Origin of the sequence: Mammaliicoccus sp. F-M27, assembly GCF_022387115.1 — a bacterium.
GTDB lineage: Bacteria > Bacillota > Bacilli > Staphylococcales > Staphylococcaceae > Mammaliicoccus > Mammaliicoccus vitulinus.
Window position 1 is genome coordinate 115,344 of sequence record NZ_JAJNIE010000004.1, and the last position, 57,671, is coordinate 173,014.

The 57,671-nt window shown below is 31.7% G+C and carries 67 protein-coding genes, 1 pseudogene and 1 riboswitch (2 of these 69 cut by a window edge); of the genes and pseudogenes, 13 read left to right on the forward strand and 55 right to left on the reverse strand.

What is annotated here, in order from left to right:
- Positions 1–874, forward strand: partial view of an NAD(P)/FAD-dependent oxidoreductase gene (locus tag LQ598_RS06200; RefSeq protein WP_016912595.1) — the 3' portion only. The gene continues 191 nt to the left of window position 1, outside the view; 874 of the gene's 1,065 nt are visible here — the last part of the coding sequence; its start codon lies beyond the left edge, outside the window; its stop codon occupies positions 872–874.
- Positions 875–963: 89 nt separating this feature from the next.
- On the opposite strand, the gene LQ598_RS06205 is transcribed toward LQ598_RS06200, so the two are convergent.
- On the reverse strand, positions 964–1,287 hold the full coding sequence (locus LQ598_RS06205; protein ID WP_103322439.1) for a YuzD family protein: 324 nt from the start codon (positions 1,285–1,287) through the stop codon (positions 964–966).
- 109 nt (positions 1,288–1,396) lie between these two features.
- Between LQ598_RS06205 and LQ598_RS06210 the strand changes: the two genes are divergently transcribed.
- Positions 1,397–1,639 (forward strand): NifU family protein, encoded by a 243-nt coding sequence (locus LQ598_RS06210; protein WP_016912597.1) that lies wholly within the window; start codon positions 1,397–1,399, stop codon positions 1,637–1,639.
- 463 nt (positions 1,640–2,102) lie between these two features.
- Here the strand turns inward: LQ598_RS06210 and dltD are convergent, their stop codons facing one another.
- The 8 genes from dltD to LQ598_RS06250 form a co-directional block, all read right to left on the reverse strand.
- Positions 2,103–3,284 carry a D-alanyl-lipoteichoic acid biosynthesis protein DltD gene (gene dltD / locus LQ598_RS06215; protein WP_239745359.1) on the reverse strand — a complete coding sequence of 394 codons (1,182 nt, stop codon included), beginning with the start codon at positions 3,282–3,284 and terminating at the stop codon, positions 2,103–2,105.
- Positions 3,281–3,517: a D-alanine--poly(phosphoribitol) ligase subunit 2 gene (dltC, locus tag LQ598_RS06220; protein ID WP_016912808.1), complete on the reverse strand. Its 237-nt coding sequence runs from the start codon at positions 3,515–3,517 to the stop codon at positions 3,281–3,283. The genes dltD and dltC overlap by 4 nt, the downstream gene beginning before the upstream one ends.
- 16 nt (positions 3,518–3,533) lie before the next feature.
- Positions 3,534–4,754 (reverse strand): D-alanyl-lipoteichoic acid biosynthesis protein DltB, encoded by a 1,221-nt coding sequence (dltB, locus tag LQ598_RS06225; protein WP_239745360.1) that lies wholly within the window; start codon positions 4,752–4,754, stop codon positions 3,534–3,536.
- Complete coding sequence (gene dltA, locus LQ598_RS06230) at positions 4,751–6,211, reverse strand: D-alanine--poly(phosphoribitol) ligase subunit DltA (RefSeq protein WP_239745361.1); 1,461 nt, start codon at positions 6,209–6,211, stop codon at positions 4,751–4,753. The genes dltB and dltA overlap by 4 nt, the downstream gene beginning before the upstream one ends.
- Positions 6,212–6,226: 15 nt before the next feature.
- Complete coding sequence (locus LQ598_RS06235) at positions 6,227–6,370, reverse strand: teichoic acid D-Ala incorporation-associated protein DltX (protein WP_016912811.1); 144 nt, start codon at positions 6,368–6,370, stop codon at positions 6,227–6,229.
- Positions 6,371–6,644: 274 nt separating this feature from the next.
- Complete coding sequence (locus LQ598_RS06240) at positions 6,645–7,610, reverse strand: 2-hydroxyacid dehydrogenase (RefSeq protein ID WP_107556635.1); 966 nt, start codon at positions 7,608–7,610, stop codon at positions 6,645–6,647.
- 21 nt (positions 7,611–7,631) lie between these two features.
- Positions 7,632–8,399: a TIGR01457 family HAD-type hydrolase gene (locus tag LQ598_RS06245; RefSeq protein WP_016912813.1), complete on the reverse strand. Its 768-nt coding sequence runs from the start codon at positions 8,397–8,399 to the stop codon at positions 7,632–7,634.
- The gene (locus LQ598_RS06250) at positions 8,386–8,829 is read right to left on the reverse strand and encodes a DUF86 domain-containing protein (RefSeq protein WP_103322516.1); all 444 of its coding nucleotides are present in this window, start codon (positions 8,827–8,829) and stop codon (positions 8,386–8,388) included. Before LQ598_RS06250 ends, LQ598_RS06245 begins: the two co-directional genes overlap by 14 nt.
- A 109-nt stretch (positions 8,830–8,938) precedes the next feature.
- Between LQ598_RS06250 and LQ598_RS06255 the strand changes: the two genes are divergently transcribed.
- On the forward strand, positions 8,939–9,208 hold the full coding sequence (locus tag LQ598_RS06255) for a DUF3055 domain-containing protein (protein WP_016912815.1): 270 nt from the start codon (positions 8,939–8,941) through the stop codon (positions 9,206–9,208).
- A 175-nt stretch (positions 9,209–9,383) separates the two neighbouring features.
- On the opposite strand, the pseudogene LQ598_RS06260 reads toward LQ598_RS06255, so the two are convergent.
- The 10 genes and pseudogenes from LQ598_RS06260 to LQ598_RS06305 all read right to left on the reverse strand — a co-directional run.
- Positions 9,384–9,749: pseudogene (locus LQ598_RS06260) on the reverse strand (YutD family protein); the annotation flags it as partial.
- 12 nt (positions 9,750–9,761) lie between these two features.
- Complete coding sequence (gene lipA, locus LQ598_RS06265; protein ID WP_016911624.1) at positions 9,762–10,679, reverse strand: lipoyl synthase; 918 nt, start codon at positions 10,677–10,679, stop codon at positions 9,762–9,764.
- A gap of 76 nt (positions 10,680–10,755) precedes the next feature.
- Positions 10,756–12,087, reverse strand: a complete 1,332-nt coding sequence (locus LQ598_RS06270) for a bifunctional metallophosphatase/5'-nucleotidase (RefSeq protein ID WP_016911623.1) — start codon at positions 12,085–12,087, stop codon at positions 10,756–10,758.
- A 12-nt stretch (positions 12,088–12,099) separates the two neighbouring features.
- The gene (locus LQ598_RS06275) at positions 12,100–12,921 is read right to left on the reverse strand and encodes a sulfite exporter TauE/SafE family protein (RefSeq protein WP_107556636.1); all 822 of its coding nucleotides are present in this window, start codon (positions 12,919–12,921) and stop codon (positions 12,100–12,102) included.
- An 11-nt stretch (positions 12,922–12,932) separates the two neighbouring features.
- Complete coding sequence (locus tag LQ598_RS06280; RefSeq protein ID WP_107556637.1) at positions 12,933–13,781, reverse strand: DUF72 domain-containing protein; 849 nt, start codon at positions 13,779–13,781, stop codon at positions 12,933–12,935.
- 167 nt (positions 13,782–13,948) lie between these two features.
- A complete protein-coding gene (locus LQ598_RS06285; RefSeq protein ID WP_239745363.1) occupies positions 13,949–14,581 on the reverse strand; it encodes an ATP-binding cassette domain-containing protein in 633 nt (210 codons plus the stop codon).
- Entirely contained in the window at positions 14,578–14,940 is a 363-nt protein-coding gene (locus LQ598_RS06290; RefSeq protein ID WP_016911619.1) for a YxeA family protein, read from the reverse strand. Before LQ598_RS06290 ends, LQ598_RS06285 begins: the two co-directional genes overlap by 4 nt.
- Entirely contained in the window at positions 14,940–16,943 is a 2,004-nt protein-coding gene (locus tag LQ598_RS06295) for a hypothetical protein (protein ID WP_239745364.1), read from the reverse strand. Before LQ598_RS06295 ends, LQ598_RS06290 begins: the two co-directional genes overlap by 1 nt.
- Positions 16,944–17,185: 242 nt before the next feature.
- Entirely contained in the window at positions 17,186–18,439 is a 1,254-nt protein-coding gene (locus LQ598_RS06300) for an N-acetylmuramoyl-L-alanine amidase (protein WP_239745366.1), read from the reverse strand.
- A 19-nt stretch (positions 18,440–18,458) separates the two neighbouring features.
- Positions 18,459–18,779, reverse strand: coding sequence for a phage holin (locus LQ598_RS06305; RefSeq protein ID WP_016911615.1), 321 nt, complete (start codon positions 18,777–18,779; stop codon positions 18,459–18,461).
- Positions 18,780–18,920: 141 nt separating this feature from the next.
- Between LQ598_RS06305 and LQ598_RS06310 the strand changes: the two genes are divergently transcribed.
- Both LQ598_RS06310 and LQ598_RS06315 read left to right on the forward strand, forming a co-directional pair.
- Positions 18,921–19,250: a helix-turn-helix transcriptional regulator gene (locus LQ598_RS06310; protein ID WP_016911614.1), complete on the forward strand. Its 330-nt coding sequence runs from the start codon at positions 18,921–18,923 to the stop codon at positions 19,248–19,250.
- Between the two features lie 35 nt (positions 19,251–19,285).
- Positions 19,286–19,750 (forward strand): ImmA/IrrE family metallo-endopeptidase, encoded by a 465-nt coding sequence (locus LQ598_RS06315; RefSeq protein WP_107556642.1) that lies wholly within the window; start codon positions 19,286–19,288, stop codon positions 19,748–19,750.
- A 65-nt stretch (positions 19,751–19,815) separates the two neighbouring features.
- Here the strand turns inward: LQ598_RS06315 and dgoD are convergent, their stop codons facing one another.
- From dgoD to LQ598_RS06340, 5 genes are read right to left on the reverse strand one after another with little or no spacing between them, the layout of a single operon-like run.
- Entirely contained in the window at positions 19,816–20,964 is a 1,149-nt protein-coding gene (dgoD, locus tag LQ598_RS06320) for a galactonate dehydratase (RefSeq protein WP_107556643.1), read from the reverse strand.
- A 1-nt stretch (position 20,965) separates the two neighbouring features.
- Complete coding sequence (locus LQ598_RS06325) at positions 20,966–21,610, reverse strand: bifunctional 4-hydroxy-2-oxoglutarate aldolase/2-dehydro-3-deoxy-phosphogluconate aldolase (protein WP_107556644.1); 645 nt, start codon at positions 21,608–21,610, stop codon at positions 20,966–20,968.
- Between the two features lie 12 nt (positions 21,611–21,622).
- On the reverse strand, positions 21,623–22,576 hold the full coding sequence (locus LQ598_RS06330; RefSeq protein ID WP_239745375.1) for a sugar kinase: 954 nt from the start codon (positions 22,574–22,576) through the stop codon (positions 21,623–21,625).
- 20 nt (positions 22,577–22,596) lie between these two features.
- The gene (locus LQ598_RS06335; RefSeq protein WP_239745368.1) at positions 22,597–23,382 is read right to left on the reverse strand and encodes an SDR family NAD(P)-dependent oxidoreductase; all 786 of its coding nucleotides are present in this window, start codon (positions 23,380–23,382) and stop codon (positions 22,597–22,599) included.
- 13 nt (positions 23,383–23,395) lie between these two features.
- Positions 23,396–24,622: an ROK family transcriptional regulator gene (locus LQ598_RS06340; RefSeq protein ID WP_107556645.1), complete on the reverse strand. Its 1,227-nt coding sequence runs from the start codon at positions 24,620–24,622 to the stop codon at positions 23,396–23,398.
- A gap of 233 nt (positions 24,623–24,855) precedes the next feature.
- Here LQ598_RS06340 and glcP point away from each other — a divergent pair, with 233 nt between their 5' ends.
- Complete coding sequence (glcP, locus tag LQ598_RS06345) at positions 24,856–26,223, forward strand: glucose transporter GlcP (protein WP_016911608.1); 1,368 nt, start codon at positions 24,856–24,858, stop codon at positions 26,221–26,223.
- Between the two features lie 102 nt (positions 26,224–26,325).
- Here the strand turns inward: glcP and sufB are convergent, their stop codons facing one another.
- Genes sufB through sufC form a run of 5 tightly spaced genes read right to left on the reverse strand, consistent with a single transcriptional unit; the run spans position 26,326 to position 31,598 of the window.
- Entirely contained in the window at positions 26,326–27,723 is a 1,398-nt protein-coding gene (gene sufB / locus LQ598_RS06350) for a Fe-S cluster assembly protein SufB (protein WP_016911607.1), read from the reverse strand.
- A 46-nt stretch (positions 27,724–27,769) separates the two neighbouring features.
- The gene (sufU, locus tag LQ598_RS06355; protein ID WP_016911606.1) at positions 27,770–28,210 is read right to left on the reverse strand and encodes a Fe-S cluster assembly sulfur transfer protein SufU; all 441 of its coding nucleotides are present in this window, start codon (positions 28,208–28,210) and stop codon (positions 27,770–27,772) included.
- The gene (locus tag LQ598_RS06360; protein WP_107556646.1) at positions 28,200–29,441 is read right to left on the reverse strand and encodes a cysteine desulfurase; all 1,242 of its coding nucleotides are present in this window, start codon (positions 29,439–29,441) and stop codon (positions 28,200–28,202) included. The genes sufU and LQ598_RS06360 overlap by 11 nt, the downstream gene beginning before the upstream one ends.
- Positions 29,442–29,466: 25 nt before the next feature.
- Positions 29,467–30,783, reverse strand: coding sequence for a Fe-S cluster assembly protein SufD (gene sufD, locus LQ598_RS06365; protein ID WP_239745370.1), 1,317 nt, complete (start codon positions 30,781–30,783; stop codon positions 29,467–29,469).
- Positions 30,784–30,818: 35 nt separating this feature from the next.
- Entirely contained in the window at positions 30,819–31,598 is a 780-nt protein-coding gene (sufC, locus tag LQ598_RS06370; RefSeq protein ID WP_016911603.1) for a Fe-S cluster assembly ATPase SufC, read from the reverse strand.
- 339 nt (positions 31,599–31,937) lie between these two features.
- Between sufC and LQ598_RS06375 the strand changes: the two genes are divergently transcribed.
- The gene (locus LQ598_RS06375; RefSeq protein WP_119609324.1) at positions 31,938–32,174 is read left to right on the forward strand and encodes a hypothetical protein; all 237 of its coding nucleotides are present in this window, start codon (positions 31,938–31,940) and stop codon (positions 32,172–32,174) included.
- Between the two features lie 189 nt (positions 32,175–32,363).
- Here LQ598_RS06375 and LQ598_RS06380 read toward each other — a convergent pair whose 3' ends face one another.
- The 7 genes from LQ598_RS06380 to LQ598_RS06410 form a co-directional block, all read right to left on the reverse strand.
- On the reverse strand, positions 32,364–33,185 hold the full coding sequence (locus LQ598_RS06380; RefSeq protein ID WP_026023207.1) for a MetQ/NlpA family ABC transporter substrate-binding protein: 822 nt from the start codon (positions 33,183–33,185) through the stop codon (positions 32,364–32,366).
- 13 nt (positions 33,186–33,198) lie between these two features.
- Entirely contained in the window at positions 33,199–33,894 is a 696-nt protein-coding gene (locus LQ598_RS06385; protein ID WP_016911600.1) for a methionine ABC transporter permease, read from the reverse strand.
- Positions 33,887–34,912, reverse strand: a complete 1,026-nt coding sequence (locus tag LQ598_RS06390; RefSeq protein WP_016911599.1) for a methionine ABC transporter ATP-binding protein — start codon at positions 34,910–34,912, stop codon at positions 33,887–33,889. Before LQ598_RS06390 ends, LQ598_RS06385 begins: the two co-directional genes overlap by 8 nt.
- A 77-nt stretch (positions 34,913–34,989) precedes the next feature.
- Positions 34,990–35,094, reverse strand: a riboswitch (SAM riboswitch).
- 29 nt (positions 35,095–35,123) lie between these two features.
- On the reverse strand, positions 35,124–35,447 hold the full coding sequence (locus LQ598_RS06395; RefSeq protein ID WP_103322531.1) for a thioredoxin family protein: 324 nt from the start codon (positions 35,445–35,447) through the stop codon (positions 35,124–35,126).
- A complete protein-coding gene (locus LQ598_RS06400; RefSeq protein ID WP_103322532.1) occupies positions 35,404–35,808 on the reverse strand; it encodes a toprim domain-containing protein in 405 nt (134 codons plus the stop codon). Before LQ598_RS06400 ends, LQ598_RS06395 begins: the two co-directional genes overlap by 44 nt.
- A gap of 102 nt (positions 35,809–35,910) precedes the next feature.
- Positions 35,911–36,291 (reverse strand): glycine cleavage system protein GcvH, encoded by a 381-nt coding sequence (gene gcvH / locus LQ598_RS06405; RefSeq protein WP_016911596.1) that lies wholly within the window; start codon positions 36,289–36,291, stop codon positions 35,911–35,913.
- A 67-nt stretch (positions 36,292–36,358) separates the two neighbouring features.
- Positions 36,359–36,712, reverse strand: coding sequence for an arsenate reductase family protein (locus tag LQ598_RS06410; RefSeq protein WP_016911595.1), 354 nt, complete (start codon positions 36,710–36,712; stop codon positions 36,359–36,361).
- A 141-nt stretch (positions 36,713–36,853) separates the two neighbouring features.
- Between LQ598_RS06410 and LQ598_RS06415 the strand changes: the two genes are divergently transcribed.
- On the forward strand, positions 36,854–37,174 hold the full coding sequence (locus LQ598_RS06415) for a thioredoxin family protein (RefSeq protein WP_016911594.1): 321 nt from the start codon (positions 36,854–36,856) through the stop codon (positions 37,172–37,174).
- A gap of 626 nt (positions 37,175–37,800) precedes the next feature.
- On the opposite strand, the gene LQ598_RS06420 is transcribed toward LQ598_RS06415, so the two are convergent.
- The 3 genes from LQ598_RS06420 to LQ598_RS06430 form a co-directional block, all read right to left on the reverse strand.
- Entirely contained in the window at positions 37,801–38,340 is a 540-nt protein-coding gene (locus LQ598_RS06420; protein WP_016913132.1) for a nitroreductase family protein, read from the reverse strand.
- Positions 38,341–38,432: 92 nt separating this feature from the next.
- Positions 38,433–39,170, reverse strand: coding sequence for a type I 3-dehydroquinate dehydratase (aroD, locus tag LQ598_RS06425; RefSeq protein WP_016913131.1), 738 nt, complete (start codon positions 39,168–39,170; stop codon positions 38,433–38,435).
- Positions 39,171–39,283: 113 nt separating this feature from the next.
- A complete protein-coding gene (locus LQ598_RS06430) occupies positions 39,284–39,697 on the reverse strand; it encodes a universal stress protein (RefSeq protein ID WP_239745372.1) in 414 nt (137 codons plus the stop codon).
- A gap of 272 nt (positions 39,698–39,969) precedes the next feature.
- On the opposite strand from LQ598_RS06430, the gene LQ598_RS06435 reads away from it, so the two are divergent.
- A complete protein-coding gene (locus LQ598_RS06435; protein ID WP_016913129.1) occupies positions 39,970–40,770 on the forward strand; it encodes a DUF4352 domain-containing protein in 801 nt (266 codons plus the stop codon).
- 71 nt (positions 40,771–40,841) lie between these two features.
- Here LQ598_RS06435 and LQ598_RS06440 read toward each other — a convergent pair whose 3' ends face one another.
- Entirely contained in the window at positions 40,842–41,024 is a 183-nt protein-coding gene (locus LQ598_RS06440; RefSeq protein WP_016913128.1) for a CsbD family protein, read from the reverse strand.
- Between the two features lie 252 nt (positions 41,025–41,276).
- Between LQ598_RS06440 and LQ598_RS06445 the strand changes: the two genes are divergently transcribed.
- Positions 41,277–41,693 (forward strand): organic hydroperoxide resistance protein, encoded by a 417-nt coding sequence (locus tag LQ598_RS06445; protein WP_016913127.1) that lies wholly within the window; start codon positions 41,277–41,279, stop codon positions 41,691–41,693.
- Positions 41,694–42,441: 748 nt separating this feature from the next.
- On the opposite strand, the gene LQ598_RS06450 is transcribed toward LQ598_RS06445, so the two are convergent.
- From LQ598_RS06450 to rpsN, 10 genes are all read right to left on the reverse strand, one after another.
- Positions 42,442–43,845, reverse strand: a complete 1,404-nt coding sequence (locus LQ598_RS06450) for an MFS transporter (RefSeq protein WP_016912228.1) — start codon at positions 43,843–43,845, stop codon at positions 42,442–42,444.
- Between the two features lie 204 nt (positions 43,846–44,049).
- Positions 44,050–44,982 (reverse strand): nucleoside hydrolase, encoded by a 933-nt coding sequence (locus LQ598_RS06455; RefSeq protein ID WP_016912227.1) that lies wholly within the window; start codon positions 44,980–44,982, stop codon positions 44,050–44,052.
- A 44-nt stretch (positions 44,983–45,026) separates the two neighbouring features.
- Entirely contained in the window at positions 45,027–46,238 is a 1,212-nt protein-coding gene (locus tag LQ598_RS06460) for a DUF4352 domain-containing protein (protein ID WP_107559268.1), read from the reverse strand.
- A gap of 160 nt (positions 46,239–46,398) precedes the next feature.
- Positions 46,399–46,935 carry a hypothetical protein gene (locus LQ598_RS06465; protein ID WP_016912225.1) on the reverse strand — a complete coding sequence of 179 codons (537 nt, stop codon included), beginning with the start codon at positions 46,933–46,935 and terminating at the stop codon, positions 46,399–46,401.
- Positions 46,936–47,092: 157 nt separating this feature from the next.
- Positions 47,093–47,791, reverse strand: a complete 699-nt coding sequence (locus tag LQ598_RS06470) for an MBL fold metallo-hydrolase (protein WP_192978305.1) — start codon at positions 47,789–47,791, stop codon at positions 47,093–47,095.
- Between the two features lie 134 nt (positions 47,792–47,925).
- Positions 47,926–48,426 (reverse strand): GNAT family N-acetyltransferase, encoded by a 501-nt coding sequence (locus LQ598_RS06475; RefSeq protein ID WP_192978304.1) that lies wholly within the window; start codon positions 48,424–48,426, stop codon positions 47,926–47,928.
- A gap of 283 nt (positions 48,427–48,709) precedes the next feature.
- Positions 48,710–49,216 (reverse strand): GNAT family N-acetyltransferase, encoded by a 507-nt coding sequence (locus LQ598_RS06480; RefSeq protein ID WP_239745373.1) that lies wholly within the window; start codon positions 49,214–49,216, stop codon positions 48,710–48,712.
- Positions 49,217–49,308: 92 nt separating this feature from the next.
- Entirely contained in the window at positions 49,309–49,479 is a 171-nt protein-coding gene (locus LQ598_RS06485) for a hypothetical protein (RefSeq protein WP_016912220.1), read from the reverse strand.
- A 110-nt stretch (positions 49,480–49,589) separates the two neighbouring features.
- Positions 49,590–50,783 (reverse strand): GTP-binding protein, encoded by a 1,194-nt coding sequence (locus LQ598_RS06490; protein ID WP_192978299.1) that lies wholly within the window; start codon positions 50,781–50,783, stop codon positions 49,590–49,592.
- Positions 50,784–50,828: 45 nt separating this feature from the next.
- Positions 50,829–51,098, reverse strand: coding sequence for a 30S ribosomal protein S14 (rpsN, locus tag LQ598_RS06495; protein ID WP_016912218.1), 270 nt, complete (start codon positions 51,096–51,098; stop codon positions 50,829–50,831).
- Between the two features lie 686 nt (positions 51,099–51,784).
- On the opposite strand from rpsN, the gene LQ598_RS06500 reads away from it, so the two are divergent.
- On the forward strand, positions 51,785–52,678 hold the full coding sequence (locus tag LQ598_RS06500; protein WP_107559564.1) for a CobW family GTP-binding protein: 894 nt from the start codon (positions 51,785–51,787) through the stop codon (positions 52,676–52,678).
- 37 nt (positions 52,679–52,715) lie between these two features.
- On the opposite strand, the gene LQ598_RS06505 is transcribed toward LQ598_RS06500, so the two are convergent.
- From LQ598_RS06505 to LQ598_RS06515, 3 genes are all read right to left on the reverse strand, one after another.
- A complete protein-coding gene (locus LQ598_RS06505) occupies positions 52,716–53,267 on the reverse strand; it encodes an NADH-quinone oxidoreductase subunit J (RefSeq protein ID WP_107593081.1) in 552 nt (183 codons plus the stop codon).
- Positions 53,268–53,497: 230 nt separating this feature from the next.
- Positions 53,498–53,923, reverse strand: a complete 426-nt coding sequence (locus tag LQ598_RS06510; RefSeq protein WP_239745374.1) for a pyridoxamine 5'-phosphate oxidase family protein — start codon at positions 53,921–53,923, stop codon at positions 53,498–53,500.
- A 13-nt stretch (positions 53,924–53,936) separates the two neighbouring features.
- The gene (locus LQ598_RS06515) at positions 53,937–54,473 is read right to left on the reverse strand and encodes a GNAT family N-acetyltransferase (RefSeq protein ID WP_169034579.1); all 537 of its coding nucleotides are present in this window, start codon (positions 54,471–54,473) and stop codon (positions 53,937–53,939) included.
- Between the two features lie 295 nt (positions 54,474–54,768).
- Between LQ598_RS06515 and LQ598_RS06520 the strand changes: the two genes are divergently transcribed.
- Together LQ598_RS06520 and LQ598_RS06525 are read left to right on the forward strand one after the other, a co-directional pair.
- A complete protein-coding gene (locus tag LQ598_RS06520; protein WP_107557294.1) occupies positions 54,769–55,734 on the forward strand; it encodes an arsenic resistance protein in 966 nt (321 codons plus the stop codon).
- An 83-nt stretch (positions 55,735–55,817) separates the two neighbouring features.
- The gene (locus tag LQ598_RS06525; RefSeq protein ID WP_107537004.1) at positions 55,818–56,315 is read left to right on the forward strand and encodes a GNAT family N-acetyltransferase; all 498 of its coding nucleotides are present in this window, start codon (positions 55,818–55,820) and stop codon (positions 56,313–56,315) included.
- 46 nt (positions 56,316–56,361) lie between these two features.
- Here LQ598_RS06525 and LQ598_RS06530 read toward each other — a convergent pair whose 3' ends face one another.
- Both LQ598_RS06530 and LQ598_RS06535 read right to left on the reverse strand, forming a co-directional pair.
- Complete coding sequence (locus tag LQ598_RS06530) at positions 56,362–57,351, reverse strand: LysM peptidoglycan-binding domain-containing protein (protein WP_107557295.1); 990 nt, start codon at positions 57,349–57,351, stop codon at positions 56,362–56,364.
- Between the two features lie 148 nt (positions 57,352–57,499).
- On the reverse strand, positions 57,500–57,671 hold the 3' portion of the coding sequence (locus LQ598_RS06535) for a hypothetical protein (RefSeq protein WP_107557296.1). Its footprint extends 89 nt past the window's final position; only the last 172 of its 261 coding nucleotides appear in the window; its start codon lies off the right edge, out of view — the gene reads right to left on this strand; its stop codon occupies positions 57,500–57,502.

Here is a 57,671-nt window from a genome sequence, read left to right on the forward strand (position 1 = left end):
AAAAGATAAAAAAATTAATACAGTATATGGGGAAATAACTGATATTGATTTAGATAATCAAATTGTTTCAGTTGGTGACACACGTGTTGATTACGATGAACTTGTAATCGGATTAGGATGTGAAGATAAATATCACAACGTACCTGGAGCGAAAGAGCACACGTACAGTATTCAAACAGTACAAAGCGCTCGCAAGACTTATCAAGCAATATGTGACTTACCAAGTAACGCTACTGTCGGAATCGTTGGTGCAGGTTTAAGTGGGATAGAATTAGCAAGTGAATTGCGAGAAAGCAGACAAGACATCACGATTAAACTTTTTGATAGAGGTTCTAGAATTTTACCAGCTTTTCCAGAAAAACTAAGTAATTATGTGAAGAAATGGTTTGATAAACACAATGTAGAAGTCGTTCCTAATTCAAATATTACAAAAGTTGAACCTGGACAATTATACAACAACGAAGATGTTCACAATGTAGATTTAGTCGTATGGACTGCAGGGATTCAACCGGTTGAAATCGTGAGAAACCTTCCAGTTGATACTAATGACGGCAGAAGAGTTATCGTAAACCAATATCATCAAATTCCAACATATAAAAATGTATATATTGTAGGTGACTGTGCAGCATTGCCACACGCACCAAGTGCTTATTTAGCAGAAATTCAAGCAGATCAAATTGCTGAAGTTATGAAATTACAGTGGGAAAATAAACCACTACCTGAAAAAATGCCCGAATTAAAACCTCAAGGCTTTGTAGGTTCACTCGGTGAAAAACAAGGTTTCGCTTATTTAATGGAACAAACAGTTACAGGAAGATTAGCGAGAGTCATTAAATCAGGCGTATTATGGCTATATAAATACCATAACGGATAATATACGAAGAAGCTGGGACATAAATCCCAACTTAAAATAAGTCACCCAATCTATTGAAATCATTTTCGGATTGGGTGATTTTATATTTCCTAATGTTCTACAGCAATATGTTCATCAATGAATCTCGTAATTTGTTTTAATTGAATATATCCATCTGCTACATACTCATCATTTATTGTGACAAGTGGATAAAACAGTTCATCTTCATTAATTCTTTCTATAAATTGAAGATCATGGTCTGTTAAATTTTCAGTTTGATTAAAGATATCGATATATGTGTATTCAAAATTCAAATTATATTTTCTGCTCAAAATTGCTTGTAGCCATTCATATGTGTCCTTAGATGAAGGTGCATTCACACAACTTGCGCATACTACATCAGCACCATAAATTACGATACTTGCTTTAGACATATTCACATCCCCCTAGTTTCATGAATAGATTTTTTACCTTATATCTATTATAATAGATAAATAAGATTAGTGTATCTAATAACACTTGATGAGAGGAGTATTTATATATATGGCTACCGAACAACAAACAATGTTTGATCAAGTTAGTGAAGTGCTTGAAAAATTAAGACCGTTCTTATTAAGAGATGGCGGCGACTGTGAATTAGTAGATGTTGATGATGGTATCGTTAAATTACGTCTACTTGGTGCATGTGGTACATGCCCTAGTTCTACTATTACTTTAAAAGCCGGTATAGAACGTGCTTTACTAGAAGAAGTACCCGGCGTTGTAGAAGTAGAACAAGTCTTCTAACTTATTGCACATACTCTATACTTGCTCATAGAACGTACAAAAAATCACCATCCCAATTATTAGGGATGGTGTTTTTTTACATGTTTCCTTCAAATATCATACTAAAAAAGTTCAACTTTTTAGGTTCAGTACAGACATTGCCTAAGTCGTGAGTTAAGTCCGAAGTTAGTCCAAGAAAATCCTAAGCTTCGCCCCCATTAGAACGCTGAACTCACTGGTCACGTTTATCCTTATACTTATTTAATATAGAATCAACTCTTAAATAAAATTTCATCTATATTATAAAATGATTTGTTAATATTCGGTATTTTTTTAGCGCTGACTCCTGCGGGAACAGCATGATTCGAAGACTACAGGCTGAGAACATGCCCGCGGAAAGCATGCGCATAAAAAATGCCGACAAAGTCTAAAATCACCACCCCCGATTATTAGGGATGGTGATTTTTATATTTTCTAAGTTGTATTAATGATATTGTCTACTCACTTTATGATTATAAGTTCCATTTATATGATTGATCATTTGTTCATTAATATAGACCCAACCTTTCCAACCTATATGAACTGCGTCTGTAATGACGTATGGTTCATATTCTTTGTCTGTTATGTCATATATTTTCATATTATTCGAAGTTACAATTGTATTAATCTTGCGATAAACAGCTTCTCTTTTCGCTTTATCAACATTAATATGATCATACCATTTTCCATTTGCTGGAATGACGATGAATAATGGATCTGCTTTTACTTCTTTCAATGTATCAATTAACAATTGTAAATCACTAAATTCTTTTGATTGCTTATTGAACTCATAATCTCGATTGTATCTTTTACGTTGTTGCTGTAATAAACTCCAATATTTATCATTCATCCCAAATTTGTTAGTTCTTGAATGTTTTGCACCATATTGATTAGCATACAATCTCATTTCATCCCAATTCATATGACTAAAATGTCGTTTAGGTTTGTTATCTAAATGGGTTCTATCTTGTCCAAATATAGATTTCAGAGCGTCATGTTTTTCGTGTATATTATTTTCGAAATCATTCATAAATGTTCCTTCATCATACTGATAATTTTCTTTATGTATCACAGAATTCAAATATGGATCTGATTTTAATTGTTTAAATTGAACTAACCTTCTAGCAAATCTATCTTTCAACTGTGGACTTAATGACATGTTTTTAAATAAATGATCTGCTTGCAATGGTGAAAATCTAGCACTGAAATTATCATTTGTTAATCCATGGTCTGTAAACCATTGTGGTGAAATGATGATAGCTATCTTTTTATCTTTGAGATGATGAGCTTGACTACCAATATTAATTGCATGAATTAAATCCGTTGAGCCACCTGTTCCTATTAAATATGGCTTCAATTTCGCCTTTTTTTCTTTCAAAATATATGCAGGATGGAAAATATCTTGTTTTTCCAATTCACTCGATCCAAATATCGGATAATATTGCTCACTTAACAACATTTCTTCTTGAGAATGTACACCCTTTAGTACTGTATCGTTTAAAGATGTTGCTTCTTTATTAATATTGTCGTGCTTTGATAAAGATGTAAACCATTCAACTGGTATTAATAAAAATATACCAAATAATATACTACTTAACAATAAAGGCAACAATAATTTTATTTTCATTGTAAGTCCTTAAGCACTTTTATAATTTTATTTGGTGTCGCCCACTCATCTCTATCAAAATCAGTAATCGTAACATCAATGTCTAAATTATTCTGAATTTCTAACAACAAGCCAACTGTGGCAAACGAATCAATAATCCCTTCTTCAAATATTTCGATATCAGGATTTTCTTTGACGATATCATTTTCAGCCACATCTGCTAATATATTTAAAACCCTTTCTTCAAAATTCATAATATAACTCCCTTATTTAATGTATTAATTTTCCTGAGAATAATAAAAATCCAAATGCTATACAATGGAATGTAACTAAAATTGCGAACACATTCATTAACTTATGATTAAATTTGAATGGATGATTTTTTCGCCATTGTTTATAATATCCATATCCAATAAATAAGAACGCATGATACAAACCATAAAGGATATAATGTATTTCAATACCATGCCAAATACCCATGATAAAGAAATTGATTAGAAATCCTAAGTTAGAAATCAACAATTTATCTTTTAGTAATTTTTCTTTAGAAACCCAAAATACAAATCTCATATATACACAATCTCTAAACCAAAAAGATAAACTCATATGCCATCTATTCCAAAAATCTTTAATGTTTTTAGCTTTAAACGGCTGATTAAAGTTAGCGGGTGTTTGAATGCCAAATAAATAACTAAATGCGATAGCAAACAAACTGTAACCAGCAAAATCAAAAAACAGATAGAAACTATATCCATACATATAATATATATAATTCAAAAAAGTAGGATCTGTATCTATTGGCACAACTTTAATTACACACTCGTTAATGTAATAAGCAATAATATATTTATACAAAAATCCCATAAATATCATATGAATAGCTTTTATAACCATGGCATAGTAAACATCAGGTTCAGGGATTTTTTCTTCATCCTTAATAAAACGTTTATAACGATCGATTGGGCCTGAAGATATAGTCGGGAAGAATGTAATAAAATCAATCAGTTTTACGGTATCTATAGACTTTATTCGGTTATCCCGAATTTCCATAATCAGCTGAATACTTTTAAATGCAATATATGAAATTCCTAAAAACCCGATAAACTCAATTAACTTGTTATCATGTATCGTTATTTGGAAATCTCCTAACCAACTACTTTGTAATACTTTCACAATCATTAAAGGCAATATGGATAGAAAAATAGCAATAGTATAATTTCTAAAATTATTTATTTTCTTTGATATTGAAATATACATTCTAATTAATCCAACTTGATAGCAAACATATAAAGTAAAGAAAATAAGTTGATAACTTAAATATTTATTATTAAATAAGTTTTTACTGTCATCTGAAAAAATGAGCACAAGCATAACGATCGTAATAATGCGATTATAGACAAGGCTCCTCTTCCCGATTAATCCTAATACGATGACTGGTAACATTAAGATTAAACAAATATAAAAGTAGGTAAAATCACCATATGGAATCATGATTTTAACCCCTCTGACACTTTATTTCTATCTAACTTACCATTAGCAGTTAATGGCAAGTCCTCTACAAAGCTGAAATTTCTAGGAATCATGTAATCAGGTAAATGAATTTTTAATTCATGCTTCAAATGCATGATCATCTCGTTTACATCTTCTATTTTTGGATTCGCGGGTATAACAGTAGCATGTAAATACTGAACTTTTTCGCCTTTTTTAATCGGTGTAATAACTGCTTGTAGCACTTCTGGCAATTGTTCCAACACCAGTTCAATTTCTTCAAGTTCCATACGATAGCCATTAATTTTTATTTGAAAATCAATTCTTCCTTGAATGAACCAATAACCATCATGAAATTCCGCCTTATCTCCAGTAAAATAGTTCAATTTACCATCAATATTTTTAAATACTTTATTATGTTTTTCCTCATCTTTTAAGTATCCTTGACTCACACTTTTACCTATAATCACAAGTTCTCCGTTATCCGTTAATTTTAATTGTGAATTTGGACGTACAGAACCTATTGGTAAAGGGTTGAATTGATTAAGAATATCTTGCGTAATTTGAATACTTGTCACCGATACAGTTGCTTCAGTAGGACCATATGTATTATAGATTGTTGAATCTTCAAATAGATTTAATAATTTCTGTGCCGTTTTGTGACTCAGCACTTCTCCACAGAAGAAAAACTGCTTTAATTTAGGATGACATGCTTGATTAAATTCTGGTAACAACAGACACATTTCTAAAAACGATGGTGTCGATACCCAAGTTTCAACATCTTTGTTGTTTAACAAGTCATATAACTGTTTAGGCTTTTCAATCATTTTTTTATCAACAAGTTGTAACGTTCCACCTGTCATCAAACAAGGATAAATAGACATCACTGACAAATCAAAAGAAAATGGCGCTTGATTCAGCCACATACTATAGTTGCCAAGCTTATTTAACTGCAACATCCAGTTGGTAAAATCCATTAAACTTTCATAACTAATTTGCACACCTTTAGGTAAGCCAGTTGACCCAGATGTAAAAATGGTATAAACAGTATCCTTGTCCTTTATTCTATTCATTCCATCTATATTTATTTGAGCTTTAATACATTCTTCAATCGTAATTTGTTTAATTTGTATATTTTTCAATAAATTTCCAGTTGTATTAAAAATAAAAGAAGGCTCTACCTTCTCAATGATATGTTCTATTCTTTCTAAAGGAATCGATACATCTATTGGAACATATCCAATGCCTGCTTTCATACTCGCAATCATACCTACAATCATATAAGGTGACATGTGACCATATAGCACAATAGGCTTTTCAGAGTCTTTGATCAACGTAGCTAATTTACTTGAATAAAGATTCAGTTCACGATAAGTCATTTCTTCATCTCTATAGTTGATAGCAACTGTATCACTATACCACTCATCCATAAATGTTATTTGCTCTAAGATATCCCTCATATATGCTCTCCTTTTTTAAAATTCATTGTATATAAAATCGTTACTTGCACTTCCACCAGCATAAATCCAAAATAAAACAATCATGATTAAGAAATAGAAAATAGTTAATCCAATAATTTTGCAGTTCTCAGAAAGTAATATCTCCCTAATTTTTTCCATCGTTAATCTCCTTATAATTTTATTTTGTAATTATTCTATTTTCATATTATATTCTATGCGCAACTAGATATCAACGAAAATATGTAAAATATTAGCATATTATGGAAATTAAAAGGAATATCGATATTTTTATACATATAAAAATACAAGCAATATGACGCAAAAAAAAGACTGCCAACAAGTTCACTTTAAGTGACTTTGTTGGCAGTCTTAAATAATCATTAAGATTATTGTTGTCTCAACTAATGAGATTAAACTTTTACTTCATATTGTATTATTTCTTCACCGGTGTAACTGGCGCGTTACCTTCTATAATATGTTTTGCATTATCTACACATAGTTGCACCATGTTATCTCGTGTGTTTATTGAACTACTACCTATATGAGGTACTACGATTACTTGATCCATTTTTAAGAACGGATGATCCATAGATATAGGTTCATTTTCTACGACATCTAATGCAGCACCGAGAATTTCTTTTTGTTCTATTGCTTCTATTAAATCTGATTCTACAATATGTCCACCTCGCCCGATGTTAATCAATATTGCAGAATCCTTCATTTTTTTAAAAGTTTCTTTATTAAATATACCTTTTGTTTCAGGTGTTAAAGGCGCAGTACACACTACGAAATCACTTTCTTCTAACAATTGATCCATCGTTCTATATTCAACGTTCAACTGTTTTTCAGCATCTTCTTTTTTGGAGCGGTTATGGTATAAAACTTTGCAATTAAATCCTTTTAATCGTCTTGCAAATGCTTCTCCAATTGCACCCATGCCATATATACCGACTGTAGATCCATGAACATCTTTACCTGCTAATAAGTAAGGGCCCCAACTTTTCCATTCACCATTTTCTACATATTCAACCGCTTCTACGATTCTTCTAGCTGCAGTTAACATTAACGCAAATCCTAGTTCTGCTGTTGTTTCTGTTAATACTTCTGGCGTATTAGTTACAACAACACCTTTGTTATGAGCAAGTTCAATATCAATATTATCAAATCCAACTGCTAAGTTAACGACCCCTTTAATTTTTGGAGCTGATTCAAAGAAGGTCTCATCGATTTTCTCACTTAACGTTGTAATAACAATTGTTGCGTCTTTAGATCGTTTTAAAAATTCTTCTCTTGGCATAGGTTCTAATTCACTATTCCAAACATCTACTTCCGAAAATTGTTCGATTTGTTGTATGAATTTATCTGGTAATTGTCTTGCAACTAATACTTTTTCAGTCATGTTCCCATCTCCTTATTTAGCTTACTTAATCACTTCAAATAAGTTCTTAACACTATAAGTAGGTAATACTTCTTTCTTGTTAATTTCTTCTAAAGATGTAACGCCTGTTTGAACGTGTAAAGTATCAATACCACTATTAATACCGGCTAAAATATCTGTATCATATAAATCGCCGATCATCACACATTCTTCTTTTGAAAGACCAATTTTTTCAATAGCTTGTTCCATAATGATTGTCTCAGGTTTTCCTATAAAGATCGGTGTTTGTCCTGTAGAGACACTTACAACACTTGTTAATGAACCATTACCAGGTAAGAACCCTCGTTCATTAGGAATTGAAACATCTTTATTTGTTGAAATAAATTTAGCGCCATTTCGGACAGCTAAACATGCAACTGATAATTTTTCATAAGAAATATTAACATCTAGTCCCATTACAACATAATCAACATGTTCATCTTCTTTAATGACTAAACCGGCCTCACTTAAAGAGGTATTCAAGCCACTCCCACCAACCATATATACAGAAGCACCTGGAGATGTTTCACTTATATAACCAGCAGTCGCCATAGCTGATGTAATGACATGTTCACTTGAAGTATTAAATCCCATGTTATTTAATTTTTCTGCTACTTCTGCAGGTGTTTTTGAAGAATTATTCGTAACGAATAAATAATCTTTATGATGTTCATTTAAATATTCAATGAATTCAATAGCACCTTCAATTATCTCTGAACCTTTATACATCGTTCCATCTATATCTATTAAATAACCTTTATAGTCTTTCATTTTTATCTCCTTCGCCAAATGCTGTAACTGGTACATTTTCATTTTCTAAAAAATGTTTCGTATCTTGAATCGCTTGCTTATAAAATGGATTTGCTATTTCAAAAGTTTTTCTTAATTCATCATGATTGATATTTTCATAATTACGAATTAATTCTTTTCTATAGTCTATAGAATTTCTTACAGCTTCTGCAGTTGAAGGCTGAAATACTTTCTCAAGCTCCATAATATCTATAACATCTTTGTAATTTCCTGGATCTCTTAAAATAAATGCATCAATAATCAAATTCCCAATATCTACTACCGATTCAATCATCATATGTGCGATTCTTTCTAAAGCATATGGAGAATTCTTCTCAATTTCAAAATCAACTGTTAATTTTTCTAAATAATTTAATTTTAAATTTAATGTTTTGCTATCTACGAAATACATGTAGAAAACCTCCTATTCATATATCATAATATCATAATTTTGAATTATACGGCATTGCTCTGTATACTATACAATTAAAGAAAGCTTTAAAATAAAGGAGTAACTACTTATGATAGAAATGTTTTTATATGATGAAGAAGACGAAGCAAAAATAAAATTTGTTGGTTTTGTAGGTGAGCATAGTAGATATGATCTAACACTTATCTATACAGACAGACATTACGGTAAAACAATGGTACTGAATACTCAAAATAATACTTTTGGAATCATTGGTAGAGATGACTTAGAAGAAGACGGATACATTAGTCACATCTTAGGTCTTTCTCCAGAAGAAGGAGAAGAAGTTACTGAATATTTAAATGATGTTATTGATATTTAAAATGTACGCTATCTTTATTATAAATACGAAAAGAGCCCGGATTTTTCCGGGCTCTTTTTTATAAATAATCTTTTAAAGTATTTTTAGATGTTTGCTGTTCTTCAACGATTTCTTCTTCGACTGTTTCTACTTCTTCGTTTTCTTGTTGTTTGTGTTGCTCTTGTTTACTATTTTGTTGTATTGTAGGTTCAATTTTCACATCATCTAATTTATTATCTTCGTCTACAAAATGTGCGTCTTCAGCTGTTAATCTAGTTATTTCTGCTTTAGTTAAGCGTCTTAACACAAAATATTTACATCCAAAGTTGCAGTACTCGAGTAAATAATCTTGAATAGCTGAAAATCGCTTATTTGAGTCGCTTTTTTTATTAGAATCATAATAAAAACCTTTTAAACGAAGTTGATCATAGCCAAAATCGCCAACAATAAAATCATATTTATCTAGAATTTCAGAATAACGTGATGTAAATTGCTCTTCATTGAATGATTGTTGATCATCTTTAATTACTTCAAAATAGTTATGGTCTATTTTAGTTAACATTCAATCACCTTATTAATTATTAAGTGCCTGCTCACCTAGTTTATGTTTTTGTTTAGCTGCTTCATTAACTTGTTCGTCAGCGTGATAAGAACTACGTACCATTGGTCCTGCTTGGCAATGTTTGAAGCCTTTTTCCATAGCGACTTTTCTTAATTTACCAAACTCTAACGGCGTATAATATTTTTGAACATTTAAATGTTTACGAGATGGTTGTAAATATTGTCCAATCGTCATAATATCAACATCATTTGCACGTAAATCATCCATTGTTTCGTATATTTCTTCAACAGTTTCGCCTAAACCTACCATCAAACTTGATTTTGTAGGAATATCTGGATACATTTCTTTAGAGCGTCTTAAGAATTCTAACGTACGGTCATATTTTGCACGTGCTCTAACTCTTGGTGTTAATCGTCTAACTGTTTCGATATTATGGTTTAAAATATCTGGTTTAGAATCCATCAAAGTTTCTAACGCTTCATAGCTACCACCCATATCTGAAGGCAAGATTTCTATAGATGTATATGGATTCAATTCTCTTACTTTACGAACAGTTTCAGCATAAACATTTGAACCAGCATCTTTCAAGTCATCTCTCGCAACAGCCGTAATGACTACGTGTTTTAAGTTCATTAATTGAACTGATTCTGCAACACGTTGTGGTTCGTCTAAGTCTAGTTCATTTGGCAGACCTGTTTTAACTGCACAGAAACGACACGCTCTTGTACACACTGCGCCCAAAATCATAAATGTAGCAGTACGTCTCTCTCCCCAACATTCGTGAATATTTGGACATTTTGCTTCTTCACATACAGTATGAAGATTCTTTTCACGCATCATTTTCTTTAAGCCAGTGTAGTTCTTATTAGTATTTAACTTTATTTTTAACCAGTCTGGTTTACGTAATATTTCTTCATTTTTAGTAGCCATATACGCGAACACCCCTCTATAATTAATTTTCATCTTCGTTCATTATAACCAAAATACGTATAAATTTAAATGCTCCTTACACTTTCTTTTCACTTTGTAATAACTTTTGTTCGAAAATATTTCTTAAAAATTGAGGCATGATATAATTTATATTCATTTCTTTTAAAATCGGGAAATATCTACCAAAAGTATACATGTCAATTGTCCCTAACTTATATTGTTCGTGATCTTGAACTTCCTCACCTTTAACAAAACATTGACCTGTAGATTCAATATAACCGATATTTTTAAAGACATATCCGCCAAAAATATCTCCTCTAAACCCAAAACCGATCGCAACTTCATCCATATAGGACTGTTCCATCGCTTTATAAATAATTTGTTTAAGTTCTACACCTCTTAAATTAATCGAAACTGTATTAATTGGATGAGGTAACATTTGATGTACATCATATTCGGTTAATTCGTTTCCAGCTATACCTTTAACAATTAACCCTGCATTGATGATAGCACAATCTGCCTCTGTAAACTCTAAAACACTTTCACAAAGTAAATCTGTTGTATAGCTAGCACTATTTAAACGTCGTGGTAAAGATATCTCTCTACTTAGAATTGGCTTGTTTAAGAGTGCCCTACCTTTTTCTTCATAATTATTAGTCACTTCTTCTAATAAAGTTGTATCGAGAATACAAGCTTCTTTATGAATAACTTTATGATGTTCAATCTCTAAATCGACTTGTCCAACATAGTGTCCGTATTTACCAGCAGCAGCCATCAGCACACCATTTTTTTCTTCACCATGTTCAAAATAATGATGCGTGTGTGCTCCGAAAATAACATCAATTTCTGGACATTCTTGGCATAATTGCTCATCAAAAAATATTCCAACGTGGCTCAAGACAAGTAATACATCATAGTCTTCTTTAACTTGAGCAATTTCATTTTTTAATGCAAGTAATGGGGATGTCACTTTCCAGTCTAACGTTTCATATATATGGTTAAATGGTGCTGTAAGACCTATCATACACACTTTTATACCATTCACATCTTTAACGACGTGAGATGTTAAATGGTTAGGTAAATTGCCTTCAAGATCAAATAAATTACAACACGTTACATCAAACTGAGCATCATCATACAAGTGATTAAGTGCATCATGAGAAATTGTCATACCTTCATTGTTACCTATCGTGACAACATCAACATTGCTATCATTTAATATTTTAACATTTTCAGTACCTTGTGACGCTTCTGTTAATGGATGAAACAAATCTATATGGTCACCTATATCAATATATAAGGAATCTTGTTGAAGTTTGCTTCTTTCATTTTTAATATATTGAGATATTTTTGCATATGTATTTAAATGGCTATGAATATCATTCGTATGAAATATTGTGAGTTTCACAAATTCAACTCCTTATAAAACACTTTTTATAATCAAATATATACCTAAGATTAACATTGTAATCCTTAAAATTAAAACAACTGTATCTGATTTCATTCTACTATTAATTCTGACACCAATTTTCGCACCAAAGTAACTTGATATAATCAGTACAATTGCATGTACCCATAAAACATTACCTTGCCAAACGTGACTTACAGAACTCGATAGACTAGAGAAGAAAATCATCATCATACTTGTGCCTACTGCAACGTGGGGTGGGAATTTAAATACGATAATCATCAATGGTGTCATTAAGGCGCCACCACCTATTCCAAATAGCCCTGTCGTAATACCTACAATAAAAGCTGATACTACCGCAGCGACTGGCGGTATTCCATATTTATGCTCTTTCCCATATCTATCTGTAAATGATTTTAAATACTTTTCTTGTTGGAAATATTTAATTGGCTTCACATGGTTACGAATCATTAAAATAATAGAAATGAAAATAAGAAAAATCCCAAAATATAAATTAAATGAATTTAACGTGAAATACTTACTCAAATATGCACCAACTAAAGCACCAGGAATAATACCTATTAAGAATATCAATCCATTTTTTACATCAACTTGCTTCGTTTTCAAATAGCCCAGTGTAGCTGTCAGACCAGTCGTAATTAAGATCACTGATGATGTACCTATTGCTCTTTGTGGGGTCATACCTGACAATAAATCGTGATCAATTCCAAAGTATACAAGTGATGGCACGATAATTATACCGCCACCTATTCCTACTAATGCACCTATGATTGCAGATAACACACCAATAATTACTAACACTAAATATGCCACTTCTGTCACCTCTAAAATAATTTAAGTTGTTTAGGCGCTAAACCTTCATATCTTATATCTAATAATTTTTGGTAAGTTTTGGCATTATGTGCAGCGTGACCACCTGAATTATTATTAAATACTACATAAATATCCTTTGCTTTCTGGTTTAATATTTTCACTTTATGAGTCAATTCTTTTAATTCATCTTCATTATAATCATATAAATATCTCACGTCACGCCACTCTTGATCTGTCATATCTTTTTTAGTCCAACCATTAACATTTCTGCCATGATAACGAACAAAAGCGACATCGTGTGTAATACGATTAATAAGTGGAATAGAGCCTTCTCCACTTTGAGGTTCATCACAAATACTATGAATAAATTTCATTTCAGTTAAAAATTCCAATGTATACTCTTTTACATCATCTCTAAACCAAGAACGGTTACGAAATTCAATGCATACATCAAAATCTTTTAATTGCTCACGAACATATCGCAAATAATTAATATTTTGAGGTTTCAAATCAAACCAAGGTGGAAACTGAACGAGAATCATCGCTAACTTACCTGCCGCTTTCAAAGGTGCCATAGAATCTTTAAATAAATTAAATAACTCTACCTTACCCTCAGCAAAATCAGTAACTTCAGCATGACCAGTTAAAGCTTGATGAATTTTAACTACAAACTTAAAATTCTCAGGCGTTTCACGAATCCACTTTTCAATATTTCTTTGAGGTTGAATCGCATAATAAGTCGCATCCAATTCTACAATAGGAAAATGAGCAGCATATGCCTTTAATTTGTCTTTTTTATTAGAAAGATCCTCGTATAAACTATCATGATCTCCCCATCCAGTTAGGCCAATTTTTATCATATCTTATCACCACATTTATCATACCATACAGAGTATTTATAGTTCAGTTTGTTTGTTTAAATTTATGTAAAAATGGAATGAGACAAAGATCTTATTTTTATAAATAAAGGCTAAGACAATAATTAATGTCCTAGCCTCTTGAAATTAATATTAAATTATAATAAAAATCATTTAGTGAGTTGTATATTTCTATCACAACATTTCATAACATCTTCATCATGCGTTACAATGAGTATAGTAGATTTACCTTTAAATTCTGATAAAAGCCTTAATATTTTATATTTATTATCATTATCTAGTACTCCAGTAGGTTCATCCGCAAAAATAATAAGAGGCTCTTTTAATAGTAATCTAGCAATTGCAACTCTTTGCTGTTCACCACCACTTAAAGTATATATTTTAGTATTAAATGATTTATTTAATCCAACTTTATTCATTACTTCAATTTTTAATTCTTTTTTCTTAGACTTACTCAATTTTTTATATCCTAATACAACATCCAAGTTATATTCTATTGTTTCGTGTGTTATAAGTGCATAATTTTGAAATAAATATCCTAATTTATTTCTATACAATAACATCTTCTTTTTGCGATTCATCTTCGTGATATCATCGCCATCAATATAAATAGTCCCGTTATCAATTTTTTCTAACCCACACATGCAGCCTAACAAAGTAGATTTTCCAGAACCACTTTTACCTGTTATTGCAACCATTTCTCCTTTATTTACATGCAAATTCAAATCACTAAATAAATTAATACCATTAAATTGTTTACTTAAATTATTTACTCGAATCATTGCTTAATCATCTTTTCATACTCAGATTGACTAATATACTCAATAAAATAAACCCATTTACCTTTATGATCGATTTTGACATATTTTTCAGAAGGACTATGGCCCTTGAAGTCCAATAAATAGTTGTTTTTCTGACCATTTGCATTATAAGATTCTATACCTTTATAATCTTGAATATCCACCAGTTCTTGCTTACTTAAATGTTCAGCATCCTTACTATGAGGAACTTCAGCATAACTCCACTCTCTTTTAACTAAAGGATTTATTAAGTCTAATTTTTCGTCACTATTTTTCAGAACAAACGAAGCTATACAAATTAATATAACACTAGCCAATATAATAGAAATAAGCTTCTTCATTATTGAGTCTCACCTCTTCTCGCATCTTTCAATAAATGATATTCGTATCGATTTATGAATATCACGATAGAGAGTAATTCAAATAGGATCATTAAAAACATCAATGTGAATGAAATTGTTATAATTTCAAAATAATTTGCGATGAATAATGCAACACATGTTGAAACTAAGCTGGTAACTATAAAGGTTATATGTTTATTTATAAATGAATGTCCATGAATCGTTTTGACAAATATAACTTTTTTCTCTTTATCACAATAAACACTAATAATAAATAAATAAACAGATGATATAACTACAATTCCCAAAATGGAAGTAGTAACAGAAATAATTAGATTGCGTTTAATTTCCTTAATATCTTTTAAAACACTGCTGTAAGCATTTGTTAATCCTTGTATCACACTATCACCGTGATTATTAATTGCCTTACTTTTAATTAAATCATAGTCATTAAAAAGCAATAACCCTTGTGATGTAGCAGCACTATAAAATGAAATTGGATAATAACCTTTTGGTAACAAGATTAGAACAGGATTATAAGAGAAAACTTCTTTACTATAAACACCTGTACTATAGTTAAATAACTTATCATTATTTTCTATTTTATGAGCTTCAATATCCAAATATTTCTCTTTATTTGGTATGTTATCAATTTCATCGTAAAATTGAACTTCTTTCTGTATATCCTTCTTAATTTTATTGATGTTTTTTTGGCTATACCCTTTTTCAGGAATTAGTGCAATAATCTTTGAGTAATCAATATTTTGCCTATCTACTATCTTAATATCATTTCTTTCAAGATAAGTTTTGTTAACATATATTGCATTATTTATATCATATGCTTCTCCAGATTTTTCCCAATTGTAATGCCTATGATATGTTAACACCCAATTCTTTTCTGGTATATTATTTAATAAATTTATAATTTCTTGATCTGAGTGCTTAAAGTGGTTTTTATCCGTCTCAATTTCATTAGTCGTAATTTCTGCTATATACAAGTCTTTATTTTTAAACCAATACTTTTCACTATTAGCATTATCAACTATTTCTAGATAGTTAAGTATAGAAATTGATATTACGTTTAGTAATGTTAGCGTTACAATTATTTTAATGATATTTGGTAAATATTGAAAACCATTTCCTACACCTTCATATTTTATATATTTTTCAATATGATAAGTTTGTTTGGAAATTAGCCAAAAAGACACCAACAATATAATGACTAAGATATTATAGAAAATTAAAGCAAACATTAAAAACAAGAAAAATACATATCCAATTTGAGCTAAATGATTATACAAGTATAATGCTACAGTTACTATTAAGGTGACAAATATGAACTGTGTTATAAAGAATTTTGTTGTTTTATATATTTGAAAACAACAAATCCTTCTTGTACTATAGCCATGTATTCGCTTGATTGACATTTCCTTCACTGAAGAAAGTTGTTCATATAAAATAGCTATGAATAAAATCACTAATAAAATTATCATTGTAGAGAGCAATTGATAACTACTTATATATTCAACTATTATAAAATGAATTGGAAATTTATAATCTGTAATTGTTACACCATGTTCTTTTAATACTTTATAAAATTCATTAGGCAATTCATCTTTAATAAAAAAGGTTGTACCTACAAGATTTAGTTTATCTAAAATTTTATTATCAGGTTCAATTAACTGATATTTCTTTTCACGACTAAATGGTAATTGATTAAATTTAAATGTCTCTTTTAAATTATACTGAGCTAAAAATTTAGTATTAGCGTTATCGTCATAGTTCTCATTTACTCGAATCATTGATATATTATTCTGGCTAGAAAGCTTAACTAATAAACTATTTATTTCTTCTTTATTGTGCTTTTTATCCCAATTTTCAATAACTATTGCTTTATTGTAGCCGGGCAATTTTATATCATCATAATATTTGTAAAAATTAAGGAATAAAAAAGTTGTGATAATGAAAATAAAAAATACAGTTATTTTAGTGACATTTTTCATGTATCATCCTCCTTTTTTATTACTTAAGAATAATATATTTAATTCGTAATATTCTGTCAATATATACTTATCCATAATTTACCAACAAAACCCCCGCTATCTTTTTGTTGATAGCGGGGGTTTTATGTTATATTGAAAGGTGTTAAGGATACCTTACATAATTTTATTAAATGATGGCCGTCATTGGATAATGTTTATGTCTAAGGTATTTTTTTCTGTTTTATTTTCCATTTTTACATCTCCTATTTCAATTTTAATACTTGTCCTATTTGTATCACATCTGATGTCAATCCGTTTAATTTTTTTAATGTTGCAACTGTTACCCCTGTTTTTTGGCTAATGCCCCACAGTGTATCTCCGTTAACAACTGTATATGTTGATGGGTTAGTTCCGATTGCTGCACCGTGTATTGCTTCTGCTAATGATTTTGTATATGCATTCAGATTATTTTTAATCGCGTTCATATCTTTAGTTGACGTAATAAATCCTAATTCTACAAGTCTATAATTGATATATTCTGCTTTTGCTACGTTGCAATGTAACAAATCACTTCTTTCTGTGATACCTCTTATCGTGCCAACGTGCTTTTGTACGGCTGCTTGCAATGCTTTGTCAATATTATCTGCTGCTAATCCACTAGGTATAATAACGTGCCCTCCTGTTGCTGATGCCGATGCAGAATCTAAATGAAATTCCACAAAAATTTCATACCCTTGTGATTTAACCCAATACAAACCATAATCAGTCGTGTTACCTATTTGTTGTCCATAGGCTGTATCTTGATACATATCTTGATCTTTACCGTAAACTGCAACTGTGTTTCCTGCTTGTTTTAAATAGTTAGCTACTCTATCTACAATATTAGCTCTAATAAAATCTCTTTCATTTGTTCCATTTCCAACTGCACCTGGATCATTATATCCATGCCCTGCTACGATCATAATTTTTCTACTCATTTGAACTGCTCCTTTATTTTTAGATTGATCTAACTTTTCGTTTAATTTTGTAATATCATAATTTTCTATCGGCTTACCACTGCACACTCTTGTGACTTCGTTTGTAATATTTTCTCCTTTTTTGCGCAATTGAATATGCAAATGTTCACTCATTGGATTGTCATCATAATTCGTATTACCTTGTAAACCAATCATATCTCCTTGAATGACTTTATCTCCTTTTGAAAATTTCAAAGAATCTCTCATCATGTGTCCATATATCCAATCGTTACCATTGCTATCTCGAATTTCCATCGTTCCACCAAAATTACCAAATGGTTCACTAAGTATAACTGTCCCACTTGTAACTGCTGGAATATTATTTGTCTTGTTATTAAATACATCAAAAGCTCTATGATAGCCACTGCAGAATGCATCGTAATTGATACCGTCTTCCGTATAATTTCTATATCCGTATTGTTTCGGATATTCATCATAAGTTCTTGGATCTGATGATATTTCCCATCCTTTTTGAGTTAAATAATTGATTGCTGTTAACATTGAATCATCCTTTCAAATTTTATTTCTTTCCTGATTGTTTTAAAAACTGTTCTTGTTCTCTAGAGCGATTCGTTAAAATGAATGTATTTTTCCAAATTCCATAGAGTACAAATACAATTGGGATACCTGTATTGAGTACATTCATCCATGCATTTAACTTTTGAGGATTAAACCATTCAACTTGAACACCAGAAGCATTTAAAGCTAAATATAAAGCGCCAATAAATCCTCCTATCATTGCAACAAACTGCTTAACCTTATCCGGATCAATTTGAATTTTGTTTTCATCTTCTGAATAATTCAAGTTAACCTTATTTGTTTTGAAGTTCATTTTAACCATGTCTATCACCTCCTTGGTTACACTATAGTATAACTTTTGGTTGACGTCAATAACTTTTAGTTATATTTATGATATTTTTATTGAAAAAATATAACCAAGAGTTATAATGTAAGTATCAATCATATAAGGAGCGGGAAACTTATGGTGTCTGAAAATAAACTCTCTGAACAAATTAGTTTATTAAGAACGAAGAATGGATGGACGCAACAAAAGTTAGCGGACGAGTTACAAGTTTCAAAACAATCCATTTCATATTGGGAAACAGGTCGTAAAGCACCAAAGATGAAAAAAATAGAAGAAATGGCTAAATTGTTTAACGTTAGCGTGAGTTATATGTTAGATGGGGAAGCTAAAAGAACTTATAACTCGACTGCTGAAACTATTGCAGCACATTTAGATGGAGAATTAACAGAAGAAGAACTAAAAAAAGTTTTAGAATATGTTGATTTCTTAAAACATCAAAATAAATAAAACGTATTTTAGACAAAACTTATGGTGGGGATAATTTGAACAGATATGAAAAAATGCTTATCAATAATGAACACATCGTCATAAAAGAAACAAATAACCTTCCTCGACAATTGAAAGGTTTATATGTAGATGGATTAATTTTATTGAAAGATGATTTATCTAACAGAGAAAAGTTAGAAGTTCTAGGAGAAGAATTAGCCCATCATGATATTTCTTATGGAAATATACTTGATACAACAGAATTATGGAAATGGAAATTTGAACATAAAGCAAGAAGATTGGGCTTCGAGAAAATTATACCTTTAAAAAGTATCATCCAAGCATATCAAGCAGGCGTGCATAATAAGTTTGAGCTCAGTAATTATTTAGATGTATCAGAAGGATATATAGATGAAGCTTTAGAACACTATAAACAGAAATACGGTATCAGTACTTGGTATGAGCATTATTTAATTAAATTTAATCCATTACAAGTGTACGAATATAAAGAAATACATTAGAAATATAAAAAATCACCCAATCCGTTGGAATCATTTTCGGATTGGGTGATTTTTTATATTCCTCTTTACCACTCTGCGATACTTCCATCTTTATGTCTCCATACTGGATTATGCCAGTCATGGCTTACTTTTGCCATTTCTCTAACATGATCTTCATCAATCTCTACGCCTAGTCCTGGCTTTTTAGGTATATTTACATAGCCATCTTGAAACTCAAATACTTCTTTATTTTTAATATAGTCTAATATATCACTATCTTTATTGTAATGAATGCCTAGGCTTTGTTCTTGTATAAATGCATTATGACAAGTTGCATCTACTTGTAAACAAGAGGCTAACGCTATAGGACCAAGCGGACAGTGTGGAGCTGCGCCTACATCATATGCTTCTGCCATAGAAATGATTTTTTTACATTCTGTAATGCCGCCTGCATGTGATAAGTCTGGTTGAATGATGTCTACATAACCACTTTCTAATATAGGTTTAAAGTCCCATCTTGAAAATAGTCTCTCGCCTAATGCTATTGGTATCGTTGTCGTTTGACTAATTTCTCTTACGGCTTCTATATTTTCGCTTAATACGGGTTCTTCAATAAACATTGGTTTAAATTGTTCTAATTCTTTCGCTAATACTTTAGCCATTGGTCTATGTACCCTACCATGAAAATCAATGCCTATTCCTAATTGATTGCCAACCGCTTCACGTATACCCGCAACACGCTCTATAACAAGATCTATTTTTCCATAACTATCTACATATTGTAATTCTTCAGTTGCATTCATTTTTATTGCTTCAAAACCATTTTCTAAAGCTTTTTTTGCAGCATTTGAAGTATCTTGAGGTCTATCGCCACCAATCCATGAATAGACTTTCATTGAATCTCTACATGCGCCACCTAATAGTTCATGTACAGGTGCATTATAATATTTCCCTTTTATATCCCATAAAGCTTGATCAATTCCTGAAATCGCACTCATTAAGATTGGTCCACCTCTATAAAAGCTGCTTCTATACATCATATTCCAATGGTCTTCTATATTTAATGGATTCTTACCAATTAATTGTTGCATAAACTCATCTACTGCTGCTCCAACAGTACTGGCTTTACCTTCAATAACAGGTTCTCCCCATCCTATCAATCCTTCATCAGTTGTGATTTTTAAGAACAACCAACGAGGCGGTACTTGAAATAGTTCATAATCAATTATTTTCATATTATGCACGTCCTTTTTCTAAATGTACTTTGTTATAAAATGCTTGAGCTGTTTTTTCTAATTCATCATAATATGCATCGCTTGTCTCGACTTTAGTATTGACTAACGCACTTCCTAAACCTACACCAACTGCACCAGCTTTTATAAAATCAGCAACATTATTTAAATCAACGCCTCCTGTTGGTAAAAGCGGTATATGTGGCAATGGTCCTTGTAAATCTTTTATATAGCTTGGTCCCATCGTAGTAGTTGGGAATACTTTAATAATATCGCCTCCATATTCATAAGCTTCTAATATTTCAGTTGGGGTTAAAGCACCTGGTATACTTACCACACCATATTTCTTAGTCATTCTAATTGTTTCTTTATTAACGGTAGGAGATAAAATAAAAGTAGCACCACTCAATATTGCTAATCTCGCAGATTCAGCATCTAATACTGTTCCAGCTCCAACGACCACTTTCCCTTTCATTTCATTAGCAATTAAATCAATTGATGCTAAAGCTTTTGGTGAATTCATCGTTACTTCTATAGCTCTAACGCCAGCTTTATATAACGTTCTCACAATAGGTAAGACATCATCCGGTTTTGCATTTCGTAAAATCGCAATAAGTTTAGTTTCTTTTATTATATTTAAAGTATCCATATAAATTGCTCCTTATCTAATAACATCATCTGTATTGATATTATTTTTTAATTGTTTAATTTCTTCTTTACTCGGTAAACCTTCAACATCACCTTTAACAGTCGTCACCAGTGCACCTGCATTACAAGCTTGTTCGACAGCATCATGTAAAGATAATCCGTCTATATAACCAGCTATAAATCCAGCAGCAAACCCATCTCCAGCTCCAACTGGGTCCACAACTTCTACGTTTTTAGAAGCTTTCGCATATCCTACATGTTCATCATTTTCGTAATAAGCGCCTTCACTACCAAGTTTGACGATTACTGTTGAGGCGCCTAACGCTATGATGTTCTGAGCAATCTTTTTTTCAGACCTTTCGTTAAATAGAAATGCGCCTTCGCTTATTCCTGGTAAGACAATGTCGCTTAATGAAATGATGTTTAACAACGTTTCTCGAGCTTGCTCTTCATTCCATAACTTAAGTCTTAAATTAGGATCAAATATAATTTTTAAGTTAAGCTTTTTTGCTACAGATATTAAATGAAATATTGTATCTTTACAGTCTTCGCTCAATGCTGGTGTTATTCCAGTTACATATAAATACTTAAATTGTGCTACATATTCTTCATCAATATTTGAAGTCGTCATTAAACTTGCAGCAGAACCTTTTCTATAATAATGCACACGTGTTTGATCTTGACGATTTTTTTCTTTTAGAAACAATCCTGTAGGTGCATCATCAGTTAAATGAACTGCATCAACATTTATACCTTCTCCACGTACAAATGAAAGAATTTTATATCCTAGCTCATCATTTCCAAGCTGACTAATCCAACCAGTTTTAATGCCGAGCTTTTCTAAACCAATAAGCGTATTTGTCTCTGCTCCAGCAATATGAGTTGTAAAGTCATGTGCATAACGCATAGGACCAACTTCTTTCGGAGCAAACACGACCATCGTTTCACCAATTGATAAAACATCCATCATTTCAACACTCCTTTAAGTTAATAACCTTCTGCGTTGTATAATCGTGCTGACAATCCACCATCAATGACTAAATGTTCACCAGTCATCATTTCAGAATCATCTGAAGCTAAATATTGTGCTAATTTCCCAATATCTTCTGGCTCATTAATTCTTGAAGTTGCATGTAAATATAACACACCTTTTCTGACTTCTTCTTCGTTATCCATTGAATCAAACCAATTTTTCAAGTGAGCTGTATTCGTAAAGCCAGGGCAAATTGCATTAACACGAATATTATATTTACCTAAACTCAATGCCATACCTCTTGTCATGCCATTCACGCCACCTTTAGCCGCTGCATACATGTCAGTATCAGGCAAAGTTGCAATAGAATGATTTGAAGAGATGTTGATAATTGAACCGCCACCTTGCTTTTTCATTTCAGAAATAACATGTTTGGAACATAAGAAAGTCCCTCTTAAATCGATATTGATAATTGAATCCCAATCTTCTACTGTGGCTTCTTCAATAGACTTAAACACTGTAATACCAGCATTATTTACAAGTGTATTAATCTGCCCATAATGTTTAATCGTTTCTTCAACCATGTTGATAATACTTTCTTCTTTAGATACATCTGTTTCAACAAAGTAAGCATCTCCTCCACTTTGCTTTATTTCTTCAACCGTTTCTTTACCAAATTCAGCATCTATTGTAGCAACGACTACTTTGGCACCTTTAAGACTTAACTGCTTAGCAATTCCTTTTCCAATTCCTTTTCCAGAACCTGTGACAATTGCAACTTGTCCATTTAAATTACTCATTCATTTTTCCTCCTTAAAATCTTTTATTAGGGTTAGGCAACGAGAATATATCTTCAACGATTAAAGAAGCTGCGCCAATCGTATATAAATCATTTTCTAAAGCAGATGTAACAATCGGCGTCTGTTTTGCTTCTTCACCCATTACTTTTAGCTGAATGACACGCATTATATTCGATATTAAAACATCACTTATTTGAGTTAAACTCCCTCCTAACACGATGAATTTTGGCCCAAATAAATTAATTAAAATTGTAAATCCAAGCCCGAGATTTCTTCCTATTTCTTCTGCTATATTTAAACAAAGTTCATCACCTTGATTGACTGCTTGGTAGAAATCTTCTATCGTCAAATCTTCTATATTAAACTTTTGAGTTATTATGTGACTCGTTTCACCCATTTTTAGTTTGCGTTTCACTTTTTTCAAAATTGCTTTTTCTGATGTTAAAGTTTCTAGACATCCATAATTTCCGCATGAACATAGAGGTCCATCAGGATCTATCGTTACGTGACCAATTTGTCCGGTAACATGATGTGCACCTTTAAAGATTGAACCACCATTAATAATACTTGCACCTACACCGTAATCCACGATAACTGAAATGAAATTACTTTCATCTTTACCTTGACCAAACCACATTTCTGCTAGCGCTGCACTATTACAGTCATTGTCAATTAGAACTTTTAATTGAGTAATGTTTTCTAAAATCGTCTGAATCTCTACATTTCTCCAACCTAAATTAGGGGCAAATATATTTTTACCTTTTTCCGTATCTACTAATCCATGCATACCAACACCTATGCCAAGTACTCCTATTTCCTTTTCCTTATAAGTTTGAGTGATTGAATTAATTTGTTGCCCTAAATATTCAATCATTTGATCTGGCTCTTTATGCGTATTCATCTCAATTTGTATCTCATATAAGATTTCTGCCTTTAAATTACAAACGATAACTGTTGTAGCATAAGCACCAATTTCTAAACCGACGATGACTTTCTTCTCTTTATTAATATCTAAAGGTATCGGTTGTCTTCCTCTAACTTTTATTTCCGATGGTTTTTCTTCAATCCATTGTTCTTCAATCAGTATAGAGACAATTTCCGAAACAGAGGGCCTAGATAATTCAATGCGGTTCGCAATTTCAACTCTCGATATAGGTCCATGCTTTTGAATCGTTCTTAAAACAAGTTGTTTATTATAATCTTTCATCAAATTTACATTAATTCTTGAAGATTGCTTCATGACAGTCCCCCTCTCATTTAAGTAATGTACGATAACTAATATCTTTTTGTTATTTTAATTTATACTTGATTTTCTATTTGAAAAGGCTTACATTTATAATTAAATCAGATTTTTTAGATAATTACAAATTTTTAGTTATTTAATATAATTAATTCTGATTTAGAATTTTTATTCATTAATCGAATAATTGCAGTTATCTAATGTACTTATTCAAAATACTTGGAGGTAATAAAATGGAAGCAAGCAATTATCGAACAAAGTTAATATTCTTCCTTGGTGCTTTAGGAGGATTGCTTTACGGGTATGATACTGGAGTAATTTCGGGTGCTTTACTTTTCATAAAAAATGACATTCCACTTACGCATATAACTGAAGGTCTTGTTGTAAGTTCAATGTTAGTCGGCGCAATATTCGGTTCAGGGGCAAGTGGTCCTTTATCAGACAAACTTGGACGTAGAAAACTTGTCTTTATCATTTCCATTGTATTTATAATCGGTGCTTTAATACTTTCATTTGCACAGTCAATGATTGTATTAGTGATTGGTAGATTTATTATCGGCTTAGCTGTCGGAGGATCTACTGCAATCGTGCCAGTGTATCTTTCAGAAATGGCACCTACAGATACAAGAGGTTCACTCAGTTCATTAAATCAACTTATGATCACAATAGGTATACTCGCATCATATTTAGTAAACTATGCTTTTGCTGATATGGAAGCTTGGAGATGGATGGTAGGTTTAGCTGTTGTACCTTCTGTTATTCTCATGATTGGCGTATACTTTATGCCGGAAAGCCCAAGATGGCTACTTGAGCACAAAAGTGAGAAAGCAGCTAGAAAAGTTATGGCTATAACACGTAAACAAGGAGAAATCGATAAAGAAATAGATGAAATGAAAGAAATCATTCATATTTCAGAAAGTACGTGGACAGTATTGAAGTCAATTTGGTTAAGACCTGTACTTGTCATTGGTTGCATATTTGCGTTATTACAACAAATCATTGGTATAAATGCCATCATATATTATGCGCCTACAATCTTTAGTCAAGCAGGATTAGGAGATGCTACAGCCATTTTAGGTACAGTAGGTATCGGTTCAGTTAACGTGATTGTGACCATTTTTGCAATTATGATTATGGATAAAATCGATCGTAAAAAATTGCTTATTACAGGCAATATAGGTATGGTTAGTTCATTACTTATCATGGCAACACTCGTTTGGACAATTGGACTCGATTCAACAGTCGGTGCTTGGATTATCGTAGCATGTTTAACAATGTTCATTGTATTCTTCGCATTCACTTGGGGACCTATTTTATGGATTGTGTTACCAGAATTATTCCCAATGAGAGCAAGAGGCGCAGCAACAGGTATTGCGACATTATCATTATCAATCGGTAGTTTATTAGTCGCTCAATTCTTCCCAATGCTCACTTCAGTTATGGGCATTGAACAAGTATTCTTGATTTTCGCAGTCATCGGTATATTTGCAATGATATTTGTTATAAAATATCTACCTGAAACAAGAGGTCGTAGTTTAGAAGAAATTGAAGTAGATTTAAGAAATAGAACATCTTCAGTAGCACTTTCTAAAATAGATTAGTAAAACAAAAAAATCTCTTCACTAGGCTATAACCTAATGAAGAGATTTTTAATTTTAAGAATGGGTATTGATGCCCAAACTATCTATTTTTGTAATGAATAATTAACCGATAGAACCTTCCATTTCAAACTTGATTAGGCGGTTCATTTCAACTGCATATTCCATTGGTAATTCTTTAGTGAATGGTTCAATGAAGCCCATTACGATCATTTCAGTAGCTTCTTCTTCTGAAATACCACGGCTCATTAAGTAGAATAACTGTTCTTCAGATACTTTAGAAACTTTCGCTTCGTGTTCTAATGAAATGTTATCGTTCATAATTTCATTATAAGGAATTGTATCTGATGTAGATTCGTTATCCATGATTAACGTATCACACTCAATGTTAGAACGAGCACCAGTTGCTTTACGGCCAAAGTGTACTTGTCCACGGTAAACTACTTTACCGCCATTTTTAGAAATAGATTTAGATACAATAGTTGATGAAGTATTTGGCGCTTTATGAATCATTTTAGCTCCAGCATCTTGTACTTGTCCTTTACCTGCAAGTGCGATAGATAAAGTCATACCTCTAGCACCTTCTTCAAGTAAGAAACAAGATGGATATTTCATCGTTAATTTAGAACCTAAGTTACCATCAATCCATTCCATCGTACCATTCTCATAAACAAATGTACGTTTTGTAACTAAGTTGAAAACGTTGTTTGCCCAGTTTTGAATAGTTGTGTAACGGCAGTATGCATCTTTTTTAACAATAATTTCAACGACAGCTGAGTGTAGTGAATTTGTTGTATAAACAGGTGCTGTACAACCTTCAACATAGTGTACTGAAGAACCTTCGTCAGCAATGATTAAAGTTCTTTCGAATTGACCCATGTTTTCTGAGTTAATTCTGAAATATGCTTGAAGTGGTGTTTCAAGTTTTATACCTTTTGGTACATAAATGAATGATCCACCTGACCATACTGCTGAGTTTAATGCTGAGAATTTATTATCTGCAGCTGGGATAACAGATGCGAAATATTCTTTGAATAATTCTTCGTTTTCACGTAATGCTGAATCAGTATCTTTAAAGATAATACCTTGATCTTCTAAATCTTGTTCCATGTTATGGTAAACAACTTCTGATTCATATTGCGCTGATACACCTGCAAGATATTTTTGTTCTGCTTCTGGTATACCAAGTTTATCGAAAGTATTTTTAATTTCTTCTGGTACTTCATCCCATGAACGTTCTGAACGTTCTGATGGTTTTACATAATAAGTGATTTCATCAAAGTTTAACTCTGTTAAATCCCCACCCCACATAGGCATAGGCATTTTGTAGAATTGTTTTAATGATTTCAAACGAAAATCAAGCATCCATTGTGGTTCGTCTTTCATTTCAGATATTTTTCTAACGATATCTTCTGTTAAACCTCTACCTGAACGGAAAATAGAAACGTCTTCATCATGGAAGCCATATTTATAATCTCCAACTTCTGGTGATTTTTTAGCCATTTTCTTCACTCCTCTTTTATAATAGCGTTCGCCCATTTTTCAAAAGTTACGCGTTATCTTGCTCTTTCGTTCCTTTTTCAAATGCTTTCCAAGCTAAAGTTGCGCATTTGATACGTGCTGGGAACTTTGATACACCGGATAAGGCTTCAATATCGCCCATTTCCTCAGACATATCATAAGATTCTCCAAGCATCATATTCGAGAACTCTTGACTCATTGCTAAAGCTTCTTCGATTGAATGACCTTTAACCGCTTCAGTCATCATTGATGCACTAGACATCGAAATAGAGCAACCTTCACCTTCAAACTTAGCATCTTTAATAACATTTCCTTCAACATCTAATGTTAAGCGGATGCGATCACCACATGTAGGGTTGTTCATATCTATTGTTAAAGAGCCATCTTCAAGAACACCTTTATTACGTGGGTTCTTGTAATGGTCCATAATTACAGAACGGTATAGTTGATCTAAGTTATTAAAATTCATACGAGAAAAACTCCTTCGCTCCATTAAGTGCCTGAATTAACTGGTCAACATCTTCTGTAGTATTATAAATATAGAAGCTTGCTCGTGCTGTTGAAGATTGGTTTAACCATTTCATTAACGGTTGTGCACAGTGATGACCTGCTCTCACAGCGACACCATTTGAATCTAGTGCAGTTGCTAAATCATGTGGATGTACACCTTCTACATTAAATGTTATTAATCCAGCTCGTTTATCAGGAGATGGCCCATATATATCTAAACCATCAATTTTAGACATTTCATTGTATGCATAACTCACGAGATCGTATTCATGTTGATGAATGTTATCCATACCGATAGAATCTATATATCTTATTGCCTCAGCTAATGCAATTGCTTCAGCGATAAGTGGCGTACCTGCTTCAAACTTAGTTGGTAAGTCTGTCCATGTTGCATCTTCTAGTCCAACAAAGTCTATCATATCTCCACCAAATTCAATAGGTTCCATCTTATCTAATAAATTGCGTTTACCATATAAAACACCTATCCCAGTAGGACCTAACATTTTATGTCCACTAAAGCTAAAGAAGTCCACATCTAAATCTTGAACGTCAACATTCATATGTGGCGCTGACTGTGCACCATCAACAGCGATGACCGCATTATGATTATGTGCTACTTCAGCAATATACTTCACATCATTTATTGTTCCTAATACATTTGACACGTGAGTTACCGCTACAATTTTAGTATTATCGTTTATCGAGTTATCAATGGCTTCTTTTTCAAGTTCACCACTTTCTGACATCGGAATAAATTTAAGCTTTGCACCTGTTCGTTTTGCCAATTGTTGCCAAGGTACGATATTTGCATGATGTTCCATTTGTGTGACAACGATTTCGTCACCTTCTGTCACATTTGCATCACCGTAACTATGCGCAATTAAATTGATTGCAGTTGTTGTACCTCTTGTAAATACAACTTCTTCAAAATACTGTGCGTTTATGAATCTTCTTACAGTTTCGCGCGATTTTTCATAAGCATCTGTTGCAAGTGTTCCGAGCGTATGCACACCGCGATGTACATTCGAATTATAGCGATTATAATAATCAACTATACTATCCGTAACTTGCGTAGGTGTTTGACTTGTGGCTGATGAATCTAAGTACACGAGTCTACTACCATTAACTTCTTGCTCTAATATCGGAAAATCTTTTATAATTTTTTCTACATTAAATGTTGATTCGGCCACATTATCAGACCTTTCTGTGCCTTTTTTATATTTGTGTTGTTACTTTAAGTTCAATAACTTCACGTAATTGACGTTTAACGCCTTCAATTGGCAATGCAGATACAACTGAATCTAGGAAACCGTGAATAACTAAACGTTCTGCTTCTTCACGAGAAATACCTCTACTCATTAAGTAGTATAGTTGAGTTGGATCTACTCTACCTACTGAAGCTGCGTGTCCTGCAGTTACATCATCTTCATCAATAAGTAAAATTGGGTTAGCATCTCCACGAGCTTTTTCAGATAACATCAGTACACGTGATTCTTGTTGTGCATCTGCTTTAGTACCGCCGTGTTTAATGTATCCAACACCATTAAAGATTGAAGAAGAACTGTCTTTCATAACACCATGTTTCAAGATATGTCCATTTGATTCTTTACCATATTGAATAATTTGTGTTGTAAAGTTTTGTTTTTGTTCTCCGCGACCTACGACTACTGTTTTAAGGTTACAGTTTGAACGGTCACCCATTAAGTAAGTCGTGTTGTCATTGATTGTACTACAGTCATTCATTAAGCCTAAAGCCCAATCTATTGTAGCATCAGCATCTGCTGTACCACGACGAATGATATGACCAGTGAAACCTTTATCCATAAAATCAACTGTGCCATAAGTAATGTTTGAATTAGCGCCAGCTATAACTTCAGAAACGATGTTTAACTGACCTTTGTTAGAAGATACAGTTGATAAATAGCTTTCAACGTATGTTAATTCTGCGCTTTCTTCAGTTACGATAATCGCATGGTTGAAGAAACTTGCATCACTATCATCATGAAGCACAACATATTGAACAGGTTCTTCGACTACAACGTTTTTAGGTACGTATACGAATACACCGCCATTTACTAATGCTGCATGAAGTGCCGTTAATCTATGCTCATCTGCTTTAACAGCATCTGTCATAAAGTATTTTTGTACTAAATCACTGTTTTCAATTAAAGCCGTTTTTAAATCTTTAATTACAACACCTTGTTCAGTTAATTTTTCATCTACTTTAACAAAAGCAGGTGTATTATTATGTTGAACAATTAAGTTTGTATTATTTTCAGTATCGATAATTTTTTGTACTGATTCTGGTAAGCTTTCGATTGAGTCGAAAGTATCACTTTCAACAGCATGAGTTTTGAATGTATCAAAGTCCCATCTGTCAATTTTAGTTTTATCTGGTTTAGGCATTTCTAATTTATCTAAATTTTGAAAACTTTCTTTTCTTAAGTCAGTCATCCACTTTGGTTCATTCTGAGATGCTGAATAATTAACGATGTCTTCAATGTTAATATTTAACTTTGTTTCAGTTGCCATTTATACTCCTCCTACTTGACTATAATTCTTATATATTACTCAGCATTGATTGTTTCGTCTTCAATGTTTAGTTCGTCTTTAATCCACTCGTAACCTTCTTCTTCAAGACGTCTCGCTAATTCTTCGCCACCTGATTTTACAACGCGACCTTGCATCATAACGTGTACGAAGTCTGGTGTAATATAATTTAATAGTCTTTGATAGTGAGTAATAATTAAGCAACCAAAGTCTTCACCGCGCATTTTGTTAATACCTGTTGATACAACTTTTAATGCGTCGATATCTAAACCTGAGTCGATTTCATCTAAGATAGCAAACTTAGGTTCTAACATCATTAATTGCAGAATTTCATTACGTTTTTTCTCACCGCCAGAGAAACCTTCGTTAAGGTATCTTTGAGCCATGTCTTGATCCATTTCTAATAGATCCATTTCTTTATCTAATTTCTTAATGAATTGCATTAAGTTAATTTCGTCGCCTTCTTCACGTTTAGCATTTATAGCAGAACGTAAGAAATCAGCATTTGTCACACCAGAAATTTCTGACGGATATTGCATAGCTAGGAATAAACCAGCTTGAGCACGTTTATCAACTTCCATTTCTAATACGTTTTCACCATCTAAAAGGATTTCACCTTTAGTTACTTCGTATTTAGGGTGACCCATGATTGCTGATGATAAAGTTGATTTACCAGTACCGTTTGGTCCCATGATTGCGTGAATTTCACCTTGTTGTATCGTTAAATCTACGCCTTTAAGAATTTCCTTGCCTTCGATTTCTACGTGTAAATCTTTGATTTCTAATTTTGATGCCATATTATTTTTTCCCTCCAGAGAATTTATTCACATTTAAAAAAGATAACCCAATATTATCTTTTCTAGTTTATAATAATTTTAATGTAACGTCAAAGTTTGTTATGAATCTTTACCTCTCATATTATAACGTAGTTACACGGGCAATTAAACATTTTCGCTCAATTTATATAGAAGAAACTCTTCATATTTCGCATTTTTCTGAAAATTTTTCCGAATGATAATCATTTCAATCTATTCTCAATTTGTAAATATTCTATTTGAATGGCTTAAGAAGGCTATTTATTAATTTTTATACTATAATAATGATAAATAAATATACATATTAGAAAGGAAGTTCACATGAAACGTTATGAACAATTCGCATTTGTCATTAGTGCAATATGCGCATTTATACTTTTATTAAATTTAGTAGGTGTTATCAATATAAATAGCCTATTTAATACATTACTAACTGCAGCTACAATAGCAAGTATTGCAACATTTAATGTAAGAAACTATAGATCAATTGGCATCATTTTATATGCAATAGCAGTATTTATGGTTGTTATTTATTTTGCTAATGACTTGTTAGCTTAAGTGTGAAATAGAACAACTATTCTTCATAACCTCCCTTGCCTAGGGTACAGTCTCAGCCTGTAGTCTTCGCCTTGTACTTTTCCCTCAGGCGTGTCGGTTATGAAGAATAGCCGTATGAATATAGTTTGCAATTAAGAAATATATTAAAAGAGCATCTAACCTTTTGGCTAGATGCTCTTTTGCTTTTTATTATTTAGCTGCGATGACTGCACCATCGTATTTTTTGTCGATGAAGTCTTTAATTTCTTTTGATTGTAATACTTTCATTAATGCTTTAATTTTCTTATCGTCTTTATGTCCTTCTTGAACAGCGATAAGGTTAGCATATGGTGATTCTTTACCTTCTACTGCGATTGAATCTTTAATTGGATTTAATCCTTGTTCAATTGCGAAGTTAGAGTTGATGATTGTCGCGTCACCTTCGTCTGCTTGGTAAGATTTTGGTAAGAATTCTGCTGATTGTTTATTATTAAATTTAATATTTTTCTTGTTTTCAGTAATGTCGTCAAATGTAGCATCTACTGGATCAACGCCATCTTTAATTTTGATTAAGCCTGCTTTTTTGAAGAATGCTAAAAATCTTCCTTCTTCAGCTGGGTTGTTTGAAACATATACAGTAGCATTTTTTGGTAAGTCTTCTAATTTTTTATGTTTTTTAGAGTAAACTGCCATTGGTTCTAAGTGTACATTTCCTGCTGATTCAATTTTATAACCTTTTTCTTTAGCTTCTTTATCTAAATATGGTGTGTGTTGGAAGAAGTTTGCATCAAGTTCACCTTTATCTAATAATTTGTTAGGTGTTGTATAATCGTTAATTGTCTTGATGTCTAAATCATAACCTTCTTTTTTAAGAAGTGGCTTTGCTTCTTCTAAAATTTCAGCGTGAGGTGCTGGTGATGCACCAATTTTAATTGTTTCATTCTTCTCTTTTTTGTCACCACTACCTCCACCACAAGCAACTAGAACAACTGCTAAAATCGAAATAAATAATAAACTAAATACTTTTTTCATGTAAAACACTCCTTTAACGTTTATCAATTCTTTTAACAATAATATCTCCAATAAATTGGATAACAAAAACAATAATTAATATAAAGATAGTTGAAATCAAAATGACATCATTTTGGTTTCGCGTAAATCCTGTTAAGTAAGCTAAGTTACCTAATCCACCTGCACCAATTACACCAGCAATAGCTGTTGAACCTACTAACGCAATGGCTGTAACCGTGATTCCTGAAACTAACGCAGGTAGTGATTCTTTAATTAATACTTTTCTTACGACAGTCCATGTTGTAGCCCCCATCGATACTGCCGCTTCAATAACACCTTTATCAATTTCTTTCATGCCTATTTCTACTAATCTAGCATAGAATGGTGAAGCACCAATGATTAACGCTGGTAACGCACCTTTAGGACCACTTATTGTACCTAACAAAATATCTGTAAAAGGTAATAATAATAGAATTAAAATAATGAATGGTATGGCTCTAAATAAGTTAACAACGAATGACACGATTGAATAAAACACACGTGAGCTTTTCGATGTTCCTTTAGATGTTAAAAATAATAACGTACCTAGTATTAAACCAAATACTAATGTAAATACTGTTGAAATGACTGTCATATATAACGTTTCATATAATGCTTCCCAAACATCATCCCATCTAACATTTGGCATTGTAATCATTTCAGTAATAATATCTCCAAATGACTTATTCACTTACATTCACCTCTACTTTCACTCCTAGATCATTTAGTTCTTTTTTAATTTGATCTTTAGAATAATCTCCTTGAGGCAAATGCACAATCATATGTCCGAATGTGCCGTTTTGTGTTAACTTAACATCACCTTCAATGACGTTAATGTCTATATTATACTTTTTAATAATTTTAGCTAATACAGGATTAGCACTTGTCCCACCGACAAAATTCAATTTCCAAATTTCACCGTTCGGTTGTTCTGCTCTAAAATCTGCTAATGTTCTTTGAAGATCATCTGCTTTTAAATCATCTTTCACAAAGCGCTGTGTAACATATGTTTGAGGGTTATTAAATACACTTATAACTTCTCCCTCTTCAACAAATTTACCATTTTCCATGACTGCCACGTGGTCACATATTTTTCTAATGACATGCATTTCATGTGTAATAAGTATAATTGTTAAATTCATTTCTTTATTTATGTCCACTAATAAATCTAATATTTCATCAGTAGTTTGAGGATCTAATGCACTTGTTGCTTCGTCGCACAATAATACGTGCGGATCGTTAGCTAAAGCTCTAGCAATACCAACTCTTTGCTTTTGTCCACCTGATAATTGTGATGGATAAGCATTCTCTCGACCTTCAAGCCCTACTCTTTTAATAAGTGCTTTCGTCTTTTCATTAATTTCACTTTTTGATACACCTGCAATTTCTAATGGAAATGCGATGTTATCTTTAACTGTTCTAGACCAAAGTAAATTAAAATGTTGGAATATCATGCTTACTTTTTGTCTTTTTTGTCTGAGATCTCGTTTAGACAGTTTGCCAATATTAGCACCATCTACTATAACTTCACCCTCAGTTGGTGTTTCAAGGCCATTAAACATTCGGATTAATGTACTTTTTCCAGCTCCAGAAAAACCAATTACACCATATATACTTCCTTTATCTATATTTAAGTCAACATGGTCAACAGCTGTTATGTCACCTTTTTTTGTTTTGAAAGTTTTAACAACTTTATTTAACTCAATCAAATCTGCTGCCTCCTAATCTCTAAATTAAAAACGCCTCACTCTAATTGACAAGAGAAAGGCGTTTGAAAGATGTCTTTCTCTCATCTCCAAAAGTTTACACTTTTTGTGAATTGGCACCATTTCATTTATATGACGGTTGCCGGGCTTCATAGGGCACATCCCTCCACCTCTCTTGATAAGAGTTAATACGTATTTAATTAAATTCATACTATCATGATAAGTTTTTATCGTCAATAACTTTTTGAATATTCTCAACAAGATAAGGAACTGACTGAAAAGCGTATATACGATGTACTACTTTATCTTGATTCATTATAAAAAGCACTGGCACTGATAAGATTTCAAAATCTTTACAGAACTCTGGATAAAAATTCAAATCACATTTATTAATTGGTAATTGTGTTACTTCGTTCGCGATATCCAACATGCGTTCAGATATTTTGCACGTGCCGCAAGTAGGCGTATACCCAAATAATAAATGTAAGTCTTTATCAAAATGCTTGTATATATCGTTCAATATTTCTGTGTGTTTCATGGTAACGATACTTCCCTTTCGATACGAAATCATGTTTTACTGTAAATCCATGATAGTTTAACACATTCGATAAATAATGTCTTGGGCAACGAGCTACTTCAGAAAATGTCGAATCAATATAAATATGATGACTTTCGCTCATATACTTCTTAAACCATTTTCGAATACGTTTACCTTCTTTATCTTGATCGACTAAAACATATACTTGTGAACCATAACTCTCTTCTAAAAGTTCATCCATTTTTTCTACACCCATTGTTCCATGGGTACAAATAATATGAACACGGTCATTTAATACTTCTTCCACTCGTTTTTTATCAGAAATACCTTCTACGATTATTACTTTTTTAATCATCGCCATGGCCATCACCTTCTACAAATGAATTAATATTTTTTTGAACTTCATATTTAAGTTTTGAAAAAAACTCCATGATACTATTGCATCGTGGAGTTTAAAGTTATGTTATTCACCTATCATTTCGCTATAAGCGTCTGCATCTAATAATTCATCTAATTGAGCTTTATCAGATAGTTCAACTTTGACCATCCAAGCTTTATCGTATGATGACTCATTAACAAACTCAGGGCTATCTTCTAGTTCTTCGTTTACTTCAACGACTTTACCAGATAGAGGTGCATATAGTTCAGAAACTGTCTTAACAGATTCTACACTACCAAATGAATCTCCACTAGTTAATTCGTCACCTTCTTCAGGCAACTCAACAAACACAATGTCCCCTAATTCTGATTGAGCAAAATCAGTAATACCGATTGTAACTACATCACCATCAATTTTTACCCATTCATGTTCTTTAGAATATTTTAACTCACTAGGCACTGTCAAAGTAATCCCCTCCTATATGTAATTCAATTATTATCATGACATAAAGCCATTATTCAAGCAACTATTTTTATAGCCAAGTTTGACGAAATTCTTCTTCTTTAAATCCTAAAGTTACTTTATTTCCTAAAACTGCTAAAGGTCTTTTGATTAACATGCCATCTGATGCTAATAAATCAAATTTTTCGTTATCAGACAAATCATCCATTTTATCTTTCAAACCCAACTCGCGATACTTAGCGCCTCGAGTATTAAATAATTGATTTACAGTAATATTTGTTCCATCAATGATATCTTTCAATTCTTTAGCTGTAGGTGTTAACTGTGTAATATCAATCGGTTCAAAACTTGCACCATTTATTTCTAAAAACTTTGCTGCTTTTTTACAAGTTGTACAATTAGGATATTGATAAAATTTTATCATGTCTTTACCTCCATATGTCTATTTAAATCCATTATAACAATATTAATAGCTAACATATAGTAATGAGTTAAATATTTTTTTAAATAATGAAAATGAGATATACTTTGTTTATAAGAAAAATTTCTAAGGAGCAAAATAAATATGAGAACAATTAGTCAATATGCAGAATTCGAAGAGATTACACAAAGCGACGAACCAGTAGTAGTGAAATTCTTTGCAGACTGGTGCCCAGACTGTACTAGAATGAATCAATGGATTGATCCTATCATCGATGAATATAATAATTACAACTGGTATCAAATCAATCGTGATCAAGTACCTGAAGCGGCTACAGAAAATGATGTAATGGGTATTCCAAGTCTTTTAGTGTTTAAAAACAATGAAAAACTTGCACACTTACATTCAGCAAATGCCAAAACTCCAGAAGATGTAAAAGCATTTTTAGCTGAAAACTTAAAATAATAAATGAGGTTGGGTGATAAATACCCTTACTCAAAATAAAAGATCTCTTCATTAGCTTATAGCCTAGTGAAGAAATCTCAGACTGTCGACAAAGTCACTTAAAGTGAACTTGCTGGCAGTCTTTTTTTGCGCACGCTTTCTTCGGGATCGGGGTCTGTATGTTGCTTGTTTGATCAGTCTTGCAACTTTCGGGCCTTCTATGTTGCTTGTTTCGTTAGTCTTGCAACTTACAGACCTCCTATGTTGCTTGTTTCGTCAGTCTAGCAACATTCGGGCCTTCTATGTTGCTTGTTTCGTCAGTCTTGCAACTTTCAGCATGTACTTAAAAGAACAAACGAAAAAATATAAAGAAAAATGAATTTCCCCACGATTTTGTGAAGTGCTGACGCCGGGGGAATAGTATGAGTGAGAGACTACAGGCTCGAGCCATACCCCTAGGCAAGCATGCACTTTCAAAATCGTGAGATTTTAAAACTTACAGACCTCCTATGTTGCTTGTTTCGTCAGTCTTACAACATACAGCATCTACTTAAAAGAACAAACAAAAAAATATAAGAAAAACAGTAGAAATTCAATTTCGACAATGAATTCCTACTGTATATTTATTGGTATATGTACCAAATATTCTACCATTCTGTAATCAATGATTTATTTTTTCTTTCCATTACTTTCACGCTTGAATCTTTCTCTGTAATATATAAAAATCCATTAACTTCTTCATCATCATTTACGCCAACAATTTTTCGGAATGTTGGTCTAAATATAAATTCTGGTGTTTTCCAGCATGAACCCATTCCTTCATCATGCATTAACAACATTAAGTTTTGAACAAATGCTCCAACAGCCATTTGGTTTTCTAAATTTTCTTTTTGTCTTGGATCTCTTTTAGACAAGATAACAAACATACCACCAACTTTAGTGACTTTGTTTATATATTTTTCTTGTTTTTCTGAATCATTTGCAAATGCAGATTCTGCTACTTTTTCAGCAAATTCTGGTATTTGTTTTTTGCTTATATATACTAATCTCCACGGTTCTCTCATTCCATGATTCGGAGCATATGTTGCTAAATCGACTAGAGAAAATACTTTTTCTTCATCTACATACATTTCATAATCATAATTTTTAACACTGCGTCTCTCTGTAATTGCTTTTTTTAATTCCATTATTTACACTCCCAATTTCCATTGATAATTATTATCAATTATAGCATAAAAATAAGCTTAAATTCTAACGTTATAGAATTTAAGCTTATAGACTACTCCTGATACAATGCTAATTGTTCTTTAATTTCTTTAACGTGAATTTGCCCAGGTGCTGCTTCTTTACCTACAAACCCGTAAGTAAATTTAGAGCCAAACAAGCCAGCTGTAATTCTTGTCATTTTACCTAATTCACCCATAGAAATACCAATCACATCAATATTTAACTTATGGTACGCTCTGTTCATAGCGTTGAGCATTGATAGAAGATGCTTTTCATTTTCTGGCATTACGGCAAGCTTTCCGATGTCTGCCCCTAATTCTGCCATCTTTTCATAAGTGACAAACATTTCTTCTTCATCAGGTGTCGATTTAAAATCGTGATGAGAGATGATGATTTTAACTTCATTATTTTGAGCTCTCGTTATACAATTCATTAAATTATCTTCATAAGTATCTAATTGAATGTCTACATAATCTGCTTTTTTATTACAAATAATATCTTGCATTAATTTGTAGTATGTTTCATGATCAAAATCACCATACCCACCTTGTCCTTTAGAACGGTAAGTGAATAAGATTGGTGCTAATTGATATTCTGCTTTAAATTTTTCTAATATTTCATTAATGTTTTCAATTGAAGTGTTTTTTAATGAGTCCGCTCTAAATTCAACAATGTCTATTGAGTCTTTATTTGAAATGAGCTCTTCAACTGTTTTTTTAATATCATCTTCTGTTTCTAATGATATTGTCGCAACGATATACGGAAACGTTTTCTTTTGTTCATCAGTCATAGTCATTCCTCCAATGTTCTTCTATTTATATTTTACATGAGTAGAAGGAATTTTTCTATGAAACGATGTATGAATATAAAAGAAAAGCAATGATTTATTAAGATTACAGAAAATTATTTAACAATTAATACTGGTATAGTCGCTCGTTTCGCAACTTTATGACTGACACTACCTAAAACTAATGTATCAGTATCTTCTGCTTTTCTGTTACTCAGTACTACAATATCGAAATCCCCACTATTAGCTTTGTGCACTAATTCTGATTTAGGATTCCCTTTTGCAAATTGTAAATTATATTTGATGTTTTGTTCATTAAAATAATCAAAGACATGTTTCATTGATTCTTGGCGTCTTTCTTTAATATCATCTAAATGAACGCCCGTTCGCACAGAAGATTTTAAATCTTTTTCGCTTACAACATTTAAAAGTGTAACTTCTGAACCTTCTCCAGCAAGTTTAGCAATCTGTTCTAAAACCTTTTTATTTTTCATATCTGTGTTGATTCCAAACAAAATATTTTTATACATGATTACCACTCCTTTTCATTATATTTTAAACTACTTATCCCACCGTTTTCAAATTTTTACATTCTGAAAAAATATAAAATATTAACAAACTATAAACATTTTATGTTTTTTATAATAGACCTAGATTTATTTCCCAATTTACTATAAACTAAAAATAATTAATAAATAAAATAATTGTTTTACATTGATTAAATACTTTTATGAAAGCATCTAATTATTTAAAAGTCGATTATTTTTTTATTAAAAAAAGTAATAATAGGGAGGGAAATATTATGGCTAATTCTAATCAGACAGATCAGAATCCTTTTAACCAAAACACCTCAGAACAACAAAATTCGCAACAAAATAATCCATTTAATGATTCTAATGCTAATAATCAGCCGCAACAATCGGGAAACGGCAATGGTTCTAGTATGAAACCTTGGTTATTTGGCTGTGGTGGATGTTTAATTATATTCATTATTTTAGCTGTGATTTTAGGAGCATGTGCTGCTGGTCCTATAAAAGACCAAATTGATGATTTCACAAACAACAAGACAGAAGAAGCGTCAACTGAAGAAGAGACTACAGAGGAAAATTCTACTGAAGAAGAATCAACAGAAGAAGAAACGACAGAAGAACCTACTACAGAGGAAAACTCTACTGAAGAAGATGATAACGATTCATCTATCGTAAATAGAAACACATCAGTCGGTAGTCCAATTAGTGTTTTCGGTACGAAAGTGACAGTTGAAAAAGCAGAATTTGTTGAACCAACTTCTAAATACAGTAAGCCTACTAAAGATAAAATATTAAAAGTTTCATACAAACTAGAAAATATTAATAACTCAAGCTTAATTGTTGGTGATACAAACTTCGGAATTACAGCTGACGGTAGCCGAGTTTCAAAATTTTATGGTATGGATGACACAAATGACGGGTTCTCATTTAGTCTAAAACCTGGTCAATCTGATACAGGATATGCATACTACGATGTGCCAGAAGCAGATCAATACGATGTATATTTACAATTACGTTCATCAGATAAACGTTACAAAATGAAATGGGAAATTGAAGAAAACGATATAAAGTAAATAAAAATCCGCTAGACAGTGAACTTGTCTAGCGGATTTTCTATTACAAAACGATAAAATTTAAGCACGTATTATTTTTTGAATTTATCAATAACATCGTTTGCTTTACTTTTAACGTTTTCAACTGTTTCTTTAGCTTTGCCTGAAGTTTTATCTTTTTTACCTTCGTTTTCTAAATCTTTATTATCTGTTGCATTACCAACTGTTTCTTTAACATTACCTTTTGCTTGTTCGAATTTACTTTCGTCTGCCATTTTATATCACCCTTCATAAATCATATTGAATGATTGCCATTCACAGTAAATATACCCGTAGAACCAACTTTGTAAACATCTCATCTTACTCTGTGTCATTTAATATTGATTTCATATTGTAACCTCTCTATACGCAGATTATTTGTTATTATATACAATCAGCACCTAAATATGAAAACTTTTAATTTAATTATGGTTTAAAAAACAATATGTGGGTAAACACTAAATATATACTAAAGGAGGTATTTTTTTATGGCAACTCAATATGAAACAAAAGCAACAAACACTGGTGGACGTAAAGGTCATGTTTATACAGATGATAAAGCAATCGATGTAGACGTGTTACCACCACAACAAGCTGACGGTAAAGCTACGAACCCTGAACAATTATTCGCTGCAGGTTATGCTTCATGTTTCAACGGTGCTTTCGATTTAATTCTAAAACAAAACAAAGTGCGTGACGCTGAACCAGAAGTTACGTTAACTGTACGTTTAGTAGAAGATGAAAATGCTGAAAGTCCAAAACTAGAAGTAGATATTGATGCTAAAGTTAAAAACGTATCTCAAGAAGACGCAGAAAAATATTTAAAAGATGCTCATGACTTCTGTCCTTACTCTAAAGCAACTAGAGATAATATAGATGTTAAATTAAATGTTGAAGCTGTTTAATAATATAAAAGAAGATCTTGGGACATAAATGTCCTGAAAATTAAAAAACAGTAGAAATTCATTATTAAAAATGAATTTCTACTGTTTTTCTTATTTAAAGTTCTTTGTTCTTTTAAGTACATGCTATATGTTGCAAGACTTACCAAACAAGCAACATAGAAGGCCTGTATGTTGCAAGACTTATCAAACAAGCAACATAGAAAGCCTGTATGTTGCAAGACTCAACAAACAAGCAACATAGAAGACCTGTATGTTGCAAGACTCACCAAACAAGCAACATAGAAGACCTGTATATTGCAAGACTTACTAAACAAGCAACATAGAAAGCCTGTATGTTGCAAGAATCACTAAACAAGCAACATAGAAGCCCCGAATGTTGCAAGACTCACTAAACAAGCAACATTCAGACCCGCTCCCACTACCGGCTCGAACCCCATCCAATTATAAATAGAAGTTTGGACATAAAGCACCTCGATAATTTAGTTTTTGTCGTTATTAATTAAATTATACGAAAGTGCTTTATTTTTTTATAAAAATGGATATTTATAACGATTTTGTAAAGTGCTGACGCCCGGGGGAATAGTATGAGTGAGAGACTACAGGCTCGAACCATACCCCCAGGCAAGCATGCACTTTCAAAATCGTAAGATTTTATAAAAAATAACAACTCATTTCTAGCTGAATAAATCAGTGAAATGAGTTGTTATTGATTTTGAGAGTGGTTATTTATATCCCAATCTCTTTATTTTCATGATTTTTTTGTTCCTTCATCTTTATTCCACCATAATGCATCTTTTGGATTTTCATATACTTCTTGTAAGTCTTCTTTATTATCAACGTTAGGATATGATCCTTTTAATGATTTATTTGAAGTCGTTTTAAACATAAACAAGAATATGAGCAAGCCTACTACATTAATAAATGTTAAATAATATGATGGTGCAATTTTTTGACCGGTTGTTTCAACAAGAGTCGTCAAAATAAATGGTGTTAAACCACCAAATATTGCAGCACCAATATTATATACAAGTGATAATGTTCTAAGTCTTACTTTAGTATAGAATATACTTGGTAACACTGAAGGCATCACACCTTCAAATGTAGACATGAATAATGCAATTATGAATAATCCCATAATAATAACTGGAATTGATGGAATACTCATTAACCAGAAAGCTAAAACTGAGAATAAACTAAATCCTATAAGTCCAAATAAAATGGTGTTTTTATTACCCACTTTATCACTGTACCAACCAAAGAAGAATACTGCTGGTATCATGGCTGCCATGGTTAAAGTACTCAGTATACTACTCATCGTTCCACCTAAATCTATCGTACCATTCAAGAAGGACGGCATATATGACAGCACCATATAGTTCGCAACGTTCAAGAATGCTACACCTGTGAAGCAGACGATAATGTCTCTCCAATATTTTCTAAATATATCTTTATAAGAATACTCAAGCTCTTCTTGTTCTTCAAGTGAGGTTTCATATGCTGGACTCTCATCTAAATTATTTCTCAAATAAACACCTATAATTCCTAAAGGTGCTGCAATAATGAAAGGTATTCTCCATCCCCATGAAGCCATTTGTTCGTCACTAAGCACTGCATACATGATACCAACAAGCGCTGCAGCTAATATACTTCCTGACAAAGTACCTATTTCAAGTCCGCTTCCTAATTTACCTCTCGCCTTGTCTGGTGAAATTTCAGCTATGTATGTCATAGCACCTGCATATTCACCGCCTGTTGAGAATGACTGTACCATTCTAACAATCAATAACAGAATAGGTGCCCAAATTCCTATTTGATGTTGCGTAGGTAAAAGACCTAAAGCTAACGTAGATAATGCCATCATAATAATCGTTGTTGATAGCACGACTTTACGCCCATGTTTATCTCCAAGATGGCTAAAGAATATACCACCTATTGGTCTAACTATAAAAGCAAAAGCAAATACGGCAAATGTTGATGCCAGTTGAATTTCTTTTGGCATGTTACCAAAGAAGTTCATACTGATAATTACTGCCAATTGAGCATAAAGTCCAAAGTCAAACCACTCAATCGCATTACCGATCCCTGTTGCGACAACCGTTTTTTTAGTTTTACTAGCGTCTACAACGTTGACGTTCTTTCTCTTGAATTTCATAATAATAAACACTCCCCATTTTGTCTATATATTCATATAACCTATTAAAATGTTTTTAATCAGAATATTTTAAATTCATTAGCTTAAATACTGCACAACCTTATACATATCAATTGTTAATATGCATAACTTAAAATTCAAAGAAAAACGCCATTCAATAGATTCACGTTAAAGTGATCTATTAAATGGCGTTTAAACATTACTTTATATTTTTTTAGCTAAATCCGTCATAAAATCAAAGAATCCATCTCTATCAACATCATTGATAATATTGACCGTTCTGCCTTCTTCACTTTTAAAAGTTCTACCTTGGCTAGGACCATCTGTTATTACCGAAATTTTTTGTTTTTCTTTTTTTACAAGTTCTGGCTTGCCAACATATGCTGTTGTTAATACATCCCATAAGAAATAAGTAGAATTGGTAACAAAGTGTGTTAACGGTGGAACAAGTGCATAACAAATTCCCATAAAATCAACACCTTCATATCGTCTTTCGTTAGCCCAACGTTTACGAATGTCTGGCGTTAATGGCACTTGGTTTGTACTTTCTAGCGCAACCATATCAATTGTTATATTCGTATCAAATACTGTTTGAACAGCTTCTGGATCCCAATAAGCATTCCACTCTGCTGTACCATCATGTTCAGGTTCTTCAACATTACCTTTATCCAACAATGTTCCACCCATCCATACGACTCTTTCGATACGATCTTCTATTCTAGGTTCAACTTTTAAACTTTTAGCTAAATCCGTTAAAGGTCCCGTCAATAACATGATGACCTTTTCAGAACTAGCCATTACCTTTTCAATCATATCTTCATAAGCTTCTTTATTAGAAATAGTAGATTGCTTATCCATTTCTTCATTTAAAATCGGCATTGCATCTACTAAAAATGCATGCATTCTCCAATCTTTAGGAAAAGGATTTTTCCCTCTTTCTTTAGATGGGGCAACATCTAATTGTTGAGACGAAAAGCGATTAATGATTTTACATGAAGCATTTGTTGCAGGTTCAACGTAACTATCTGCACCAATTGCACTTACACCAATCAAATTCACATCATCCATTTGCAATAATAAAAACAAAGAAATTAAATCATCTACGCCACCATCATGGTTAAAATAAACTGTCTGCATCAATATACCTCTTCCTACTACTTCTAATATTTTTTTTATTTCAACTAACGTTCTTCAGATGAGTTTGAGTCGCGTTGAGATTGTTTCGGTTCAGCTGCTCTGTCTCTCTCTTTTTGGGCTGCTTGTTGCGCTGCACGTTCTTTTTCTCTTTGGGCTGCTTGTTCTTGTTGTTGCTGTTGTTGCTTTTCACGTTCAGCAGCTGCTTGTTCTTCACGTCGGTTCTGTTCAGCTTCTTGCTCTTGTTTAGCTTTTTGTTGCTCAGCTGCTTTGTCTTTGGCAGCTTGTTCTTCAGCTGCTTTATCTTCAGCTGCTTGTTGCTTTTCGTCTTCAGCTGCTTTGTCTTTCGCTGCTTGTTCGTCTTCAGCTTTTTTATCGGCTTCTTCTTGGCGTGCTTTCTCATCTTCGGCTGATTTTTTATCTGCCTCTTCTTTAGCCGCTTTATCTTTAGCGTCTTGTTGACGTTTTTTCTCTGCTTCGTCTAATTTTCTCTGTTCTTCAGCAGAATTATTAGGCTGTTGAACTGTATTTTGTTCATAAGTTTGTGGCTCTTGTGGTGGAGCTTCTTCGCTCGTTCTTCCACTGTTCAAGTCTTCTTTAATATCTTTTTTTGCGATATTCCAGTTTGCTTTATATGTTTTCTTAGATGGTTTAATGTCCATTTCCACTTGATATTTATCCGTATCCACTACATCATAATATAAATAACTAGAACCAGATTTCCCTTTATCTAGTTGATGTTGGAAACCGCCTTTATTATCTTTCATACCATTAAATTGCGGTTGTACTTCACCATCAATTGTTAATTTAAAATTAGAATTATCAATAAACTTTTTATCTTTTTCTAAATTTTTGAATTTATAATTGATTTTTAATATTTTGCCATTTTGTGAATATGAATAGCCGTCATCAGGAAGTACAAACTCGGCTTTAGTAACTGTCACTTCTAAACCGTCTACGCTAATTTTGTCACCAATCTTTAAATCTTTTAAGTCTTTTTTAGGTGTATCAGATATATGTTTCACTTGCTTTGGCTTGTCTTCTTTAAATAATTGATCATATGAATACTCTTTATCAAAAGATAAACTTACAAAAATAAAAACAAAACTAATAACACCAATTACGAATAGTAAAATTGTACTTACTAAATAGCTACTATACTGTTTTTCTTTGGCATATTTTACTACTGTGATAACCAAAGTAGTAATAAAGGCGATGGATATAATAACCCATAATAACGCAAAAAGTATACTACTCATCTTTTCTCTCCTTTTTCGATTGATTAGTCATTTTATCATAGCATGAATTATTCAAAATAATAGTGTAAAACTAAATTATCACTAACTATTATTGACCATTTAAAACATCCATTAAAAAAACAGGTAGAAAAATTGTTTCTAACCTGTTTCATCAATTTAATTATTCTTCTAGTCTTTCAAAAGTTAATTCATATAAATCTTTATCATCTAAATTTACAAAATTATCGATAGAGATTCTATATTCATTAGATGAACGCTTTTTAGAAACTTGACCACTATATTTTAATTCAATCGTCATATTTGTCTCATAAACATTATTTTCAATCGTATCACTAAATTCAGTGAACACTTTTTGATTAATAGGAATCAAATAAAACTGATTGTTAGGTAAAATATTAACCATCTTTCTTTGAAGAACTTCATCACCATTTAATTTTAGAACCACTTCAATATCCTTTGCAGATCCTCCACCTAAATTCAATAATTTTAATGCAGTGTTTACATACTCATGGTCTGAGGCAGTTAAATTCATCACCTTAATACCATTTTTCTTCTTTTCCAAAATAATTTGGTCAAAAGATAAATAAGGGATAAAAGATATTTTAATCTGACGAATTTGTATCATAACAGAAATGAAATATAAAATGGCCATAATAAATGTACCTATTGAACCAACAGCTTGAATAACATTAATCATACTTTCACCTCTCAATAAAACCTTGTTATACCCTATACCCATTTGAAGGCTCGTAAATCATATAAATTATAATTTATAACGATAGTAGTGAATCATACATAAAGTTAAAATACCGTCTTAAGAAATGCGTATGTTTTAAGACGGTTATGCTTTACGTTTATTTATTTGAGTTATTCTCTAACAAACCGCCATGGAAACAATAATATTTATCAGCATTTAAGTCTTTTATTTTCTTCAAAGAGTGCTCCGCTTCTTCAAGATTCATACTATATTTAGGATTAGCAACAACTAATTCTTCTCCTTCTTTAACAGCAGCATCGCCAGTAATGGCACTATTAATAGACTGAATATATAATGAAATATGGCCAGCTGTATGACCAGGTGTTTGTACAACTTCTACCTCATTATTCAATATCATTGCACCATCCGTTACTTTTATATCAACATCGACATGTTCCAAAGCTTCTAATGTTTGTACAAATGCTTCACCAAATGGTTTATCTTTTTCAGACATGTCCTTTAATAAACCCTCAGCTTGAATCAACCTTTCAGATTTTTCCATACCACTTATATATTTAGATTCTAAAAAACTACTTATAATTTGGACGTGAGGATATTTATCTTTAAAAGCTTTTAAAGCACCAATATGATCATCATCGTAGTGCGTAATAATGATGTTCTGTAGATTGTTTATATCGTAGCCTAAACCATTAATTTCCTGCTCGATTTTAGACATAAAGCCAGGATATCCCGTATCAACAAGCGTGAGTTCTTCGTCTAAAATAATAAGAGAAGGATGTATTTCATACTCAGCACATTCATACTCAAACTGTATATTTAATTGTTCTATTTTAATAGGCATGCATAACCCTCCTGATTGCATCTGTCTTTAACTTTATTTTAAGTTAATTATGTAAGTTTATAAAGGAATATGACAAGACAAAAAAGGTTCGAGTACTGTTTAACGAGTACCGAACCTTGTTACCATGTTTAATATTCTTCTTTTAAAATGCTATAAATTAACGAATCTCTATAACCATCTTTTAATTTAGTGTCTTGTCTTAAGATGCCTTCGTGTTTCATACCTAGTTTCTGTAAGACGATTTCTGAGGCTGTGTTGCGTATATCTGTTGATGCCCATATTCTGTTCAGTTTAAGTACTTTAAATCCATACTTAATAATTGTTCGTCCAATGTCTGTCGCTATACCGTTACCCCAATATTCTGGATGTACGATATAACCAATTTCTCCGCTTTGATTTTTTATATCGCTAATCAATTGTACAGCTCCGATAACTTTATCTGTATCTGCATCGACAATAACATTGTACATCCAATTTTCATCTCGGTTTAATAACATTTCTACAAATGCTTCAGTTTCTTCATATGTTTGTGGTTCCCATGACTGATATTGACTTACTTCAGGTAAGGCAGTATATGCATGAATATCTTCTATATCTGAACGTTTCAAATCTCTTAAATAATAATCCATTATATATCCTCCAATTGGTTTACGTAATTCCATGATTGGGATTATCTTATCATAATTTCCATTTATACAAAACTATTCTTATAAGTTTACTCAACTATTGGTATTAAAAAGCATGAAGTCATATAACCTCATGCTTTTTCTTATATTATGTAGCTTGATTGAAAGTATTTATATAGAAATTTTGCGTTTTCAAATCATTATAACAACCATCTTTTTTCTATATTAATTTGTTGTGATTTCAAATCGCATCATATCTTCATCGTACTTCCATTCCATCACTCCATTATTCACTAAAATAATATACGTTACCTTCTCCGTCGTAATCGTCAAATTCCGGTTGATATTTAAGCCCTAATGCTTCTGCTATTTTGATTGATGGTATATTTTCTCTTTTAGTTAAAGCGACTATTTTATATTGATTTTCGGTAATTTCTTTAACATGTTCTATTACTGTTCGACTTGCTTCTGCTACGAGTCCTTGTCTTGTTTGAGCCGCTTCTATTCTATAATAAATATTCAAATAGGTTTGCCCTTTTATATTTTTATATTGTAATCCGCATATACCAAATGGTTGGTAGTAATCTTTTTTGATTAACACGTAATAACCAAACCCGTGGTCTTGATAATGTTTAATCCATCCTGATAATGTTTTTTTCAATTCTTCAACAGTTTCTACAGGTCCAGCTGGATTATACTTTTGATTTAATGGATCATGATGGACTTCAAATAGTTTATCTAAGTATGTATAAGCTGGTGGTATGAGTTTAATTCTTTCCGTTTCTAAAATCATCTAACAACCTCCTTAACACAATTTTATTTATTTTATATCATATCACTAAGTATAAAAAATACCCACCGATTTTGGTGGATATTCCTCAAAAATTATTTGTTTATGGTTTTCTTTTTATCTATTTTATTCATTGCCATGTTTATATATTTAGAATAGTCTTTTCCACTTTTTGCTCTATATTTATCATTTACTTTGTGTAAAGTTTTTTCTAATTTACCGCTTTTAACTAAGTAATTCAAACCTTTTTCAAGATTTTTGTTCATCAAATCTCCTCCTTTCGATAGCTTTAAACTTATCACATAATGACTTTCAAACCTAAAGAAAGCACCCTTTATACAAAAGGATGCTTTCTTTAACTTCCATTATTGCTTATTTATGATAACTGCCATTCATATGGGTCATGCAACTGAGACCAATCTGCATCTATTTCTTGTGAATCAACTAAACATTTATCTAGTGATTTCGTTATTTCATCTACGTTTAAATCACTGCCAATAATAACAAATTGTGTCTCTCTATCACCATATTCAGGATCCCAATTTGCTTTTACTTCTGGTCTAGAATCTAGTATTTCTCTTTTTTGTTCTTCTTTCATTGCATCTACCCAATATGTAATGGGGTGTATGTTTACGAAGGATCCTGCTTGTGAAAATAAACATGCTACATGATTGTACTGTGCTAACCAAACAATACCTTTTGCTCTAATAATATTGCTCTGCATATTTTCCATCCATTGATTAAATCTTTCTGCATGAAACGGTAACCTTCTTTTATAAACAAAAGATGAAATACCATATTCTTCAGTTTCTGGAGTATGATTGGCATGACCACCTTCAGTCAATTCCTTGATCCATCCAGCAGATTGACTCGCTTTTTCATAATCAAATGAACCAGTATTCACGACTTCATTTATTGCTACATCTGCAAATCTTGTTTTAATGAATTTAGCAGCTGGCTGCAACTTTCTCAAAATAATTTCTAGTTGCGCTAAGTCTTTTTCTTCTACTAAATCTACTTTATTCAAAATTAAAACGTCACAAAATTCTATTTGATCAATTAATAAGTCAGAAATAGAACGTTCATCTTCTTCACTGACACCTTGATCTCTATCTTTCAACAAGTCTTCTGAATACATATCATTAACAAATCTATGAGCATCAACAACTGTTACCATTGTATCTAAACGACATATGTTCGTTAAATCAATACCTGATTCATCATCTATATATGAGAACGTTTGAGCGACAGGTACAGGTTCTGAGATACCTGTTGACTCTATAACGATTTGATCTACATCTCCACGTTTGACGATTTTTTCAACTTCTATAAGCAAGTCTTCTCTTAAAGTACAACAAATACAACCATTGGATAACTCGACTAGCTTCTCATCTGTTCGAGAAATACCGCCACCTTCAATTACTAAATCTTTATCTATATTAATTTCACTCATATCATTAACGATTACAGCGATTTTTAAACCTTCTCGATTTTTCAAAATATTATTCAACAGCGTTGTTTTACCAGAACCTAAATAACCACTCAACACTGTTACAGGTACTTTGTTCAAAGTGCTTCCCCCTATTTTATATATTTATCCCATAAAACTTAAACTTTACCAACTCGATTTTTTCAAGCCCGGTATTTGACCTTTATGTGCATAGTCTCTTAAAGCAATTCTAGACATACCAAACTTTCTATAAACACCTCTTGGTCTTCCAGTAACTTGGCATCTGCGTGTTATACGTGTAGGAGAAGCATCTCTAGGAAGTTTCTTCAAACCTTCATAATCTTTGTTTGCCTTTAACGCTTCACGTTGTTCTCGATACTTCTCTACCATTTGGATACGTTTTTGTTCTTTTGCAATTTTTGATTTTTTTGCCATTTTTAATGCTCCTTTTTTATTTATTCATGAATAAGTTGAAATAAATTAAGCCAACAAAGTTAAGTTGGCTTGGAATCGTCTATTAAAGTAAGTAAAGTAGTCTCTACATCTCTTGGAGGTAAATCGTAATGACTACGGTTTAACTATAATACATGAATTTATATTTGGCAAGTAAAATTTTTTCATTGTATTTCAGTTTGCTTAATCCTTTTAAAGATGTTACTTTTACAATATACAAAACGTAATAATTACGTTTTGTATATTAAGGAGTGTTCCCGATGATATTGTCTGATACCGATATTCACAACTATATTGATAAATACATATTAAATATTAAACCTTTAAATAAAATTTTATAGAACTAGCTTCAATTGATTTAACTTTAGACAACAATTTTTTATTACCTTTACCTCCTAAAAATTATATTCAACTTTAACAGGATTTATAGAAGGCAGAAGTTCTATCGGAAGAGCTGGATTATTTATACAAAATTCTAGATGAGTAGATCCCGGTTTCTCTGGTCAAATAACTTTAGAAATTAATGAACATCAACGAATATGTCAATTAGTTCTAGCAAAAACGCTCACACCATCAACATTTCCTTATAATGGCAATTACCAAGACCCAAAAAATACTGTTGGAAGTAGAGCTTATCTAGATTGAAAATTACTAAAGGTGGTAATTAAATGGAAATTATGATTATAACTGGATTCTTAGGAACTGGAAAGACAACTTTAATGAATCATTTAATAAAAGACATACGATTGCAACATAAGAAAGTGGCCATTATTATAAATGAATTTGGACAACGAGATATAGATGCTTCATTAATTCAATCTGATAATCTACCAATAAACAAAATGACCAATGGTTGTATTTGCTGTTCATTAAAGGAAGATGTAACAAAACAATTACACCAAATTTATCTAACCTATCAACCGGATATTGTTTTAATCGAATGTAGTGGTGTTTCCCACCCACTTGAAGTATTAGATGCATGTTTGAATCCAGTACTGTCACCATTCATAACTATTAAATCTCTGATTGGTATCATTGATTTATCTCAGTTTTATAACATAAAATCCTATTCAATAGATACACAGAAACTTTTACAAGTTCAACTTAAATATTGTTCTCACATAATAGTAAATAAAATTGATTTACTCGAAATAAATCAATCTTTACAAACCATTCAAACTATTAAAGATGAATATAATAAAGCGAATATTTTTTGTACTACATATGGCAAAATCAATTATAATGATTTAGCTAAAACAAAACAGGTGTTTTCAGAAGCAGGACATGATTCAATTAAGCATCGACATATATTTCATCAATACTATTCAATAACTTATCCATTAGATATCAAATCATTTAAGTATTGGATTAAACATTTACCCCCCAATATATATCGTGTTAAAGGCTTTATAACTTTCGAAAATAATGCTCAAAAATATCTAATCCAATACACGAACGGTAATCTGAAAGTCGAGCCATTTAATTTAAATATTGATAATTATTTGGTTTTGATTGGTGATAATATCGATCAAGAAAAAGTCCAATCCCCTCATAAAATATAAAAAAAGAAGCGGCAATTAATTGTCGCTTCTTTTTTATCTATTCAACTTTCCATACATTTAAACCATGTAATTGGATATTGGCATCATATTTCAAATCTTCTTTACCATAAAAATTATAAGTTTGACCTTCTTTTAAATTTTTATGGTCATAATCTATAATAAAATAAGAAGCTTTGTCTTTACCGTTACCTTTTGTAACTTCAACAACCTTGTTTCCAACTTCACTATTACTTATTTTATTAACCTTAGCATTCGTTATTTTTAATAATTGATTATGATCATACGTTTCATGATTGAATTTATCATAATCGATTTCTTTAGAATGATTCATTTTGTTTTGCTCATATTCGTTCACTTGAGCCTCAGCAACATGACCATTAAATTTTAGTTTCGAATTACTATCTTGTACTGGCTCAGTTGAAACCACTGCCACAGCACAACCTAAAAGTAAAAAGAATAATACAATGGTACTTAGCAATGGAACCCTGAACCTAGTATTTCTAATCGCTTTAACTACAGTCGTGCCTAACATCACACTAAAAGCTATTAATACTAAAATTCCTAAGACGCTAAATATAAAACTTCCCATTTTCATTACTCCCTTGATTTATTATCTATCGTATTGGTACATAATAGAACACCTTTACTAATATTTCATCTATTTTGTTTCACTATTCGAAATAAATTAAAGAGTATTGTGCTTTTTCTACATATTTCAATACAATTTCAACCATCTTATAGACACTCACATCTTCATTTATAATTCTCTCATTTTCCAATCTTAAATAATCATGCACAATAACCCAATCGATTGATTATTTAGTATGATTGATCTCTTACTACTATCGTATTATATTCAAATTTTATTAACACATAATCTTTATTATCAAGCACACTTTGAAACCTTGGATGCCATTTCTTATATTCTCCTAAATATTTAAAAAATAATCTTTCAATAATTTTATGATTAGCTTTTTCTAAATAAGCATTACCTCTAAAACCTACATGTCTAACAATTCCTTCTGACACATCAAAATCTACAATACCTATAGCACACTTTGAATTTCTTTCTATTCTTTTAGGAAAGGAATCAGTTTTATAATTTCCTATAATCCATAATTGATTCTCTTCCCACAAATACCATACTGGTGATTCTCTAGGCTCGTCATTATGTATAGTAGAAATATGAGCAAATAAGGGCTTAGCCAGAATACTCTCACGTAGTTTTATTTGTTCTTCTGTCAATCCATTTATATAGTCACTTCCTATTAAAGTATTCTTCTTTCAATATCCCCATGTGTATATCATTATAGTAGCGACCCTTTATAAAAGCACTATCCCGTTCTTCACCCTCTATAACAAATCCTGCTTTTTCATATGATTTGATTGCACGCTTATTATATTTTAGTACTCTTAAATAAATTTTATGTAACTTCAATTTTGTAAAACCATAATTTAGTACAGCATTGGTAACTTTAGTCCCTATTCCTATAGACCAGTATTTAGGGTTAAAAATACCTATTGCAAATTTAGATTTATTATTAGCTTCATCAATAACTAATCTTACTTGTCCTATAAAGATATTGTTATAAACTATTGCCCATTCATATGGCTCGTTTTGAATTTCTTCAATTAATAAAATTGATTTTTCTCTCGATTTTGGAGTTTTATAATTCATACTAGAACCGTACATTTTCAATAACTCTTTATCGAAAGGTATAAAAATATAATCCTCTATGTCTTTTACTTCTGCATCTCTTAATAATAAATGTTCATCTATATAAATTTCCTCCATAGAACGCTCCTTATTTTCTAAATAAATATTTACTTAATTTCATTGTTCTAATTTTTTCATTCTAGTCTCTATAATTATCTATCATATATAATGATTTCACGATATGTCCTTTAATCTATATTATTGTAATATATAATATTATTATACATAATATCATATATTGCACTTTTGTGATTACCTCCTTTTTTTCCACATATTCTTGCTTTCTAAGCTAAACTATTCTCCATCTCTATTTGAATTAATTAGTACAACATATTATGATTTATAGGAATACAGGTATCTACAGGAGGTTTTTATGTCCCGTTTAAAATTATGTTTAGAGGATCATCAAATTTATATTTATATCGTTTTTATATTCATCGGTATTTTTTGTGGTCTCTTTTTTGAACATACTCAGCAAATTTTCGAGCCTTCGATTTCAGTTCTCATCGCTATTTTAATGTTTGGGATGTTTGCTCAAGTACCATTTTTATCTTTACGAAATAAATTATTGAATTTTAGATATATTTTCGCACTTGTTTTATCAAACTTTTTATTAATTCCTGTTCTCGTTTTTTTACTGGTTACAGTTTTTAATATTACTTCTACACCGCTTCTTATTGGTATTTACTTAGTCTTGCTGACGCCATGTATTGACTATGTCATTGTATTTACGAAGTTAGGGCATGGTAATGCGGAATACATGTTGATTTCTACACCGATATTATTTGTTTTACAAGTTATTTTGCTACCTATTTATTTTTTTATATTTTTAAATCAAGATTTCTCACAATATATTGATATTAAGCCTTTCTTGGAAACCTTTATATTATTGATTGTTTCACCTTTGTTAATCGCTATTATATTGCAATATTTAAGTAGAAAATCTAATAAAATGATGAAGGTCTTAACTTTATCAGAATGGATCCCTGTACCGTTTATGGCGTTCGTATTAATGTCGGTTATAGGCTCACAAATCACAAAAATTCTTTCTGATTTACATGTCGTATCGTCAGTTGCACCCATCTACATATGCTTTATGATTTTAGCGCCTTTTATAGGTAACTTTTCAGGAAAGATGTTCAATTTACCAGTAGATTTAAAGCGGACATTGGCTTTTAGCTCAAGCACGCGAAATGCATTAGTCGTCTTACCGTTAGCTTTATCTTTACCTAGCCAGTGGTCAACGATTGTAACTACAGTTATCGTGACGCAAACGCTTGTCGAACTTATGAGTGAACTCGTTTATATTAAGCTGATTCCTAAATTTATCATTAGCTAACATTTAATAGCTGTGGTATTTCTTGGTTATTCACTTAAATAATGTAATACTATGGTTAATTAGAATTTTATAGGAGTGGAACTTTGAAACTAAGAGCATTAGAAATTACTGATTTACCGTTTGTTCATGAATTAAATAATGAATATTCAATTATGTCATATTGGTTTGAAGAACCTTATGAATCTTTAACTGAACTTCAATATTTATTTGATAAACATCTGTTGGATGAGTCTGAAAGAAGATTTATTGTGGAAGACGAAGATTTCATTGTAGGTATTGTGGAATTAGTGGAGATCAATTATATTCATCGTAATTGTGAAATTCAAATCATTATTAAACCCGAGTTTAGTAGCAAGGGATATGCTAAATTCGCCTTTGAAAAAGCAACGAGTTATGCTTTTGACATTTTAAACATGCATAAGCTTTATTTATATGTTGATACTGATAATGAAAAGGCTATTCACATATATAAATCACAAGGTTTTAAAATCGAAGGTTTATTAATAGAACAATTCTATACTAATGGAAAATATAAAGATGCATATATTATGGCATTGCTGAAGTCTGAATATATTTTATAATAAAAGAAGCTGGAACAAATTATCAATTGTTCCAGCTTTTTTCACTTTATTTCAATTTTAAAACTTGTCCTACTGTTAAATCATTTGAACTTAAGTCATTGAGTTCTTTAATGTTATCTACACTTACACCGCTTCTTTGAGAAATATTGTATAATGTATCGCCTGAAGCGACTGTATGTGTATCGCCAGTAACGGTATCACTTGCTTCGTTTAGCTGATTATAATGTTTTTGTACGAGACTATAAAATTGATCCATATCATAACCCCATTGACTAAAGTAATTAATCGGGTCAGTATGATCAGTTCCTCCATAATATTGACTAATAACATTATGGCTAATAACTGTACCTGTTCCTTCGTTATGATCTGCTAATGATGGTTTAAGTCCATTTTGGTCTAACATTTTAGCTGTTAAGTACGCTTGATTGTTTACAGACTTCGCAAATTGGTCGAAAGTACTAGATTGTGCCAACTCTATTTGATAGAAATAAGGATTAGCCTTTGCACCAGCACCCCATGCTAAATAATCACTTGATGCTGTTTGAACAATTTTACTGCTACCTGCATAAGCATGAACAAAAGCACTTTCATAATTATTATACATATAATTAATTTCTTCATCGATGGTACTATTTGGATTCGCCGTCTCATGAATCACCACACCGATAAATTTATCTGACTTATAATCATATTTCGGTAAACTGTTCATTCTTGTATCTTGTGTAATTGCTGAAGGCTTAATATTATTTTGATCAATATAGCCATTTACATTTTGATAAGCTTCGTTCGTATTCCTATTTGTTTCTAGCTCAGTTGATTGATGTTCTGCAACTTTGTTATGTAATTTTAAATCTTCATCCGTTAATAAATTTGTAAGTTCTTTTGGGTTCATCTTTTGTGCTTGTTCAAAACTAATTGATTTGCTTGTGTTCTCAGTCTGTTCATTACTTTTCTCTTCAGCATTAACATAGAAACTAGATTGAGAAAGTAATAAGCTCGATGACAATATTAAAGCTGTTCCAAACTTATACTTCATCATTATCCCCCTTTAAATTTTATTGTTACATTGTATTACAAAATATAATTAATTCATACAGTTGAAGAATATTCCGGCATATTAAATATTGATTACAAACAATTAAGGCAGTACATCCTTTAATAAGAATGCACTGCCTTATTTTATTTTAAAACACACCAAATATATTTCCTATTAACCCCGCAAACGCTATTAATATACCCATGCCAGATAAGACCGAAGTAATAACCATCTTGCTATTTTTCTTATTCGTTTCATTTATGCCCTTTTCAAGATTGTTCATTGAGCTGGTAATCTTATCTTTTATAATATCCGGCAAT

Excerpts from the sequence above, each read along its gene's own strand:
- LQ598_RS06235 (WP_016912811.1), bottom strand. The coding sequence starts at position 6,370 with ATGGAAAAAATTAGGGAGATATTACTTTCTGAGAACTGCAAAATTATT.
- dltD (WP_239745359.1), bottom strand. The coding sequence starts at position 3,284 with ATGAAAATAAAATTATTGTTGCCTTTATTGTTAAGTAGTATATTATTT.
- LQ598_RS06460 (WP_107559268.1), bottom strand. The coding sequence starts at position 46,238 with ATGAGTAGTATACTTTTTGCGTTATTATGGGTTATTATATCCATCGCC.
- LQ598_RS06255 (WP_016912815.1), top strand. The coding sequence starts at position 8,939 with ATGATAGAAATGTTTTTATATGATGAAGAAGACGAAGCAAAAATAAAA.
- sufB (WP_016911607.1), bottom strand. The coding sequence starts at position 27,723 with ATGGCTAAAAAATCACCAGAAGTTGGAGATTATAAATATGGCTTCCAT.
- lipA (WP_016911624.1), bottom strand. The coding sequence starts at position 10,679 with ATGGCTACTAAAAATGAAGAAATATTACGTAAACCAGACTGGTTAAAA.
- LQ598_RS06245 (WP_016912813.1), bottom strand. The coding sequence starts at position 8,399 with ATGAAAGACTATAAAGGTTATTTAATAGATATAGATGGAACGATGTAT.
- LQ598_RS06310 (WP_016911614.1), top strand. The coding sequence starts at position 18,921 with ATGGTGTCTGAAAATAAACTCTCTGAACAAATTAGTTTATTAAGAACG.
- aroD (WP_016913131.1), bottom strand. The coding sequence starts at position 39,170 with ATGACTGATGAACAAAAGAAAACGTTTCCGTATATCGTTGCGACAATA.
- LQ598_RS06420 (WP_016913132.1), bottom strand. The coding sequence starts at position 38,340 with ATGGAATTAAAAAAAGCAATTACAGAGAGACGCAGTGTTAAAAATTAT.
- LQ598_RS06330 (WP_239745375.1), bottom strand. The coding sequence starts at position 22,576 with ATGGATGTTTTATCAATTGGTGAAACGATGGTCGTGTTTGCTCCGAAA.
- LQ598_RS06455 (WP_016912227.1), bottom strand. The coding sequence starts at position 44,982 with ATGCAGACAGTTTATTTTAACCATGATGGTGGCGTAGATGATTTAATT.
- LQ598_RS06475 (WP_192978304.1), bottom strand. The coding sequence starts at position 48,426 with ATGGATTATTATTTAAGAGATTTGAAACGTTCAGATATAGAAGATATT.
- LQ598_RS06415 (WP_016911594.1), top strand. The coding sequence starts at position 36,854 with ATGAGAACAATTAGTCAATATGCAGAATTCGAAGAGATTACACAAAGC.
- LQ598_RS06305 (WP_016911615.1), bottom strand. The coding sequence starts at position 18,779 with ATGGTTAAAATGAACTTCAAAACAAATAAGGTTAACTTGAATTATTCA.
- LQ598_RS06435 (WP_016913129.1), top strand. The coding sequence starts at position 39,970 with ATGGCTAATTCTAATCAGACAGATCAGAATCCTTTTAACCAAAACACC.
- LQ598_RS06325 (WP_107556644.1), bottom strand. The coding sequence starts at position 21,610 with ATGGATACTTTAAATATAATAAAAGAAACTAAACTTATTGCGATTTTA.
- LQ598_RS06335 (WP_239745368.1), bottom strand. The coding sequence starts at position 23,382 with ATGAGTAATTTAAATGGACAAGTTGCAATTGTCACAGGTTCTGGAAAA.
- glcP (WP_016911608.1), top strand. The coding sequence starts at position 24,856 with ATGGAAGCAAGCAATTATCGAACAAAGTTAATATTCTTCCTTGGTGCT.
- LQ598_RS06280 (WP_107556637.1), bottom strand. The coding sequence starts at position 13,781 with ATGATAAAAATTGGCCTAACTGGATGGGGAGATCATGATAGTTTATAC.
- rpsN (WP_016912218.1), bottom strand. The coding sequence starts at position 51,098 with ATGGCAAAAAAATCAAAAATTGCAAAAGAACAAAAACGTATCCAAATG.
- LQ598_RS06410 (WP_016911595.1), bottom strand. The coding sequence starts at position 36,712 with ATGATAAAATTTTATCAATATCCTAATTGTACAACTTGTAAAAAAGCA.
- LQ598_RS06340 (WP_107556645.1), bottom strand. The coding sequence starts at position 24,622 with ATGAAGCAATCTTCAAGAATTAATGTAAATTTGATGAAAGATTATAAT.
- sufD (WP_239745370.1), bottom strand. The coding sequence starts at position 30,783 with ATGGCAACTGAAACAAAGTTAAATATTAACATTGAAGACATCGTTAAT.
- dgoD (WP_107556643.1), bottom strand. The coding sequence starts at position 20,964 with ATGAAAATAATTGATTATGAACTATTTCAAGTACCGCCTCGTTGGTTG.
- LQ598_RS06465 (WP_016912225.1), bottom strand. The coding sequence starts at position 46,935 with ATGATTAATGTTATTCAAGCTGTTGGTTCAATAGGTACATTTATTATG.
- dltB (WP_239745360.1), bottom strand. The coding sequence starts at position 4,754 with ATGATTCCATATGGTGATTTTACCTACTTTTATATTTGTTTAATCTTA.
- sufC (WP_016911603.1), bottom strand. The coding sequence starts at position 31,598 with ATGGCATCAAAATTAGAAATCAAAGATTTACACGTAGAAATCGAAGGC.
- LQ598_RS06300 (WP_239745366.1), bottom strand. The coding sequence starts at position 18,439 with ATGTTAACAGCAATCAATTATTTAACTCAAAAAGGATGGGAAATATCA.
- LQ598_RS06400 (WP_103322532.1), bottom strand. The coding sequence starts at position 35,808 with ATGGCGATGATTAAAAAAGTAATAATCGTAGAAGGTATTTCTGATAAA.
- LQ598_RS06520 (WP_107557294.1), top strand. The coding sequence starts at position 54,769 with ATGTCCCGTTTAAAATTATGTTTAGAGGATCATCAAATTTATATTTAT.
- LQ598_RS06450 (WP_016912228.1), bottom strand. The coding sequence starts at position 43,845 with ATGAAATTCAAGAGAAAGAACGTCAACGTTGTAGACGCTAGTAAAACT.
- LQ598_RS06430 (WP_239745372.1), bottom strand. The coding sequence starts at position 39,697 with ATGTATAAAAATATTTTGTTTGGAATCAACACAGATATGAAAAATAAA.
- LQ598_RS06210 (WP_016912597.1), top strand. The coding sequence starts at position 1,397 with ATGGCTACCGAACAACAAACAATGTTTGATCAAGTTAGTGAAGTGCTT.
- dltA (WP_239745361.1), bottom strand. The coding sequence starts at position 6,211 with ATGAGGGATATCTTAGAGCAAATAACATTTATGGATGAGTGGTATAGT.
- LQ598_RS06445 (WP_016913127.1), top strand. The coding sequence starts at position 41,277 with ATGGCAACTCAATATGAAACAAAAGCAACAAACACTGGTGGACGTAAA.
- LQ598_RS06500 (WP_107559564.1), top strand. The coding sequence starts at position 51,785 with ATGGAAATTATGATTATAACTGGATTCTTAGGAACTGGAAAGACAACT.
- LQ598_RS06530 (WP_107557295.1), bottom strand. The coding sequence starts at position 57,351 with ATGAAGTATAAGTTTGGAACAGCTTTAATATTGTCATCGAGCTTATTA.
- LQ598_RS06485 (WP_016912220.1), bottom strand. The coding sequence starts at position 49,479 with ATGAACAAAAATCTTGAAAAAGGTTTGAATTACTTAGTTAAAAGCGGT.
- LQ598_RS06240 (WP_107556635.1), bottom strand. The coding sequence starts at position 7,610 with ATGACTGAAAAAGTATTAGTTGCAAGACAATTACCAGATAAATTCATA.
- LQ598_RS06295 (WP_239745364.1), bottom strand. The coding sequence starts at position 16,943 with ATGAAAAATGTCACTAAAATAACTGTATTTTTTATTTTCATTATCACA.
- LQ598_RS06480 (WP_239745373.1), bottom strand. The coding sequence starts at position 49,216 with ATGATTTTAGAAACGGAAAGAATTAAACTCATACCACCAGCTTATACA.
- LQ598_RS06395 (WP_103322531.1), bottom strand. The coding sequence starts at position 35,447 with ATGAAACACACAGAAATATTGAACGATATATACAAGCATTTTGATAAA.
- LQ598_RS06375 (WP_119609324.1), top strand. The coding sequence starts at position 31,938 with ATGAAACGTTATGAACAATTCGCATTTGTCATTAGTGCAATATGCGCA.
- LQ598_RS06205 (WP_103322439.1), bottom strand. The coding sequence starts at position 1,287 with ATGTCTAAAGCAAGTATCGTAATTTATGGTGCTGATGTAGTATGCGCA.
- LQ598_RS06290 (WP_016911619.1), bottom strand. The coding sequence starts at position 14,940 with ATGAAGAAGCTTATTTCTATTATATTGGCTAGTGTTATATTAATTTGT.
- LQ598_RS06440 (WP_016913128.1), bottom strand. The coding sequence starts at position 41,024 with ATGGCAGACGAAAGTAAATTCGAACAAGCAAAAGGTAATGTTAAAGAA.
- LQ598_RS06515 (WP_169034579.1), bottom strand. The coding sequence starts at position 54,473 with ATGGAGGAAATTTATATAGATGAACATTTATTATTAAGAGATGCAGAA.
- dltC (WP_016912808.1), bottom strand. The coding sequence starts at position 3,517 with ATGAATTTTGAAGAAAGGGTTTTAAATATATTAGCAGATGTGGCTGAA.
- LQ598_RS06285 (WP_239745363.1), bottom strand. The coding sequence starts at position 14,581 with ATGATTCGAGTAAATAATTTAAGTAAACAATTTAATGGTATTAATTTA.
- LQ598_RS06380 (WP_026023207.1), bottom strand. The coding sequence starts at position 33,185 with ATGAAAAAAGTATTTAGTTTATTATTTATTTCGATTTTAGCAGTTGTT.
- LQ598_RS06250 (WP_103322516.1), bottom strand. The coding sequence starts at position 8,829 with ATGTATTTCGTAGATAGCAAAACATTAAATTTAAAATTAAATTATTTA.
- sufU (WP_016911606.1), bottom strand. The coding sequence starts at position 28,210 with ATGAATTTTAATAACTTAGATCAACTATACCGTTCTGTAATTATGGAC.
- LQ598_RS06505 (WP_107593081.1), bottom strand. The coding sequence starts at position 53,267 with ATGGGAAGTTTTATATTTAGCGTCTTAGGAATTTTAGTATTAATAGCT.